Source organism: Kitasatospora sp. NPDC002551 (genome assembly GCF_040296005.1).
Classification (GTDB): Bacteria; Actinomycetota; Actinomycetes; order Streptomycetales; family Streptomycetaceae; genus Kitasatospora.
Genome location: NZ_JBEOWI010000011.1, coordinates 140295 through 181507, shown reverse-complemented (window position 1 = coordinate 181507; position 41213 = coordinate 140295). Strand labels below are relative to the sequence as shown.

Genomic DNA, 41213 nt, shown 5'->3' with positions numbered 1-41213 from the left:
CACGCGCCGCGGGCGGCCAGCCGAGCCACGCCCCCCCCACGACGCGTCCGGGGCGTGTCGGACACGCCCCGGACGCGGTCAGGACTCCGCGCGGCCGTTCCCGCCGCGGCGCCGCCGGGTCAGCGCACGGCGGACCGGTCCGGTGACCGCCCCGACGACCCGCGCCACCCGGGCGCCCGCCTTGAGCCGGGCGGTCAGCAGCACGTCCGAGATCCGCCACCGCAGCTGGGCGGAGGAGGCCGGCAGCAGCAGCGCCCTGATCCGGCCCCGCCGCCCGACCCGGGCCCGCAGGCCGTCGCGGGTGGCCCGGACGTCCGCCGCCAGCGGCTCGTCGACCTGCGCGGAGCGGGCGTAGAGCACCCGCTCGGTGGCCAGCGCCACCCGGCCGGCGGCCGCGGCCGAGGCCTCGTCCAGCTCGCCGGTCTCGGCGATCCGGCGGGCGGCGGCGCGTGGGGTGCGCGACTCGTCCGGCGGGATGCCGAGGTCCCAGGCGGAGTCGATCAGCTCGTCCCAGGCGGCCAGCACCTGGGCGTCGGTGAGCCCGTCCGGTCCCGGTCCGCCGCCGGGGCGGCGCCGCCCGCCCGCGCCCAGCCGGCGCCGGCGCAGCAGGGCGCGCCAGACCATCGGGGTGAGCAGCAGTGCCACCAGGAGCAGGGCGGCGACCAGGCCGGTCAGGGTCTTCCCGGAGGGGAGCGTGAACCCCTCGTCGGTGCCGGCCGCGGTGCCGCGCTCGTCGCCGCAGTCGCCCATCCGGCGCAGCTTGGCGTCGCAGTCGGGGTCGGCGGACGGCACCTGGACCGGCGCGGTGGCCTGCGGCTGCGGGGCCGGCGCGGTGGTCGGCTGGGTGGCCGGGGCGGAGACCGGGTCCGAGTAGTCGGGCTGGACGCCGCGGTTCGGGGTGGGCTCGAAGCGCAGCCAGCCGTAGCCCTCGAAGTACAGCTCGGGCCAGGCGTGGTACATCGCGTCGGTCACCGAGTAGAGGTTGCCGCCCTTGCTGTCGCCGGGGGTGAAGCCGAGCGCGACCCGGGAGGGGACGCCCAGGTAGCGGGCCATCACCGCCATGGTGGAGGCGAAGTGGACGCAGAAGCCGCGGCGGCGGGCCAGGAAGTCGGCCATCGCGTCGCTGCCGCTGTCGGTCCTGGTGGTGGCGTCGTAGGTGAAGTCGGGGCCGGTGAACCAGGTGCGCAGCGCGTCCATCTTGTCGTACGGGGTCGGCGCGTTCCTGGTGACGTCCAGCGCCGTCTTCCTGACCACCTCGGGCGTGTCGGACGGCACGGTGAGGTACTGCCGGGTGATCCGCTCGGGCGCCTTGGGCGCGATGCGCAGGCTGGTGGCGGTGGGCTGGACGTCCAGTCCGGTGGCCGTGTACTTGAGGCCCTTGATCGCCTTGTCCTTGGCGGGGAGCACGCTGGCGGTGAGCGGGTCGAGCTGCCAGGCGGCGTTGTCGCGCAGGTTGACGGTCCGGGCCGGGTAGGGGAGCGGCAGCCAGGCGTCTTCCAGCCGGTTGCCGATCATGACCTCGGTCTTGGCCTCGGGCACGTCGACCGGGCCCAGGCCCTCGGGGGCGGGCATCGCGCCGGTGAACGGCACGGTGTTCGAGGAGCCGCGCTTCCAGCTGGTGCCGTCGAAGGCGTCCAGCGCGCCGGTGCGCAGGTAGGTGGAGCCGGCGGACGGGCTCTCCGTCCAGTAGGTGAACAGCTCGACGTTGCGCGGGTTGGGCAGCGACCCGGTCAGGGCGACCAGCGGGTCGAGGCTGCTGGCGCCCCCGCTGCCGCCGCGGCCGGAGGCCGTGCCGGAGGCGGTGTGCAGCAGGCCGTCGCCCCAGCGCGGCAGGAAGGCCGGCACCAGCAGGGCGAGCACGAGGGCCAGCACGCCGACCTGGCGCCCGTTCTGGCCGAGCGCGCCCAGGCCGCTGCCCTCGCCGCGTTCGGAGCCGCGGAAGATCCGGCCCCAGCGGGAGACCCGGTCCTGGCCCTCGGCGAAGAGCAGGACCAGGTAGCCGGCGGCGGCGGTGGCGAACCAGAGCCAGCTGCCCCGGTCGCCGGCCAGGGCGTTGCCGACCGAGTAGAGCGCGAGCAGCGGCAGCCCGGCCAGGGCCGAGCGGCGGTAGGTGACCGCCACGGTGTCCACCGCGACGGCGATCAGCCCGACCGAGCCGACCAGGATCAGCCGCAGCCCGGGGTTGGGCGGGGCGGGGATGGCGTAGTCGCGGACGTCGGTGAACCCCTGGGAGAGGACCCGGCCGAGGGTGCGGACGGACTCGGTGCCGGGGACGACGCCGCCGAAGACCGCCGAGGAGGCGGCGAAGCCGAGCAGCAGCAGGACGAACAGCGCCAGCAGCTGGCCGATCGGGACGACCCACCGGTAGACCGGCGTGCGCCGCAGTCCGGCGCCGACCGCCGCGACGACGACCACCACCAGGAGGGCGTGCGCGATCCAGCCCCGGTCGGTCAGCAGCGGGGTGAGGCAGAGCGCGGCCAGGGCGGTGGCCAGCGCCGAGTACACGGTCAGTTTGGCCCGGGTGGTCACGCGCCGGCCTCTTCTCGGTAGGGGGCGGGCGACTCGGCCCGGTCGGCGGCCCGCCACAGCTCGGGGACGGAGTCGCCGGCGCGGACGGTGAGCACCGTCCAGCCGGCCTCGCGCAGCCGGCGCGCGCGGTCGCGGTACTCCTCGCCGCCGGTCTCGGGGGCGAGCAGGCGCAGGCCGGCCCAGGTGCCGGTGTCGAGCAGGAAGACGACGGCGCCGCCGGTGCGGCTGCGCAGCCGGGCGAGCCGGGCGGTCTGCTCCTCGTCGAGTTCGCCGAGGACGGCCACCAGCAGGCCCTCGCCGCCGGCCCGCAGCGGCTCCTCGGCGCGGGAGAGCCCGGCCCCGTCGGAGAGGTCGACGATCGCGAGCGCGTCCAGGATGACGCCGGAGGTCTCGGCGGCGCCGTGGCCGCCGTCCCCCTCCAGGCCGGGCACGGCGAGGCCGGTGTCGGTGAGCAGCCGGGTCTGGTAGCCGCGCTCCAGCAGGTGCGCGGCGACGGAGGCGGCGCAGCTGACCGCCCACTCGAAGGAGGAGGCCGGGCCGCTGCCCCGGTGGCCGGTCTCGCGGGTGTCCAGCAGGACGGTGGCCCGGGCCTTGCGGGGCTGCTCCTCGCGCCGGACCATCAGCTCGCCGTAGCGGGCGGTGGACTTCCAGTGCACCCGGCGCAGGTCGTCACCGGCCCGGTACTCGCGCAGGATGACGTCGTCGTCGCCGGCCAGCGCGAGCGAGCGGGTGCGGCTCTCGCCCTGCCCGGCCCACTCGCCGCTGAGCCGCACGTGCGGCAGCGCCAGCACCTGGGGGACGACGGTGAGCACGTCGGAGGCGGCGAACGAGCGGTTCAGCTCGCACATCCCGAACGGGTCGGAGAGCCGCAGCTGGAGCGGGCCGAGCGGGTAGCGGCCGCGCAGGTCGGAGCGGACCCGGTAGGAGACCTCGCGGTGGCCGCGCGGCTCGACCCGGTCCAGCACGAACCGCGGGCGCGGCCCGAGCACGTACGGGACCTTGTCCTCCAGCAGCAGCAGGCCGGTGGGGACCCGCGAGACGTTGTCCACCCGCAGGTGCACCCGGGCCTCCTGGCCGGCCACCGCCCGGTGCGGGCTGAGCCGGCGCCCGCTGGCGACCCGGTAGCGGGTGTTGGCCAGCAGCAGCGCGGCGGCCAGCGGCAGCACGGCCAGCAGCACGCCGACGCGCAGCAGGGCGTCCTGGCCGAGCAGGTACGCGCAGACCACCGCGGTCAGTCCGGCGGCGAGGAAGGAACGCCCCCGGGTGGTGAGGCCGCGCAGCCCGGCGCGCAGGCCCGACGGTTCGTCGGACGGGCCCACCTCAGCCCCTCCGGACGGCGGTGCCGCCCTGCTGCGGACGCGGCAGCGGCAGGCGGGCGACCAGGTCGGCGACGATCTGCTCGGCGGTGCGGCGGCTGAGCTGGGTCTCGGCGGTGGGCATCAGGCGGTGCGCGAGCACCGGGACGGCGAGGCGCTGGATGTCGTCGGGGGTGACGTAGTCGCGGCCGTCCAGGGCGGCGGCGGCGCGGGCGGCGCGCACCAGGTGCAGGGTGGCGCGCGGCGAGGCGCCCAGCCGCAGCTCGTGGCTGGTGCGGGTGGCGGCGACCAGGTCGACGGCGTAGCGGCGGACCGGGTCGGCCACGTGCACGGTGCGCACCAGGTCGATCAGCTTGAGGATGTCGGCGGCGTGCGCGACCGGCTGCAGGTCGTCCAGCGGGCTGGCGCCGGCGTGCACGTCGAGCATGGCGAACTCGGCCTCGGGGCTGGGGTAGCCCATCGAGATCCGGGCCATGAAGCGGTCCCGCTGGGCCTCCGGGAGGGGGTAGGTGCCCTCCATCTCGACCGGGTTCTGGGTGGCGACCACCATGAACGGCGAGGGCAGCCCGTAGCTGGTGCCGTCGATGGTGACCTGGCGCTCCTCCATCGACTCCAGCAGCGCGGACTGGGTCTTCGGCGAGGCCCGGTTGATCTCGTCGCCGACCACGATCTGGGCGAAGATCGCGCCGGGGCGGAACTCGAAGTCGCGCTGCTGCTGGTCGAAGATGTTGGTGCCGGTGACGTCCGAGGGCAGCAGGTCCGGGGTGAACTGGATGCGCCGCACGGTGCAGTCGACGGAGCGGGCGAGCGCCTTGGCCAGCATGGTCTTGCCGACGCCGGGCACGTCCTCCAGCAGCAGGTGGCCCTCGGCGAGCAGGACGGTCAGGGCGATCCGGACGGCCTCCGGCTTGCCCTCGATGACGCTCTCGATGTTGGCCCGGATCCGGTCGACGACGGCGGCGAGTTCCGGCAGGCCGACCGGGTGGTACCCCGTTGCCTCCTGGCCGTCCCCCGTACGACCGTCGAGACCGGCCTGATCGCTGTAGCTCGTCACCCGTTCGCTCCCTGGCACACCACGACCGGCTCCGACCGAGCCCGGCCCCACCCCATGCTGGACGCGGCCCCTCCGGGCGCGGTTCCGCGTGCGGGAGCCGGTGCCGGGGTACGGCCTGCGGCTGGCCGCCCCAGGTGGTTCGAGGTCAGACCGGCAGGCGCATTCTCCCCCCTGCGAAGCCCAGAAGTCACCACTTGGAAGGGCCGCACAGGTCGGAAGGGGGGCCGGGGGTGCCCGGCGGGCCCGGACGGCGTCGGCCGGGCACCCCGGGCGGGCGGGAGTCAGTCGATCTCGCGCAGCAGGCCGGTGTGGACGTCGAACACGAAACCGCGCACGTCGTCGGTGTGGAGCAGGAAGGGGGAGGTGCGCACCCGCTGCATCGACTGCCGGACGTCGCCGTCCAGGTCGACGAAGGCCTCGACCGCCCACTGCGGACGCTGGCCGACCTCCGCCTCCAGTTCGCGGCGGAAGTCCTCGGTGAGACCGAGCAGGCCGCAGCCGGTGTGGTGGATCAGGGCGATCGAGCGGGTGCCCAGGGCGCGCTGGCTGATGGTCAGGGAGCGGATGGTGTCGTCGGTGACCACGCCGCCCGCGTTGCGGATGACGTGGGCGTCGCCGAGTTCGAGGCCGAGCGCGGCGAACAGGTCGAGACGGGCGTCCATACAGGCCACCACGGCGATCCGCTGGACCGGGCGGGCGTCCATGCCGCCGTCGCGGAAGGTCAGCGCGTACTCGCTGTTGGCCGCGACGAAGCGGTCGATGATGGTCGGTGTGGAGTGGTCGGCAGCGTCGGTCGGCACGGGCCGGTCGGGAGTCACTGTCATGGCGAAGACGTTAGTGCGAATTCCTCGTGCCCGGTGGGGATGATTGCTACAGAAGCGGCCCCCTGTGACCGGAGGAATCTCCACAACGGGCGGATGGGGGGCGATGCGCCACCCGGGTGCCCCGCCGGGCCCCTGGCATGTGCCACGAGCACCCTCGCGACCTGCGGAGATCCGTACCGCCGCCCGGGTGGTGCGCCGGAGCGGGCCATTGACTGACGGGGCGTGCGCGATAGAGTTGCGGCGCAGTGGAGCACACCCGCCGGGGCCCGTCAACCGGGCCTTTCCGGCCGTGCGGTGACCGACGCGGCCCGTGGCCTCCACCCGCTCTCCGTGCCACCTGGCGCACCTTCCCCGGCGCCGGGCGGTCACGACCTTCCCCTTGAGCGGGCGGGGACCACGGGCCGCGCGGCCCGGCCCGTGCGACGGCTCCGCCATCCGGTGGGACAGAATGGTCGCAGCTCCCCGGACGTCGGGCGGCTTTCGCACCGAGGAAGGGCGCCACAGCGCATGACCACCAACGAGCCGGCACCCAAGCACGTCCCGGTGATGCTGCAGCGGTGCATGGACGCGCTGGCCCCGGCGATCTCCCGGCCCGGCGCGGTCGTGGTGGACGCCACCCTCGGCCTCGGCGGCCACAGCGAGGCCCTGCTCACCCAGTTCCCGGACGTCCGGCTGATCGCGGTGGACCGCGACCCGGCGGCGCTCGAGCTCTCCGGCGAGCGGCTGGCCCGCTTCGGCGACCGGGCCACCCTGGTGCACGCCGTCTACGACGAGATCCCCGAGGTGCTGGAGCGCCTGGGCGTCCCGCGGGTGGACGGCGTCCTGTTCGACCTCGGCGTCTCCTCGATGCAGCTGGACGAGGCCGACCGCGGCTTCGCCTACGCCCAGGACGCGCCGCTGGACATGCGGATGGACCAGACCCGCGGGATCAGCGCGGCCGAGGTGCTGAACACCTACAGCCACGGCCAGCTGGCCCGGATCCTCAAGCTGTACGGCGAGGAGCGGTTCGCCGGCAAGATCGCCTCGGTCATCGTCCGGGAGCGCGAGAAGGAACCGTTCACCACCAGCGCGCGTCTGGTCGAGTTGGTACGGGGCGCCATCCCCGCCGCCACCCGCCGCACCGGCGGCAACCCGGCCAAGCGGACCTTCCAGGCGCTGCGGATCGAGGTCAACGGCGAGCTGGAGGTCCTGGACCGGGCGATCCCCGGGGCGCTGGACGTCCTGGCGCTCGGCGGGCGGATCGTCGTGATGTCGTACCAGTCGCTGGAGGACCGCCTGGTCAAGCAGTACTTCGCGGCCGGCGCGACCAGCACCGCCCCGCCGGGGCTGCCGATCGTCCCCGAGGAGCACCAGCCCTGGCTGAAGCTGATCACTCGCGGTGCCGAGCTGGCCACGGAGGAGGAGATCGAGGAGAACCGGCGCGCCGCGCCCGTGCGGCTGCGGGTGGCGGAGAGGATCAGGGACCGAAGCACCCGGGGCTGACCGGCACCGGGGCGGTCCGAAGGGCGGAGGAGCGACAGTGGTGGGGCCGGTGGCCGGAGGCGGGGCAGGGAGCCGGGTGCTCCCGGGGCAGAGCGGCAGGGCGCGGATCACCGTGCGCCCGGGCCGGCCGGTACGGGGGCGCACGCCGTTCGCGGTGCTGGTGGTGCTGCTGCTCGGGGCCGGGCTGCTCGGGCTGCTGGCGCTGAACACCGCGCTCAACGAGGGCTCCTTCGAGCTGTCCCGGCTGCAGCGGCAGACCACCGTGCTGACCGACGAGCAGCAGGGGCTGCAGCACCAGATCGACCAGAACTCCGCGCCGGACGCGCTGGCCCGCCGGGCCGCCGAGCTGGGCATGGTGCCGGCCGGCGGGATGGCCTTCCTCGACCTGCCGAACGGCGGCGCGGTGGTGGGCACGCCCAAGGCGGCCCAGGACAGCCCTCCAGTGAAACGGTCCACCACGGAACCGTGGCCCGGGAAGCCGTCCGCACCGGCTGCCCAGCCGAGTGTCCAGCCGGGTGTCCAGCCCGGCGCGCAGCCGCCTGCCCAGCCGACCCCGGGGGCGACGGCTCCGGCCGCCCCGCCGCCGTCCAGCCCGTCCACCCCGTCGGCCCCGGCCGCCTCGCCGACCGGCCCGGCGCCGGGCGGCGACGTCACCGTGCAGGTCAACCCGGGCACGGCGCAGCCGTCGCCGCACGCGGGCGGGGGGACCGGCCGATGAGCACGCCCCGCCAGCCCTCCGGCGGCGGCGCCGACGGGCGCCGTCCCGTCCGGGGCGCCGCGCCGCGTCCCGGCACGCCGCGCGGACAGTCCGCCGGCCGCGCCCAGAACCCGAAGCCGCAGCCCCCCAGGGCCCAGAACCCCAAGGCCCAGAACCCGAAGCCGCAGAACCCCAAGGCGCAGCCGCCCAGGGCCCAGAAGCCCGACGGGCAGAGCCCCAAGCCGCCGGCCGCCCGGGGCGAGGGCGCCCGGGCCCAGGCGCCCAAGGAGCAGCCCGGCCGCCCCCGCCCCGCGCGGGCCCCGCAGCAGCGCCGCTCCGACGGGCGCCCGCCGGCCCCCCGGCCGCGCCCGCAGCGCCGTCCGCCGGCCCGCCGCCCGGCCTCCCGGGGGATCCGGCTGGCCGATCCGCGCCGCCGGCTGCGGGTGATCACCATCTCGCTCTCGGTGGTGTTCTCGATCTTCGCCGGGCGGCTGGTCCAGCTCCAGCTGCTGGACTCCGACGCGCTGGCCGCCGACGCCAACACCAACCGCTACCTGAACATCCCGATCACCGCCGAGCGCGGCTCGATAACGTCCTCCGACGGCGTCGCCCTGGCCACCACCGTCGACGCCTACGACATCACCGCCGACCCGGCGATGTTCACCCCCGAGGCGACCGGCCTGCCCGACGCGCCCGAGCAGGCCGCCGCGCTGCTGGCGCCGATCCTCGGCGTGCCCAAGGAGAAGATCGCCGCCGACCTGCACACCCCCAAGAGCCGGTACAAGCGGCTGGCCGCCCAGCAGAGCCCGGACATCAAGAACCAGATCAGCGACCTCAAGTCCGGCCTGGAGAAGCAGGCCGGCTCGCGCGCCTGCCAGGCCCAGAAGCGGCTGCTGAACAAGCCCGCCGAGGAGGGCGGCCGCACCCGGCTGGACAACGAGTGCGTCAACCCGCTGGCCGGCGTCTTCAACCGGGACACCCAGAAGCGGGTCTACCCGTCCGACGGCCTGGCCGCCAACCTGGTCGGCTTCGTCAACGCCGAGGGCGAGGGCGCCGGCGGGCTGGAGCAGCAGTACCAGCAGTTGCTGGCCGGCAAGGACGGCCACAGCAGCTACGCCCAGGCCGGCGGCCGCCTGGTGCCGACCGCGGGCGGCTCGCTGGAGCCCGCCGTGCCCGGCACCGACCTGCGGCTGACCATCAACCGGGACATCCAGTGGGCCGCCCAGCGGGCCATCACCGACCAGGTCGCCAACGCCGGGGCGGAGAAGGGCTACGTGATCGTCCAGGACGTGCGCAACGGGCAGGTACTGGCGATGGCCACCTCGCCCGGCTTCAACCCGAACGACCTGAGCACGGCCAAGAACTCGCAGCTCGGCAACACCGCCCTGCAGGACGCCTACGAACCCGGCTCCACCGCCAAGCTGATGACCATGGCGGCGGTCCTGGACACCGGCAAGGCCACCTGGGACACCAAGGTCACCGTGCCGTACCCGCTGGTCCGCGGCGACGTGGCGTTCAAGGACGACGTCGAGCACGACACCTGGTACCTCACTCTGGCCGGCGTGCTCGCCAAGTCCTCCAACATCGGCACCATCGAGGCCGCCCAGACCCTCGGCGCCACCCAGCCCGAGGCCAACCGGGTGCTCTACGACTACCTGCGGAAGTTCGGCATCGGCCAGCCGACCGGCCTGGGCTTCCCCGGCGAGACCGCCGGCCTGCTCGACAAGCCGGAGGACTGGAAGGCGTCCAAGCAGTACACCATCCCGTTCGGCCAGGGCCTGTCGGTCAACGCGCTCCAGGCGACCTCGGTCTTCTCGACCATCGCCAACGGTGGCGTCCGGATGACGCCCAGCGTCGTCCAGGGCACCACCGCGCCGGACGGCAAGTACACCCCGGCCCCGGCGTCCGGACAGTCACGGGTGGTCAGCGAGCAGACCGCCAAGACCCTCACCGAGATGCTGGAGTCGGTCGTCTCCGACGAGCAGGGCACCGGCGGCAGGGCCGCCATCCCGGGCTACCGGGTCGCCGGCAAGACCGGCACCGCGAACCGGGTGGACCCGAACGGCGGCGGCTACCGCGGGTACACCGCCTCCTTCATCGGCTTCGCCCCGGCCGACCAGCCCCGGGTCACCGTCTCCTGCGTGATCCAGGACCCGGTCAACGGCCACTTCGGCGGCCAGCTGTGCGGTCCGGTGTTCAAGCAGGTGATGGAGTTCACCCTCAAGACCCTCCAGGTCCCGCCGAGCGGCAGCGAGGCGCCCAACCTGCCCGTCGAGTGGAAGCCGTGATCGACCATGAGCAACGACCTGGCGGGTGCGGCCGCCGGTACGGAAAAGGCCCGGTTTGGCCCTGGACGCCCTTCGGCGGATAGCCTCTGCGCCGTGCCGAAACCCGATCAAATCACCGTGAGCCCGCCCCGTCCCGCCCGGACCGGCGCCCGGCCGCTCGCCGAGGTCGCCCGCCTGCTGGGCCTCGACCCCGTCGAGGGGCCCGAGGTCACCGGCGTCACCCACAACGCCCGCGAGGTCCGCCCCGGCGACGTGTACGTGGCGTTCCCGGGGGCCAACCACCACGGCGCGTCGTTCGCCGGACAGGCCGCCGAGGCCGGCGCCGTCGCGGTGCTCACCGACCCGGCCGGCGCCGAGCTGGCGGCCGGCACCGGCCTGCCGCTGCTGGTCGTCGACCGGCCCCGGGCCCGGATGGGCGAGCTCGCGGCCGCCGTCTACGACCGGCCGTCCGAGCGGCTGCTGATGATCGGGCTCACCGGCACCAACGGCAAGACCACCACCTCCTACCTGGTCGAGGGCGGCCTGCGCGGCGCCGGCCGCCACCCCGGCGTGATCGGCACCGTCGAGATGCGGGTCGGCGACGAGCGGATCAAGAGCGAGCGGACCACCCCCGAGGCCACCGACCTGCACGCGATCCTCGCCGTGATGGGCGAGCGCGGCGCCGACGCGGTGACCATGGAGGTCTCCAGCCACGCCCTGGTCTACGGCCGCACCGACGGCGTGGCCTACGACGTCGCGCTGTTCAACAACCTCACCCCCGAGCACCTCGACTTCCACCCGGACATGGAGGACTACTTCCAGGCGAAGGCCCGGCTCTTCCAGCCCGGCAAGTCCCGCGCCGGCGTGGTCAACGTGGACGACGCCTACGGCCGCCGGCTCGCCGCCGAGGCGAAGATCCCGGTCGCCACCTTCTCCGCCACCGGCGCGCCCGAGGCGCACTGGCGCGCGGTGGACGTCCAGCTCGGCCCGGTCGGCTCGACCTTCCGGGTGCTCGGCCCGGACGGCGCCGAGGCGGACGCCTCCGTCCCGCTGCCCGGCCCGTTCAACGTCGCCAACGCGCTGGCCGCGATCGTGGTGCTCGCCACCGCCGGGCTCCCGCTGGAGCAGGCGGTGGCCGGCGTCGCCGCCGTCGCCGGCGTGCCCGGCCGGCTGGAGCGGGTGGACGCCGGCCAGCCCTACGTCGCGGTGGTCGACTACGCGCACAAGCCGGACGCCCTGGAGGCCGTCCTCGGCTCGCTGCGCGAGGTCACCAAGGGCCGGCTGCACGTGGTGGTCGGCTGCGGCGGCGACCGGGACCCGCACAAGCGCGCCCCGATGGGCGGCATCGCCGCCCGGCTCGCCGACACGGCCCTGCTGACCAGCGACAACCCGCGCAGCGAGGACCCGCTGGCGATCCTCGCCACCATGCTGAACGGCGCCGCCGCGGTGCCCGAGGCCGAGCGCGGCGCCGTCCTGGTCGTGCCCGACCGCGCCGAGGCGATCGAGCTCGCGGTCGCCCGCGCCCAGGCCGGCGACACCGTGCTGGTGGCCGGCAAGGGCCACGAGCTCGGGCAGTACGTACGAGACGAGATCCGCCCCTTCGACGACCGGGAGGTGCTGCGCGAATCCATCGTGCGGACCACGGCCGCCCGGGGCACCGGAGGAGTAGAGCAGCCGTGATCGCACTGACCCTCGCCGAGGTGGCCGCCGCAGTCGGGGGAACCCTGGCCGGCGCCGACCCCGACGCCCTGGTGACCGCCCCGGTCGAGGTCGACTCCCGCAAGGTCCGCCCCGGCGGCCTGTTCGCGGCCTTCGTCGGCGAGCACGTGGACGGCCACGACTACGCGGTCACCGCGGTCGAGGCCGGCGCCGTCGCGGTGCTGGCCTCCCGCCCGGTCGGCGTGCCCGCCGTGCTGGTGGACAGCGTGGTGGACGCCCTGGGCAAGCTGGCCCGCACCGTCGTCGGCCGCTCCGACGCCACCGTGGTCGCGCTGACCGGTTCGGCCGGCAAGACCAGCGCCAAGGACCTCATCGCCCAGCTGCTCCAGCCCCTGGGCGAGACCGTCTTCCCGGCCGGCTCGCTCAACAACGAGATCGGCCACCCGACGACCGCGCTGCGCGTCGAGGCCACCACCCGGCACCTGGTGATGGAGATGGGCGCCCGGCACAAGGGCGACATCGAGTACCTCACCTCGATCACCCCGCCCCGGATCGGCCTGGTGCTCAACGTCGGCACCGCGCACGTCGGCGAGTTCGGCTCCCAGGAGGCGATCGCCGAGGCCAAGGGCGAACTCGTCGAGGCCCTGCCCGCCGACGGCGCGGCGATCCTCAACGCGGACGACCGGCTGGTGCGCGCCATGGCCGCCCGCACCAAGGCCCGGGTGGTGTACTTCGGAGAGTCCCCGGAGGCCGACGTCCGGGCACAGGACGTTCGCCTGGACTCCACCGGACGTCCATCCTTCACGCTGAGCACCCCGGCCGGTTCCGCACCCGTGCAGCTGCGCCTGTACGGTGAGCACCACGTCTCGAACGCCCTCGCCGCCGCCGCGGTGGCGATGGAGCTCGGGATGACCGTCGACGACACCGCCGAAGCACTGAGCCAGGCGGGTGCGCTGTCCCGCTGGCGCATGGAGGTCGTCGACCGGGCCGATGGTGTCACCGTCGTCAACGACGCCTACAACGCGAACCCCGACTCGATGCGGGCCGCGCTGCGGGCGCTGGTCTCGATGGGGGGGCGCGGCCCGGAGCGCCGCCGCACCTGGGCGGTGCTCGGCGAGATGCGGGAGCTCGGCGAGGACAGCCTGGCCGAGCACGACGCCATCGGGCGGCTCGCCGTCCGGCTCGACGTCACCAAGCTGGTGGCGGTCGGCGGACGCGAGGCGGCCTGCATGGAACTGGGCGCGAGGAACGAAGGTTCGTGGGGTGAGGAGTCGGTGCTGGTGTCCGACGCGGACGCGGCGGTCGAGCTGCTGCGCAGTCAGCTGCGGCCGGGGGATGTGGTGCTGGTGAAGGCCTCCCGTTCGGTGAGGCTGGAGAAGGTGGCCGAGGCCCTCCTCGCGGACGGTGCGGCCGAGTAATGAAGCAGATCCTCTTCTCCGGCATGATCGGCCTGATCCTGTCGCTGGCCGGCACCCCCGCGCTGATCAAGCTGCTCGCCCGGCAGGGCTACGGCCAGTACATCCGCGACGACGGCCCCAAGGCGCACCACAGCAAGAAGGGCACGCCCACGATGGGCGGCATCGCGTTCATCCTCGCGACGCTGATCGCCTACTTCGCCACCAAGGCGATAACGCGCGAGAGCCCGACCGCCTCCGGCCTGCTGGTGCTGTTCCTGACCACCGGTCTGGGCCTGGTGGGCTTCCTCGACGACTACATCAAGGTCGTCAAGCGCCGCTCGCTCGGCCTGCGGGCCAAGGCCAAGCTGGCCGGCCAGTCCATCGTCGGCCTGGTCTTCGCGATCCTGGCCCTGCAGTTCCCCGACAACGCCGGCCGCACGCCGGCCTCGGAGCACCTGTCCTTCGTCCGGGACTTCGAGTGGGCGGTCGGCCCGGTCCTGTTCGTCATCTTCGCGTACTTCCTGATCGCCGCCACCTCCAACGGCGTCAACCTGACGGACGGTCTGGACGGCCTGGCCACCGGCGCCTCGGTGATGGCCTTCGGCGCCTACACCTTCATCGGCGTCTGGGAGTACGGCCAGAGCTGCGCCTACGTGGCCTCGGCCACCTCCAACTGCTACGACGTCCGCGACCCGCTGGACCTCGCGGTGGTCGCGGCCGCCCTGATGGGCTCCTGCTTCGGCTTCCTCTGGTGGAACACCTCGCCCGCCAAGATCTTCATGGGCGACACCGGCTCGCTGGCCCTCGGCGGCGCGCTGGCCGGTCTGGCGATCTGCTCGCGCACCGAGATCCTGCTCGTCCTGCTGGGCGGCCTCTTCGTGATCATCACCCTCTCGGTGATCATCCAGGTCGGCTCGTTCCGGATGACCGGCAAGCGCGTCTTCAAGATGGCCCCGCTGCAGCACCACTTCGAACTCAAGGGCTGGAGCGAGGTCCTGGTCGTGGTCCGGTTCTGGATCATCCAGGGCCTGTGCGTGGCCGTCGGCCTCGGCCTCTTCTACGCGGGATGGGTGACCGGATGACCACCGCCGCACCGGGCAACCCGGACTGGGCCGGACTCCCGGTCGCCGTCGCCGGGCTCGGCGTCTCCGGCATCAGCGCCGCCCGCGTCCTGCACGGCCTCGGCGCGCGCGTCACCGTCGTGGACGGCGGCTCCGGCGAGGGCCTCGGCGCCCGCGCCGCCGAGCTGGAGGCGCAGGGCGTCACCGTCCGCCTCGGCGACGGCGCCACCCTGCCCGAGGGCACCCGCCTGGTCGTCACCTCGCCCGGCTGGCCGCCGAGCAGCCCGCTGTTCGCCGCCGCCGCCGAGGCCGGCGTCGAGGTCTGGGGCGACGTCGAGCTGGCCTGGCGCCTGCGCCGGCCGCTGCCCGCCACCGGCGAACCCGCCCCCTGGCTGGCCGTCACCGGCACCAACGGCAAGACCACCACCGTCCAGATGCTCGCCTCGATCCTCACCGCCGCCGGCAGGCGCACCGCCGCCGTCGGCAACGTCGGGGTCTCGGTGCTGGACGCGGTGCTCGCCGAGGAGCCGTACGACGTGCTCGCCGTCGAGCTCTCCAGCTACCAGCTGCACTGGGCGCCCTCGCTGCGCCCGTACGCGGCGGCCGTGCTCAACCTGGCGCCCGACCACCTCGACTGGCACGGCTCGATGGAGGCGTACGCCGCCGACAAGGGCCGGATCTACGAGGGCAACGTCGTCGCCTGCGTGTACAACCTGGCCGACCCGGCCACCGAGGCGCTGGTCCGCGAGGCCGACGTCGAGGAGGGCTGCCGGGCGATCGGGTTCGGCCTCGGCGCGCCCGGCCCGTCGAACTTCGGCGTGGTCGACGGCCTGCTGGTGGACCGCGCGTTCGTGGCCGACCGGGCCGTGAGCGCCGCCGAGCTGGGCTCGGTCGAGGACATCAGCCCGCCCGTCGCCCACCACCCTTCCGAGGAAGGCGCCTCGCGCCGCCGCCCTGCCGCCCCGCACAACATCACCAACGCGCTGGCGGCCGCCGCGCTGGCCCGCGCCTACGGCGTGGAGCCCAAGGCCGTCCGGGAGGGCCTGCGGGCCTTCCGGCCGGACGCGCACCGGATCGCCGAGGTCGCGGTGGTCGACGGCGTCACGTACGTCGACGACTCCAAGGCCACCAACACCCACGCCGCCGCGGCCTCGCTGGCCGCGTACCGGCCGATCGTCTGGATCGCCGGGGGCCTGGCCAAGGGCGCGACCTTCGACGACCTGGTCCAGGGCGCGGCCGAGCGGCTGCGGGCCGTCGTGCTGATCGGCGAGGACCGCGCGCTGATCCGCGAGGCGCTGGCGCGACACGCGCCGGATGTCCCGGTGATCGAGGCGGCCGAGGGCCAGACTGGCGCGGTGGCGATGACCGAGGTGGTCCGCGCGGCCGCGTCGCTCGCCCGAACGGGTGACACGGTGCTGCTGGCCCCGGCCTGCGCCTCGATGGACATGTTCACCAACTACGGCGAGCGCGGCGACCTCTTCGCCGCGGCCGTCCGGGAGCTGGCGGACGGGAACCGGTAGGCGACCTCCTGCCCCGTGGCCTCCGGCCCGGAGGCCACGGGGGACGGAAAAGGGGAGCTGTGGTGGGGCAGGGCGGCAGGGTGGGCGGTTCGAGCGCGCCGGAGAAGGGCCGCCCGGCCGGGTCCCTGCGGGTGATCTCGGCCACCACCACCGCCTACAAGTCGGCCGGTCCACTGGCCCGCCTGCAGGCCTTCCGGGCCCGCGTGCGGTACGCCCTGGACCGGCCGCTCACGCCCTACCTGCTGATCGCCGGCACGGCACTGCTGCTGGTGGTGCTCGGGCTGATGATGGTCTTCTCGGCCTCGCAGATCCTCGCGCTGGGCCAGCACCGCTCGACCCAGTTCTACTTCTACAAGCAGCTCCTCGCGGTGGTGCTCGGCTTCGCCCTGCTGCTCGGCTTCGCGCTGGTGCCGGTGGCGGTGCTGCGGGTGATCGTCTACCCGGTGATGTTCGCGGTGATCGGCGCCATGGTGCTGGTCGCGATCCCGGGCATCGGCATGGAGGTCAACGGCAACCGGAACTGGCTGGATTTCGGCGTGTTCCAGTTCCAGCCGTCCGAGTTCGCCAAGCTCGCCCTGGTGCTCTGGGGCGCCGACCTGCTGGCCCGCAAGCAGAAGACCGGCACCCTCGACCAGTGGAAGCACCTGCTGGTCCCGCTGGTGCCGGGCACCCTGTTGCTGCTCGCGCTGATCATGCTCGGCGGCGACATGGGCACCACGATGATCCTGGTGGCGATGCTGTTCGGCCTGCTGTGGATGGTCGGCGCGCCGCTGCGGCTGTTCGTCGCCACCCTCGGGGTGGCCGTCGTGGTCTGCACCGCCCTGGTGGTCACCGTCCCGCACCGCGCCGAGCGGCTCTCCTGCATCGGTGTGACCAAGCTCGACCCGGCCGGCGCCTGCTTCCAGGCCCTGCACGGCGTCTACTCGTTCGGCCTCGGCGGTCTGTTCGGCTCCGGGCTCGGCGCAGGCGTGGAGAAGTGGGGCCAGCTCCCGGAGGCGCACACCGACTTCATCTTCGCCACCACCGGCGAGGAACTGGGTCTGGTGGGGACGCTGTCGGTGATCGGTCTCTTCTCGGCACTAGGCTACGCGGGTATCCGTGTGGCCATCGGTACGAAGGATCCCTTCGTCAGGTACGCCGCGGGAGCCGTCACCACCTGGATCATGGCGCAGGCCGTGATCAACCTGGGGTCGGCGCTGGGACTGCTGCCCATCGCGGGCGTCCCGCTCCCGCTGTTCTCCTACGGCGGTTCCGCCATGCTGTCGGCCATGTCCGCGATCGGGGTGCTGCTCTGCCTGGCACGCAGCAGCTCGGGCGCGAAGGCGGCCCTGGCCGCCCGGAGCAAGAACTCCCGGATCAGGAAACAGCTGGCCCGGGTGCTGCCACGACGACGAACCACAGCGCGCCCGGCCAGCGGGCCGGCACGCAGGGAGCGGTGAATTTCGGTGCATGTCGTACTCGCCGGCGGGGGGACCGCCGGTCACATCGAGCCGGCCATGGCCCTCGCGGACGCCCTCCGCAGGCATGACCCGTCCATCGGGATCACCGCCCTCGGCACCGAGCGCGGCCTGGAGACCCGGCTGGTGCCCGAGCGCGGCTACCAGCTGGAGCTGATCCCGGCCGTCCCGCTGCCCCGCAAGCCCACCCCCGAGCTGATCACCGTCCCGGGCCGGCTGCGCGGCACCGTCCGGGCCGCCCAGGAGATCATCGAGCGGGTCAAGGCGGACGCCGTGGTCGGCTTCGGCGGCTACGTCGCGATGCCCGCCTACCTGGCCGCCAAGCGGGCCGGTGTGCCGATCGTGGTGCACGAGGCCAACGCCCGGCCCGGTCTGGCGAACAAGATCGGCGCCCGCTACAGCGACTTCGTCGCCGTCTCCACGCCGGACAGCAAGCTGCGCGACTCCCGGTACATCGGCATCCCGCTGCGCCGGACCATCGCGACCCTGGACCGCAACGCGGTCCGCCCCGAGGCCCGGCACTACTTCGGCCTCGACCAGCGGCTGCCCACCCTGCTGGTCACCGGCGGCTCGCAGGGCGCCCGCCGGCTGAACGAGACGATCAGCGCGATCGCGCCCCGGCTCCAGCAGTACGGGGTGCAGATCCTGCACGCGGTCGGCCCGAAGAACGAGCTGCCGCAGGTGGACGAGATCCCCGGGATGCCGCCGTACCGCCCGGTGCCGTACCTGGACCGGATGGACCTCGCCTACGCGGCGGCGGACATGATGCTCTGCCGGGCCGGCGCCATGACGGTGGCCGAGCTGGCCGCGGTCGGCCTGCCCGCCGCGTTCGTGCCGCTGCCGATCGGCAACGGCGAGCAGCGGCTGAACGCCCAGCCGATGGTCAAGGCCGGCGGCGGCCTGCTGGTCGACGACGCCGAGCTGACCCCGGACTGGGTGCTGCAGAACGTGCTGCCGGTGCTCACCGACCCGCAGCGGCTGTGGGACATGAGCCGGGCCGCCGCCGAGTTCGGCCGCCGGGACGCCGACGAGTTGCTGGTCGGCATGGTCTACGAGGCCATCGAGGCCGCCCGGGGCGGCCGCCGTCGTGGCTGACGCCCGGCTCGCCGACCCCCTCGACGAGGAGTTCGAGGCCGGGGAGTACGCTCCTCGGCTCCGGCTCTCCCGGCGGGGGGCGCTGGTGCTGGGCGGTCTGACCGCGGTGCTCCTCGGCACGCTGTCCTGGCTGGTGTTCTTCTCCTCGGTGCTGGAGGTCCGCTCGGTCTCCGTGCAGGGGATGCGGGACGACCGGCTGACGGCCGACGAGGTCCGCTCGGCGCTCGGCGGGGTCGGTTCCGGCCCGCTGGCCCGGGTGGACCTCGACGAGGCCCGCCGCCGGGTGGAGGCGATCCCCCGGGTGGCGAGGGCGGAGGTCTGGCGGGGCTGGCCGAACACCCTGCGGGTGAAGGTCACCCAGCGCACGGCGGTCGCCGTGGTCAGGGGCGAGGACGGGCAGTTCACCCAGGTCGACGCGGGCGGCGTGAGCTTCGCCACCGAGCCTGCCGCCCCGGAGGGGGTGCCGGTGGTGGAGCTGAAGCTCAGCCAGCAGGCCCTGGACGCCGAATCGGTGATCGACCATGCGCAGCTGGTGCGGGGCGCGGTCGCGGTGGCCGCCGGCCTGCCGGCGGACGTCCTGCAGCGGGCCGGGGCCGTCCTCGTGCACTCGTACGACGACATCCAGGTGCAGCTCGGCGGGGGTGTGACGGTGCGCTGGGGGAGCCCGGAGCAGACCGATCGAAAAGCCCGGGTCCTGGTGGCACTGCTGAATCAGAAGGGTACGAACTTCGACGTGAGCGCCCCTGACTCGCCTGCGGTGTCCGGATGATCCGGTAGGTTTTCTGCTGCAGGAAGGGGTTGACGCGGTTTCGTGTCGGCCTGACGCTTGGTGGTCACCCCGGTTTCATCCGCCGGTCGATGATCACATAGGCTCAAAAGAAAAAGGGAAGCTCGGCGTGTTCGTTGAAACACGTGGCCGGAGCCACCTAGTGTCCTGTGTCACCAGACTGTGTTTCCTGGTGATGTGACAGAGGCACAGCACTAACCCTAAAGGTCAAGTTTAGGGTTGGGGTCGGCGGTCGGCATTTCGGACATTACGTCAGAAACCAGGCTCCCTACCCATCGACATCCGTCGGTTCGGCCCGTTCCGGGTATCGGGCCGACCCGGAAATTCGAGGCGAGAGGCCTTCGACGTGGCAGCACCGCAGAACTACCTCGCAGTCATCAAGGTCGTCGGCATCGGCGGCGGTGGTGTCAACGCCATCAACCGGATGATCGAGGTCGGTCTCAAGGGCGTCGAGTTCATCGCGATCAACACCGATGCGCAGGCCCTCCTCATGAGCGACGCCGACGTCAAGCTCGATGTGGGCCGTGAACTCACCCGGGGCCTCGGCGCCGGCGCCAACCCCGAGGTCGGCCGGAAGGCCGCCGAGGACCACCGTGAGGAGATCGAGGAGGTCCTCAAGGGGGCCGACATGGTCTTCGTGACCGCCGGTGAGGGCGGTGGCACCGGCACGGGTGGCGCGCCGGTGGTCGCCAACATCGCCCGCTCGCTGGGCGCCCTCACCATCGGCGTGGTCACCCGCCCGTTCACCTTCGAGGGCCGGCGCCGCGCCAACCAGGCCGAGGACGGCATCGCCTCCCTGCGCGAAGAGGTCGACACCCTCATCGTGATCCCCAACGACCGGCTGCTGTCCATCTCGGACCGCCAGGTCAGCGTCCTGGACGCGTTCCGCTCGGCCGACCAGGTCCTGCTCTCCGGTGTCCAGGGCATCACCGACCTGATCACCACCCCCGGTCTGATCAACCTCGACTTCGCCGACGTCAAGTCCGTCATGTCGGACGCCGGTTCGGCGCTCATGGGCATCGGCTCGGCCCGCGGCGAGGACCGCGCCAAGGCCGCCGCCGTGATGGCGATCTCCTCGCCGCTGCTGGAGGCCTCGATCGACGGCGCCCGCGGCGTGCTGCTCTCCATCTCCGGTGGCTCGGACCTCGGCCTGTTCGAGATCAACGAGTCCGCCCAGCTGGTCAGTGAGGCGGCCCACCCCGAGGCCAACATCATCTTCGGTGCGGTCATCGACGACGCCCTCGGCGACGAGGTCCGGGTCACCGTCATCGCGGCCGGCTTCGACGGCGGGCAGCCGCCGGCCATCGTCCGCGAGCCGGTCGTCAAGGCGAGCGCGTCCCCGGCCAGCCCGCCGGCCGCCTCGTCCGGTGGCGGCAGCGCCCCCGAGCGCCCGGCCGGCCGTCCCGCCTACGGCGGCATCGGCTCGGTGACCGCCCGCCCGGAGGGCGAGGGCGCCGCCCCGGCCCGCCCGGCCGAGTCCCCGGCCACCGCGACCGCCGCCCCGGTGCCGCCGCAGGTGCAGCCGGCCCGCCAGCCGTTCGTGGAGAGCCCGGCCGAGGAGCTCGACGTCCCGGATTTCCTTAAGTGATCGACCACGCGGTCCGCGACGGTGCTCACTTCGCCTTCACCACTCGGTGGGGCGGGGTGAGCACTTCGCCGTACGGGGAGCTGAACCTCGGCGGTGCGGTGGGGGACGACCCGGAGGCCGTCCGGGAGAACCGGGCGATCGCGGCCCGCGCGCTCGGTCTCGACCCGGCCGACGTGGTCTGGATGAACCAGGTGCACGGCGCGGACGTGGCCGTGGTGACGCGGCGGCAGCCGGCGGGGCAGGCCCCGACCGTCGACGCGGTGGTCACCGACCGGCCGCTGGCGCTGGCGGTGCTCACCGCCGACTGCACGCCGGTGCTGCTGGCCGACCCGGTCGCCGGGGTGGTCGGCGCCGCCCACGCCGGGCGGCCCGGCCTCGCCGCCGGGGTGGTCCCGGCGGCGGTCCGGGCGATGGTGGAGCTCGGCGCCGAGCCCGGGCGGATCGCCGCCGCCACCGGCCCCGCCGTCTGCGGCCGCTGCTACGAGGTGCCCGCGCAGCTGCGCGCCGAGATCGCCGACCGGGTGCCCGCCGCGTACGCGCAGACCTCCTGGGGAACCCCGGCGCTGGACGTGCCGGAGGGAGTCGCGGCCCAGCTGGCCGCCGTGGGGGTCACCGAGGTGGTGCGATCACCGGTCTGCACCCTCGAATCCGCCGATCACTACTCCTACCGCCGCGAGCAGCGCACGGGCCGGCTCGCGAGCTACGTCTGGTTGGGCTCTGAACACTGATGACGAATGACATCTACGGACCGTTCCCGAGTGGCGACGACCGGTTTCCGGACAAGGAGTGGCTGGACGCGCTGACGGAGGGTCAGCGCGCCCGCTACGAGGAACTGGGCACCAATCTGGAGGTCGTCGAGCGCCGGATCGCCGACGCCTGCGCCGCCGCCGGGCGGGCGCGCGACGAGGTCCGGCTGATCGTGGTCACCAAGACCTACCCCGCCGAGGACACCGCACTGCTGGCCGGCCTGGGCGTCACCGACGTCGCGGAGAACCGCGACCAGGACGCCGCGCCCAAGGCGGAGCAGTGCAGAAACCTTCCGCTTGCCTGGCACTTCGTCGGTCAGCTGCAGACCAACAAGGTCCGCTCGGTGGTCCGCTACGCCGACCACGTCCACTCGGTGGACCGGCCGCGGCTGGTGGACTCGCTCGCCGCCGCGGTGCGCAAGGCCGAGCGCGCCGACCTCGGCTGCCTGGTCCAGGTCGCCCTGGACAAGGAGGCCGGCGAGGGCGAGCACCGCGCGGGCGTCGCCCCCGCGGACGTCGTGGCCCTGGCCGACGCGATCGCCGACACGCCCGGGCTGCGTCTGGACGGTGTGATGACGGTCGCTCCGCTCGCCGGACCGCTGGCGGGCGACCCTGCCGCGGCCTTCGATCGGCTGGCGGAAATCGCAACCGCCGTACGGACCGCCCATCCGGCTGCCACCATGGTGTCGGCAGGGATGAGCGGTGACCTTGAGCAGGCCATTGCCGCCGGAGCGACACATGTGCGCGTCGGAACGGCGGTACTCGGAGTGCGGTCACCCCTCGGGTAACGTCACCGGGTAGTAGATCAGACTGCAGGACAAAATAGGACAGAAGCTAGCAGCTTATCTGAGCGCTAGCCAACCGTGGATCGCAGCTCCGCGGCCCTCATCCACGAACTCTGATTGGCCGTCGGCCTGATGAAGCGTCGTGGGCGGACCGCGGAATCCGCAGGCGGGGCCGTACGGCCCGGCCGCCGGGACGGAGCCGGTCCACCACAAGCGGAGGAGACAGGAGCATGGCCGGCGCGATGCGCAAGATGGCGGTCTACCTCGGCCTCGTGGAGGACGAGACGTACGACGGCCAGGGGTACGACCCCGATGACGACTACGACGCGGACCCCGAGCCGATGCGGACCGGACGGACCGAGGACATCCCCCGGCCGGCCGCGCCGGCGCCCGCGCCGGTCTCCTCGATCACCCCGCAGCCGGTGCCGGCCGCCGTCCCGATCCGCCAGGAGACCCCGAGGATGGCCCCAGTGTCGTCCATCACACCCGACCGCCGCCACAACCTGGAGAAGAGCGCCCCGGTGATCATGCCCAAGGTCGTGAACGAACGAGAGCCCTACCGCATCACCACGCTGCACCCGAGGACCTACAACGAGGCCCGTACCATCGGCGAACAGTTCCGTGGCGGCACCCCCGTGATCATGAATCTCACGGAGATGGACGACACCGACGCGAAGCGACTCGTAGACTTCGCCGCTGGACTCGTCTTCGGTCTGCACGGCAGTATCGAGCGCGTGACGCAGAAGGTGTTCCTCCTGTCGCCTGCTAACGTCGATGTCACGGCGGAGGACAAGGCCCGTATCGCCGAGGGTGGGTTCTTCAACCAGAGCTGACCCGGCCACGACTTTACGTGTGGATCTGATCGACAGTGAGTTAGCGACAGACGAGCGGCCCCAGGGCCGGGAACAGGGGAGAGGGAAGCGCGATGGAGATCGTGTGGGCAGTGCTCTACTACGCACTGACCGTCTTCCTGGTGTTCCTGCTCGTGCGGCTGGTGATGGACTGGGTGTTCCAGTTCGCGCGTTCGTGGCGGCCCGGCAAGGCCATGGTTCTGGTCCTCGAGGCCACGTACACTGTCACGGATCCGCCGCTCAAGCTTCTGCGGCGGTTCATTCCGCCGCTGCGTCTCGGGGGCGTGGCGCTCGACCTGTCCTTCTTCGTACTGATGATCATTGTGTATGTCCTGATCTCGCTTGTGCGGCCCTAGTCGTAGGTGAGCGATGCGACAGGATGCCGGTGTGCCGACGATCACGTTGAGGTGAAGAGATGCCATTGACCCCCGAGGACGTTCGGAACAAGCAGTTCACGACCGTCCGCCTGCGCGAAGGCTATGACGAGGACGAGGTCGATGCCTTCCTCGACGAGGTCGAGGCGGAGCTGACCCGTCTCCTCCGCGAGAACGAGGACCTGCGCGCCAAGCTGGCCGCCGCGACCCGGGCCGCCGCGCAGAACCAGGCCAACATGCGCAAGGAGCCGCCGCAGGACGCGCGTTCCGGCGCACCGGTGCCGGCCGCCATATCCGGCCCGCCGGTCCCCGGCCAGCAGGGTGGCCCCGGTGGCCCGCAGCAGCAGATGGGCCCGGGCGGTCCGCAGCAGCAGCAGATGGGTCCCGGCCCGCAGCAGCAGATGGGCAACCAGCCGCTCGGCCTGCCGTCCGGCGCCCCGCAGCTCCCCGCCGGCCAGGGCGGTCCGATGGGCGGCCCCGGTGGTCCGCAGCAGCAGATGGGCCAGACCATGGGCGGCCAGCAGCAGCTGGTGCAGCCGATGGGCGGTCAGATGCTGCAGCCGATGGGCGGCCCCGGCGGCCCGCAGGGCATGGGCAACCCCATGGGCCAGGGCATGGGCCAGCAGCAGATGCAGCAGATGGGCGGCCCCATGGGCGGCCCGCAGCAGATGGGCGGCCCGCTCGGCGCCCCGATGCAGCAGGGCCCCGGCGGCGACAGCGCCGCCCGCGTGCTGGCGCTCGCCCAGCAGACCGCCGACCAGGCGATCTCCGAGGCGCGCTCCGAGGCCAACAAGATCGTCGGCGAGGCGCGCAGCCGGGCCGAGGGTCTGGAGCGGGACGCCCGCGCCAAGGCCGACGCGCTGGAGCGGGACGCCCAGGAGAAGCACCGGGTCGCGATGGGCTCGCTGGAGTCCGCCCGCGCCACGCTGGAGCGCAAGGTCGAGGACCTGCGGGCGTTCGAGCGTGAGTACCGGACGCGCCTGAAGTCCTACCTGGAGACCCAGCTGCGCCAGCTGGAGTCGCAGGCGGACGACTCGCTCGCCCCGCCGCGGATCCCGGCCACCGCGTCGCTGCCGCCGGCCGCGTCGTCGATGGCTCCGGCCGGTGCGAGCGCGATGAGCAGCCCGTCGCCGAGCTTCGGTGGCAGCCAGCCGTCCTTCGGCGGGAACCAGCCCTCCTTCGGCGGGCAGAGCTCCTTCGGCGGGAACTCGGGTGGGCAGGGCTTCGGCGGGCAGGCCTCGGGTGGCAACTCGGGCGCGCCGCAGATGCAGCCGGCCGGGATGACCCAGCCGATGGCGGCCGTGCGTCCGCAGCCTCCGCAGCCGATGCAGCAGGCGCCGGCGCCGATGCGGGGCTTCCTGATCGACGAGGACGGCGACAACTAGGCGGTAGCCGCTGTCGCGAGCGCCCCCTTCTCGACCCTTCGGGGCCGGGGAGGGGGCGCTCTGCGTTGCCGGCGCGCCGGGCCGGGTTCGCGCGGGGCCGGGTCGGGTCGCGCGGGGGGTACGGCGAAGCCGCCGCCGGTCGGGGACCGGCGGCGGCTTCGGCGGGTTCGGTCAGGCCTTGCGGAGCTGGAAGGCGAGGCCGAGGGAGTCGTCGGAGAAGGTGTCGGACTGCCAGTCGGCGGCGCCGGCGGCGAAGTCGGTGGCGAGGACCTCCTCGGCGACGAGGGCGCCGTGCTCGGCGATGGCCTCCGCGGTCTCGTCGTCGGTGGCCCGCCAGCGCAGGACGATGCGGTCGGCGACGTCCAGGCCGGAGTTCTTGCGGGCCTCCTGGATCTGGCGGATCGCGTCGCGGGCGATGCCGAGGCGCTTCAGCTCGGGGGTGATCGCCAGGTCGAGGGCGACGGTGGCACCGGACTCGTTGGCGACGGCCCAGCCCTCGCGCGGGGTCTCGGTGATGATCACCTCGTCGGGGGAGAGGGCGACGGTCTCGCCGTTCAGCTCGACGGAGGTGGTGCCCCCGGCGCGCAGCTCGGCGGCGAGCCCGGCGGCGTCCGCGGCGGCGACCGCCTTGGCGACGTCCTGCACGCCCTTGCCGAAGCGCTTGCCCAGCGCGCGGAAGTTGGCCTTGGCGGTGGTGTCGACCAGCGAGCTCCCGACCTGGGCCAGCGACTCCAGGGCGGAGACGTTGAGCTCCTCGGCGATCTGCGCGCGCAGGTCGGCGGGCAGCTCGTCCCAGCCCTGGGCGGCGATCAGTGCCCGGGACAGCGGCTGACGGGTCTTCACCCCGGACTCGGCGCGGGTGGCCCGGCCGAGCTCGACCAGGCGGCGGACCAGCGCCATGTGGCGGGAGAGGTCGGCGTCGACCAGCGACTCGTCCGCCTCCGGCCAGGTGGCCAGGTGGACCGAGGCCGGGGCGTCCGGGGCGACCGGGACGACCAGGTCCTGCCAGACCTGCTCGGTGATGAACGGGGTCAGCGGGGCCATCAGCCGGGTGACGGTCTCCAGCGCCTCGTGCAGGGTGGCGAGCGCGGCGGCGTCGCCCTGCCAGAAGCGGCGGCGGCCGCGGCGCACGTACCAGTTGGAGAGGTCGTCGACGAAGCCGGAGAGCAGCTTGCCGGCGCGCTGGGTGTCGTAGGCCTCGAAGGCCGCGTCCACCTCACGGACCAGGGTGTTCAGCTCGGACAGCACCCAGCGGTCCAGCTGCGGGCGGTCGGCCGGGGCCGGGTCGGCCGCGGACGGCGCCCAGCCGGAGGTGCGGGCGTACAGGGCCTGGAAGGCGACGGTGTTCCAGTAGGTGAGGAGGGTCTTGCGGACCACCTCCTGGATGGTGCCGTGGCCGACCCGGCGGGCCGACCAGGGCGAGCCGCCGGCGGCCATGAACCAGCGGACGGCGTCGGCGCCGTGCTGGTCCATCAGCGGGATCGGCTGCAGGATGTTGCCCAGGTGCTTGGACATCTTGCGGCCGTCCTCGGCCAGGATGTGGCCCAGGCAGACGACGTTCTCGTAGGAGTTCTTGTCGAACACCAGGGTGCCGACGGCCATCAGGGTGTAGAACCAGCCGCGGGTCTGGTCGATCGCCTCGGAGATGAACTGCGCCGGGTAGCGTTTCTCGAACAGCTCCTTGTTCTGGTACGGGTAGCCGTACTGGGCGAAGGGCATCGAGCCCGAGTCGTACCAGGCGTCGATGACCTCGGGCACCCGGGTCGCGGTGCCGCCGCAGTCGCGGCAGGCGAAGGTGACCTCGTCGATGTACGGGCGGTGCGGGTCGAGGCCGCTCTGGTCGGTTCCGGTCAGCTCGGTCAGCTCGGCCAGCGAGCCGACGCAGGTGAGGTGGCCCTCCTCGCAGCGCCAGATCGGCAGCGGGGTGCCCCAGTAGCGGTTGCGGCTGAGCGCCCAGTCGATGTTGTTGTTCAGCCAGTCGCCGAAGCGGCCGTGCTTGACGTTCTCGGGGAACCAGTTGGTGGCCTCGTTCTCCCGGACCAGGGCGTCCTTGACCGCGGTGGTGCGGATGTACCAGGACGGCTGCGCGTAGTAGAGCAGCGCGGTGTGGCAGCGCCAGCAGTGCGGGTAGCTGTGCTCGTACGGCAGGTGGCGGAAGAGCAGGTCGCGGGCCTGGAGGTCCTTGACCAGGGCCTCGTCGGCCTTCTTGAAGAACTGGCCGCCGACCAGCGGGACCTCGGGGGCGAAGGTGCCGTCGGCCAGCACCGGGTTGACCACCGGCAGGCCGTACTTGCGGCAGGTCGCGAGGTCGTCGGCGCCGAAGGCGGGCGACTGGTGGACGATGCCGGTGCCGTCCTCGGTGGTGACGTACTCGGCGTTGAGGACGTAGTGCGCGTTCTCGATCTCGACCAGGTCGAACGGGCGGCGGTAGGCCCAGCGCTCCATCTCGGCGCCGGTGAAGGACTCGCCGGTCGGCTCCCAGCCCTCGCCGAGGGCCTTGGCCAGCAGCGGCTCGGCGACCACCAGCCGCTCGGTGCCGTCGGTGGCCACCACGTAGGTGACCTCGGGGTGCACGGCGGCGGCGGTGTTGGAGACCAGGGTCCACGGGGTGGTGGTCCACACCAGCAGGGCGGCCCGGCCGGCCAGCGGGCCGCTGGTCAGCGGGAAGCGGACGAAGACCGAGGGGTCGACGACGGTCTCGTAGCCCTGGGCCAGCTCGTGGTCGGACAGGCCGGTGCCGCAGCGCGGGCACCAGGGGGCGACCCGGTGGTCCTGGACCAGCAGGCCCTTGTCGAAGATCTGCTTGAGCGACCACCAGACGGACTGCACGTAGGACGGGTCCATGGTGCGGTAGGCCTCGTCGAGGTCGACCCAGTAGCCCATCCGGGTGGTGAGCTCGGTGAAGGCGTCGGTGTGGCGGGTCACCGACTCGCGGCACCTGGCGTTGAACTCGGCGATGCCGTACGCCTCGATGTCCTGCTTGCCGGAGAAGCCCAGCTCCTTCTCGACGGCCAGCTCGACCGGCAGGCCGTGACAGTCCCAGCCGGCCTTGCGGGCGACGTGGTAGCCCTTCATCGTCCGGTAGCGGGGGAAGACGTCCTTGAAGACGCGGGCCTCGATGTGGTGGGCGCCGGGCATGCCGTTGGCGGTCGGCGGGCCCTCGTAGAAGACCCACTCCGGGCGGCCCTCGGACTGCTCCAGGCTGCGCTGGAACACCTTGTTGTCCTGCCAGAAGGAGAGGATCCGGTGTTCGAGGGCGGGCAGGTCCACCTGCGCGGGGACGGGGTTGTAGGTACTGGCCATCGCGGGTGTCTACCTCCGGCGGATGCGTGGACGGGATCCGACGGAGGGACGAGACGGCGTGCCGTCCCGCGGTACCACCCTCCTTGGCCGCGGTGCTGCGTGCGGCCCTCTTGTTTGGGCTTGCGGCCGGATCTACTGGGCCGGCGAGCGACGTCGCGGACCGTTCTTCCGGCGGCTCCGGGGTGATCTTCGCGCGGTGCACACCCCCGGGCTCACACCGTCCCCGGGTCGCTGGTGGCTGCGTACTGCGGTACTCGTCCCCATCTGCGCCTTGCAGGCCCAGTGTATCGGCCGTCGCAAGTCGGTTTCGGCGCGCCCGGGCGGGGGGCACAACTCTGTTCGGCGTGCTGGGCGTGGCGGCTGTGACGTCTGCCCGGGTGGGATCATTGTGAGGCGTCGGTATGTCATGTTGTGACCGTTTTTGATCGGGATTATCGTTCCGGCACCGGAGGCCGCCGGGAACCGGCGGCTCGATTCGTTCGTAGATGGGGTCGAAGCCATGGCTGAGAAGGCAACCGGCGCGGGTACCGCCACCAAGCGGGCACGCAAGGCCGTGGCAGGCGACCCAGGGGAGGGGACCGTGACCACTACCGCACGGCGCAAGAACACCACCGATCTCGTGGCCCCGGGCCGCACCCGTACCCCGGCCCCGGCCGGGACCTCCGCGCGGCCCGCGGGGGGCGGCGCCGAGTCGGTCGACCCGGCCGAGCTGCCGGTCCGGCCCGGCGAGGACCCGTGGACCTCCGAGGAGGTGCACGAGCTGCACGCCGAGCTGATCAGCGAGCTGGAGCGGCTCCAGCACGAGATCGGCGCGGCCGAGGCCGCCATCACCGGTCTGATGCGCGACTCCAACGACGGAGCCGGCGACGACCAGGTGGACGCCGGTACGAAGAACATCTCGCGGGAGAGCGAGCTGGCGCTGGCCAACAACGCCCGTGACAGCCTCGCCCAGACCGAGCACGCGCTGGCCCGGCTGGAGGGCGTCGGGTTCGGCACCTGCGAGTCCTGCGGCCAGGCCATCGGCAAGGCGCGGATGCAGGCCTTCCCGCGGGCGACGCTCTGCGTCCAGTGCAAGGCGAAGCAGGAACGCCGCTGACCACTCCGGGCGACCGACCGGGGCGACGTGGGGGGTCGGGCTTGCCGTAGGCTCGACCCCGTAACGTCGCCCGATCCCTCGGTGGATCGGGTTTTCCACCGGCCCTCGGCCCCCACGTCACGGCAGCGGAGCGGATCATCAGTACGCAAGGTTCCCCCCAGACCCGGGACGAGTCCGTCCCGACGCCCGCCGACGTCGCGGCCGAGACCCCGGCCGCCGGGGAGGCGCCCGTCGCGCAGCCGGAGGCTCCCGTGCAGACCGAGGGTCCGGCCCCGTCCGGGGAGACCGGGGACGCCGAGCAGGCCGAGCGGGCCGACGAGCCCAAGGGTCCCCGGCGGGTCGGCGTGCTGCTGGCCGTCGCCCTGCTCGCCTTCCTGATCGACTTCGGCAGCAAGCTGCTGGTCGTGGCCCGGCTGGAGAACCACGCGGCGATCGAGGTGATCGGCGACGTGGTGACCTTCCAGGTGATCCGCAACTCCGGCGCCGCCTTCGGCATGGGGCAGGCACTGACCGTCGTCTTCACCATGATCGCCTCGGCCGTCATCGTGGTGATCTGGCGGATCGCCCGACGGCTGTACAGCCTGCCCTGGGCGATCGCGCTCGGCCTGCTGCTCGGCGGGGCGCTGGGCAACCTCACCGACCGGCTGTTCCGCTCGCCCGGCGTCTTCCGCGGGCACGTGGTGGACTTCATCTCCGTCCAGCACTTCGCGGTCTTCAACCTCGCCGACTCGGCGATCGTCTGCGGCGGCATCCTCGTCGTCCTGCTCTCCTTCCGCGGCAGCAACCCGGACGGCACCGTGCACCAGCAGACGGAGAAGGGCGAGAAGGCGGGCAAGGCCGAGTAGGGCCGGGCGGCCCCCGGGCGGGAGCGTCCGGGGGGACGGCGCGCGTCCGGCATACTCGTACGGGTGAGTACCGCAGCGCAGATCCGCAGCCTCCCCGTTCCCGACGGCCTGGAGGGCGAGCGCCTCGACGCCGCCCTGGCCCGGATGTTCGGCTTCTCCCGGACCAAGGCCGCCGAGCTGGCCGCCGACGGGAAGGTGACGCTCGACGGCGCCGTCGCCGGCAAGTCGGACCGGGTCACCGCCGGCTCCTGGCTGGAGGTCGAGATCCCGGCGCCCGCCGCGCCGGTGCGGATCGTCGCCGAGCCGGTCGAGGGCATGCGGATCGTCCACGACGACGAGGACATCGTGCTCGTCGACAAGCCGATCGGCGTCGCCGCGCACCCCAGCCCCGGCTGGACCGGCCCCACCGTGATCGGCGGGCTCGCCGCGGCCGGCTACCGGATCTCCACCTCGGGCGCGGCCGAGCGCCAGGGCATCGTGCACCGGCTCGACGTCGGCACCTCCGGGCTGATGGTGGTGGCCAAGTCCGAGCGCGCCTACACCGACCTCAAGCGGCAGTTCCACGACCGGGTGACCGAGAAGAAGTACCACACGCTGGTCCAGGGCCACCCGGACCCGCTCAGCGGCACCGTCGACGCCCCGATCGGCCGGCACCCCAGCTCCGACTGGAAGTGGGCCGTCACCCGCGAGGGCAAGCCGTCGGTCACCCACTACGACCTCGTCGAGGCCTACCGGGCCGCCTCGCTGCTGGACATCAAGCTGGAGACCGGCCGCACCCACCAGATCCGCGTCCACATGTCCGCGCTGCGCCACCCCTGCGTCGGCGACCTCACCTACGGGGCCGACCCGACGCTCGCCAAGCGGCTGGGCCTGACCCGGCAGTGGCTGCACGCGGTCTCGCTCGGCTTCGAGCACCCCGCGGACGGCGAGTGGGTGCAGTTCGCCAGCGAGTACCCCGCCGACCTGCGCAAGGCGCTGGACATCATCGCGTCGGAGAGCTGAGGAGGCCGGGATGGCCGGGATGGCCGGGACGGTCCGGGTGGCGCGGGCGGAGTCCGACCTCGCGCTGGTGCACCGTGTGCGGCGGGACGTCTTCATCGTCGAGCAGGGGATCTCCGAGGAGGAGGAGTGGGACGACCTCGACCCCACCTCGGAGCACCTGCTGGCGCTCGGCCCGGACGGTGAGCCGGTCGGGACCGCGCGGCTGATCTTCGGGGAGCAGGCGCTGAAGATCACCGGCGGGATCGAGGGGCGGGTGCTGCTCGGCCGGCTCGCGGTGCTGCGGACGGCCCGGGGGACCGGGCTCGGCGCGGAGCTGGTGCGGGCGGTCGAGGCCGCCGGGCTGGCGCGCGGAGCGCGCGAGGTGGAACTGCACGCGCAGGTGCAGGCGCTCGGGTTCTACGAGCGCCTGGGGTACGCGGCCGAGGGGCCGGTGTACGACGAGGCCGGGATCCCGCACCGGACGATGACCCGGGTGCTGTAGGCCCGCCGCGGGCCTCCGAGGCCGGCGGCGCCGGTGGTGGACGCCGGTGATTTTATCGGACGCCTACTCCGCGGGCGGCTACGATCACCGCCATGGAGCTCGGTGGGGCGTGGCGCCGGTGGCGAGGCCGTGGGACGGCCGCCGGACGGAGACTGGTGGCCGGGGCGGTGGCCCTGGTGGCCGTGGCCGGCGTCGGGACGGCGGTGGCCGTCGCGGCCGGCGGCGAGCAGTCCGTCCGGCAGGAGGACCGTTTCCTCGCGATGCCCGAGACACCGGGCAGCGCGCAGGTCGTCCAACTGGACACCTCCTTCTTCACCACCGGCGACAGCCCGCGCCCGGCCGTCCTGCTCGGACACGGCTTCGGCGGCTCCAAGGAGGGCGAGCGGGAACGCGCCCAGGAGCTCGCCCGGCAGGGGTACGCGGTGCTGACCTGGTCGGCGCGCGGCTTCGGGCGCTCCGGCGGACGGATCGGGCTGAACGCGCCGGACCGCGAGGTCGAGGACGTCAAGCACCTGGTCGACTGGCTGGCGCAGCGCCCCGAGGTACGGCTGGACGGCCCCGGCGACCCCCGGGTGGGGATCACCGGCGCCTCCTACGGCGGCGCGGTGGCGCTGCTCGGCTCGGCCCACGACAGCCGGATCGATGCCGTGGCCAGCGCGATCACCTGGTGGAACCTGGCCGACGCGCTGTTCCCGCAGGGGGTGCGCGGCTCGGGCGCGATCGACGGCGTGTTCAAGAAGCTGTGGGCCGGGATCTTCTTCACCACCGGCTCGGCGGGCGAGCTCGGGCCGTCCGGCGGTGCGCCGCGCCCGGCCCTGGCGCCCGATCAGGGCGGCGGGCAGGTCGGCTGCGGCCGGTTCCTGGACGAGCTGTGCCGGATGTACGACCGGGTGGCGGCCTCCGGGCACGCCGACCCGGAGGCGGTCGCGCTGCTCGACCGCTCCAGCCCGTCCTCGGTGGCCGCGCGGCTGAAGGCGCCCACGCTGGTGATCCAGGGCCAGCAGGACTCGCTGTTCCCGCTCGACCAGGGCGACGCGATCGCCCGGGCGGTGGCCGCCAACGGCGCCCCGGTGGCGGTGGACTGGTTCGCCGGCGGGCACGACGGCGCGACCGACACCAGTGCGCGGGTGGACGGCCGGGTGGCGGAGTGGTTCGACCGGTACCTGAAGGGCGGCGACGGCGACACCGGCGCGGCGTTCCGGGTGACCCGGACCGGCGGGGTCGACTCGACGGGCTTCCAGGCGGTGCTGCGCGGCGCGAGCGCGGACGCCTACCCGGGCCTCGGCGGCACCGGCTCCCGGCAGTTCGAGCTGAAGGCCCCCACCGGCGAGCCCGAGCAGGCCTTCGCCAACCCGCCCGGCGGCGCACCGCCCAACATCTCCGCGCTGCCCGGATTCGGCGGCGCGCTCAGCCAGGCCTCCTCGCTGGGTGCCGGGCTGTCGCTGGACTTCCCCGGGCAGTTCGCCGCCTTCGAGTCGGCGCCGCTGGACGGCTCGGTGCACCTGACCGGACAGCCGACCGTGCCCGTCCGGGTCCGGGCGGACCGGCCGGACGCGGTGCTCTTCGCCAAGCTGTACGACGTCGCCCCGGACGGCAAGCAGAGCCTGCCGCAGCAGCTGTCCGCGCCGCTGCGGGTGACCGGCGCGGACGCGCCCGAGGGGCGCGAGGTCACGGTGGCGCTGCCCACCCTCGACCACACCTTCGACACCGGGCACCGGCTGCGGCTGGTGCTCGCCTCGACCGACCTGGCCTACGCCTCGCCCGTCGAGCCCGCGACCTACCGGGCGGCGGTCACCGGGCCGGTGACCGTGCCGACCGTGGACGAGCTGGTCACCGAGGCGGCGCCGCTGCCGTCCCGGACCTGGGTGCTGCCGCTGGTCGCGCTCGCGCTGGCCGCCGCGCTGGTGCTGGTGCCGCGGCTGCGCGCGGCCCGGTCCGCGCGCCGGGCGCACGGACCGGCGTACGACCCGGCGCTGGCCGGGGTGCCGCTGCAGATCACCGGCCTGAGCAAGCGCTACAAGGGCGCCGCCGACCGCTACGCCGTCCGCGACCTGGGTTTCCGGGTGGAGCAGGGCCAGGTGCTCGGCCTGCTCGGGCCCAACGGCGCGGGCAAGACCACCACGCTGCGGATGCTGATGGGCCTGATCCGGCCGGACGCCGGTGAGATCAGGCTCTTCGGCCACCTGGTGCGGCCCGGCGCGCCGGTGCTCTCCCGGGTCGGCGCGTTCGTCGAGGGCGCCGGCTTCCTGCCGCACCTCACCGGGCGGGCCAACCTGCGGCTGTACTGGCAGGCCACCGGCCGCCCGGAGGCGGACGCGCACCTGGAGGAGGCGCTGGCCATCGCCGGGCTCGGCGAGGCGCTGGACCGGGCGGTGCGCACCTACTCGCAGGGGATGCGGCAGCGGCTGGCGATCGCCCAGGCCATGCTCGGCCTGCCGGACCTGCTGATCCTCGACGAGCCGACCAACGGGCTCGACCCGCCGCAGATCCGCGAGATGCGCGAGGTGATGATCCGCTACGCGGCGGCCGGGCGGACGGTCATCGTCTCCAGCCACCTGCTGGCCGAGGTCGAGCAGAGCTGCACCGACCTGGTCGTCATGGACCGGGGCCGGCTGGTCACCACCGGCGCGGTCGCGGAGATCGTCGGGGCCGGCACGCAGCTGATGGTCGGCACCGACGCCTCGTTCGGGTCGGCGGACCTGGAGGCGGCGGCCGGCAAGGTGGCCGCGCTGGACGGGGTCGGCTCGGCCGAGGCCGTGGAGGGCGGACTGCTCGTCCGGCTGGACGGCATGGCGGGCAGTCAGCTGCTCGCCGAGCTGGTGCGGCTCGGGGTTCCGGTGGAGTCGGCCGGGCCGCAGCGCCGGCTGGAGGACGCGTTCCTGTCGCTGATCGGAGGTACGGCGTGAGCGCCGTGGGTGCAGGGGTGGCGGCCGAGGCCGCGCCGGACCACGCGGCCGGCTACCGGGCCGGGCGGACGCTGCCGTTCCGGGTCGAGGTGGTCCGTCAGCTGCGGCGGCGCCGGACGCTGGTGATCGGCGGGGTGCTGGCCGCGATGCCGCTGGTCGTGCTGGCGGCGTTCGCGGTCGCGGGCACCCCGGGGCGGACCGACCGGACCACGTTCATCGAGCTGGCCACCGCCTCCGGGCCGAACTTCGCGGCGACCATGCTCTTCATGGGCACCGGCTTCCTGCTGGTGATCCCGGTCGCGCTGTTCTGCGGCGACACGGTGGCCTCGGAGGCCAGCTGGTCCTCGCTGCGCTACCTGCTGGCCGCGCCGGTGCCCCGGGCCCGGCTGCTGGTGCGCAAGTTCCTGGTGGGACTGCTCTTCTCGGCGGTGGCCGTGACGCTGCTGCCGCTGGTCGGGCTGCTGGTGGGCACCGTCGCGTACGGCTGGGGGGACCTCCAGCTGCCCGCCGGCGCGAGTCTGACGGCGGGGGAGGCACTGCCGCGGCTGGCGGTCGCGGTGGTGTACGTGTTCCTGAGCGAGATCGTGGTCGCCGCGGTGGCGTTCTGGCTCTCGACCGCCACGGACGCGCCGCTGGGGGCGGTCGGCGGGGCGGTGTTCGCCTCGATCGTCACCGGGGTGCTGGACGCCATCACGGCGCTCGGGGACCTGCGGGCCTGGTTGCCGGCGCACTGGCAGTACGCGTGGGCGGACGCGCTGCAGCCGCGGATGGAGTGGGGCGGCATGGTGCAGGGCGTCTCGCTGTCGCTGTCCTACGCGGTGGTGCTGCTGGCGCTCGCCTTCCGGGGCTTCACCCGCAAGGACGTGGTGTCGTAGGCCCGGTCCGCGGTGGCCCGGGCGCGGCGACGGCCCCGTCCCCGGCGTCCTGACGGAGGCCGGGGACGGGGCCGTTCGGGGTCGGCCCTGCCGACCGGTACTACGGTGTGTGACTGATGCTACGGTGCGTGACAGGCGTTACGGGGCGGCGTGGACGGCGGCGGCCGTCGCGCGGCGCCGGGCCCGGTGGAGCAGCGCGCCGCCCGCGAGGGCGAGCAGGCCGCCGGCCGCGGCCAGGCCGGTGACCGGTGCGCCGGTGGCGGACAGGCTGCCGGGCCCGTCGTTCGGCGGTACCGCGTGCGGGCCGGAGGCGCTGTCCTGCGACTTCCCGTAGCCGCCGCCGTGACCCGGGTGGCCCGGGCAGGCGCCGCCCTTGTCACCGTGGCCCTTCGGGGGGCAGGGGACGACGGTGATGCAGAGCTCCACGTCCGGGCTGCGGACCGGATCGCCCTGGGCGTCGGTGCCGGTGGCGAAGGCCCGGTTGGTCACGTGGCCGGCCTCGGCGTCGGCTTCGGTGACGGTGTAGGTGGCGTGGCAGGTGGCGCTCTCGCCGGGGTCGAGGGTGGTGCGGTCGCAGGTGACGTTGGGCGCGTGGTCGTCGGACACCGCGAGGTCGTGCACCGTGGAGCCGCCGGTGTTGGTGACGGTGTAGGTGTAGGTGAGGGTCTCACCGGGGTGGACCGAACCGTCGGTGTCGGCGGTCTTGGTGATGCTCAGACTCGCCGCCCCGGCCGTGACGGGCAGGGTGACCTGGGCGTCGGGGCTGCGGACGGGGTTGCCCTGGGGGTCGGTGCCGGTGGCGTGGGCGGTGTTGGTGAGGCTGCCGGCCTGGGCGTCGGCTTCGGTGACGGTGTAGGTGGCGTGGCAGGTGGCGGACTCGCCGGGGTCGAGGGTGGTGCGGTCGCAGGTGGCGTTGGGCGCGTGGTCGTCGGACACCGCGAGGTCGTGCACCGTGGAGCCGCCGGTGTTGGTGACGGTGTAGGTGTAGGTGACGGCGTCACCCACGTGCACCGGTCCGGCGGTGCTCGCCGTTTTGGTCAGGCCCAGCGCGGCGGGGACCGGAGCGACGGGCAGGGTGACCTGCGCCGGCGGGCTCTCCACGGGCTGGCCCTGCGGGCCGAGCGCGTCGGCCAGCGCGGTGTTGGTGAGGTGGCCGGCCTGGGCGTCGGCGGCGGTGACCGTGTAGCTGCCGCTGCAGGTGGCGACCTGGCCCGGGGTGAGGGTGGTGCGGTCGCAGGTGACCGTGGGGGTGTGGTCGTCCCGGACGGTGAGGGTGTTCACCGTCGTCCCGCCGGTGTTGGTGGCGGTGTAGGTGTAGGTGACGACGTCACCCACGTGCACCGGTCCGGCGGTGCTCGCCTGCTTGCGCAGGTCGAGCCCGAACGTCCCGGTGATCGTGACGGTCGCCTCGGCCTCCGGCGAGACGACCGGCTGGCCGCCCGAGGTCCCGCCGGCGCGGGCGTGGTTGGTGACCGAGCCGAACTGGCCGTCGGCAGCGGTGATGGTGTAGCTGCCGTGGCAGACGGTGCTGTCACCCGGGCTGCCGGCCGGTGCCAGCACGGTGGAGTCGCAGACGATGCCGGTGACCTTGTCGTCCGTCACCACCAGGCCGTCCACCTGGGTGCCGCCGGTGTTGGTGACCACGTAGCTGTACGGCACGGTCGCCCCGACCGCGAACGGCTCGGGCGCGTCCACGTGCTTGGTCAGGGTGATGCCCGGCGGGGCGACCACCGGCACGGTGGCGGTGGACGGCGGGGAGAGCACCGGGTCGCCGTTGGAGGTCCCGGAGGCCTGTGCGGTGTTGGTGAAGTGGCCCAGGGCGGCGTCCGCCGCGGTGAGTTGGTACGTCCCGGTACAGGTCATCGTCTCGCCGGGGGCGAGGGTGGTGCTGGGGCAGGTGATCTCGCCGACCAGCGGGTCGTTGACGGCCACGTTGTTCAGCGTGGTGCCGCCCGCGTTGGTGACCACGAAGTCGTACGGCACGGGCGTGCCGACCGTCAGCAGCCCGGGCAGGGGTTCGTGCGGCTGCTTCACCAGGTTCAGCTGGGGCAGCGGCGCGACCGTGGACAGGGTGACGTTGCGGATCAGGTGCACGTCGGTGAACAGGCCGGTCGAGCCGGCGAAGCCGAACTTGTAGGTGGAGGGCACCGGTTCGGGCGCCGGGGTGGAGAGCACCTGGTGCGAGCCGGTGCCGTCGTTGAAGTCGATGCTGACCGTCAGCACCGGGGAGGGGGCGGGCGTCAGGTGGACGTTCACCCGGCGGCGGGAGGGCTCCAGCAGGGTCTGCGCCTGGTCCGGGGTCACCCCGGGCGGCAGCGTGGTGAGCGGGCCCTGCAGGGTGCCCGGCAGGGTGGAGGGCCACGGGCCGGTGGTGGTGAAGTTGCTGGTGGTCGCGGTCAGGAAGCAGTAGCCGGTGGTGCCGTCGCCGGGGCCGCGAACGGTGACCATGTTGGAGCCCGGCGCGGGGATCCGGAACCCGGTGCCGGCCGGCGAGCGCTGGGCGCAGCCGTTGCCGCGCTGCTCCCAGTCGCCGAAGTAGTTGCCGAGGACGTCCAGGCCGACGCCGAGGTAGCCCCGGTCGACGCCGGGCAGGAAGGCGAGGTTGGGGTCGTCGTCGGGCAGTTTCTGGGCGTAGCCGAGGCTGCCGCCGAAGGCGCCGGGGTGCTGGAGCGAGGTGTCGCCGTTGACCAGGAAGAAGGAGATGCCGTCGGCCGGGGTGTTGGGCGTGGTGCTGCCGTACTGCCACTGGTCGAAGGTGACGTCCAGGCCGTTGCCGGCGGGCAGCGCCTGGTCGAACAGGACGGCGCCGCTCTGGTCGGTGGAGGCGTCGGTGAGCCGGAGGTAGCCGAGCGGCGCGCTGTTGAGCGGCGGCACCGGTCCGGTCTCGGCGGCGGGGCAGCCGCCGAGCGGATGGTTGCCCGGCCCCGGGGTGGCGGGCGCCGCACCGGTGAGGCAGGCGGAGCCGACGGCGAGGAAGCGCGGGTCGGCGGTGGCGCCGGTGAACGCCTCGTCCAGCAGGACGCTGCCGGTGGCCCGGACGCGCTCCGGAGCCGGCGCGGCCGGGTGGAGGGCCGGGGGTACGGCCGCCTGGGCGGCGGCGCCGGTCAGGCCTGTGCCGAGGATTCCCAGGGTGGCGATGGTGGTGACGAGGCGGGCCGTTCGGGCACGGAGCCACGGAGGACCGCAGGATTCTCTGGTCATATCGTCACTATGTGCGACCAGTGCACGGTGTGACGGATCGATTGCTCTGAGTGTGGAGGGTGGGTCGCCCGGACGACGGAGGGCGGAGCCGTCCGGGTCTCCCCGGCGGGGCGGGCCCCGCCTCTCCGGGGGGCGGCCGGAGGGGCGGGGCCCGGTGGGGTGGTGGCTACTTGACGGGGGAGTAGACCCGCTCGATCTTCTGGGTGCCGGACTTGGTGCGGTAGGAGCGCGTCCACTTGCTGGTCGCGTCCTTGCGGGTCCGGTCGGAGAGGGAGTAGTAGTCCATCTGGGTCTGGGTGGGGGTGACCTCCAGGACGCCGTAGCCGTGCGAGTCCAGGTCGACCCACTTGATGTGCGGGTTGGCGGCCTTCAGCGCGGTGGCGGCGACCAGCGACAGGGTCTGCGGCGCGACCTTGAGGATGTCGTCGATGTTGTCCGAGGTGACCGAGGTGACCACGAACTCGGTCGCGGCGCTGCCGGACAGCGGGTAGGTGGCGGCCTCGTGCGGGACGTCCGAGGCCCAGGCCGAGTGAATGTCGCCGGTGAGGAAGACGGTGTTGGTGATGCCGTTCGCCTTGAGGTGGCCGAGCAGCTCGCGGCGGTCGTGGGTGTAGCCGTCCCACTGGTCGGTGTTGATCGCCAGGCCCTCGCCGGGCAGGCCGAGCAGCTTGGCCAGCGGGCGCAGCAGGTAGTCCGGCAGCGAGAAGAACGCGACCGGGGAGATCATCACCTCGTTGCCGATCAGGCGCCAGGTGGTGTCGGAGGCGGAGAGGCCGGCCTTCAGCCAGTCCATCTGGGCGCGGCCGGTGATGCTGCGGTCGGCCGAGTCGACGTCGCCGTTGCCGACCTTGACCTGCTGGGAGCGGAACGAGCGCTGGTCCATCAGGTGCAGGTCGGCGAGCTTGCCGTAGCGCAGGCGGCGGTAGGTGGTGCCGGCGATGGAGGGGCGGACCGGCATCCACTCGAAGTAGGCCTGCTTGGCGGCGGCGACCCGGGCCGCCCAGTCGCCCTCGGCGCCCGGGGTGTGGTTCTCGGCGCCGCCGGACCAGGCGTCGTTGGCGAACTCGTGGTCGTCCCAGATCGCGATGGCCGGGACCTGGGCGTGCAGGGCCTGGAGGTCCTCGTCCGTCTTGTACCGGCCGTGGCGGGTGCGGTAGTCGGCGAGGGTGAGGATCTCGTGGGCGGGCGCGTGCGGGCGGACCACCGAGCCGGCGGCGCAGAACTCGCCGCTCTTGTACTCGTAGATGTAGTCGCCGAGGAAGAGGAAGGCGTCGAGGTCGCCGCGGGCCGCCAGGTGGCGGTAGGCGGAGAAGTAGCCGGCCTCCCAGTTGGCGCAGGACGCGACGCCGAAGCGGAGCCGGTCGAGGGCGGCGTCGGCGGCCGGGGTGGTGTGGGTGCGGCCGACCGGGGAGGTCGTGGTGCCGGCGGTGAAGCGGTACCAGTAGGCGGTGTCCGGGGCGAGGCCGCGGACGTCCGCCTTGACGGTGTGGTCGGCGGCGGCGGAGGTGGTCACGGTGCCGCTCGCCGCGATCCGGGTGAAGCCCTTGTCGGCGGCGAGCTCCCAGCGGACCTCGGTGTCGGCGCCCAGGCCGGAGCCGGGGGCCGCCTCGGGGGCCGGGGTGACGCGGGTCCAGAGCAGGATGCCGTCCGGCAGCGGGTCGCCGGAGGCGACGCCGTGCAGGAACTGCGGGGCGGTGGCGGCCTGGGCCGTGGCGCCGAGGGTCAGCGGCAGGGCGGCGGCGCCCGCCACGATGGCGGTGGCCTTGAGCACCTGGCGACGGTGCGGGTGGGCGGGGGTCATGTCATTGACAAGGTCGGTCACGGCGGACAGGCTACCGGCGGGTAACGATGTGTTCCATATGTAGAACTGACTGTTTGTCGGTGATTCACCGGTGTGTGATGTCCCGCCACTCCGCCGGGTGGGGGCGGCCACCTGGCGGCCATGAGCGATGATGGGGTGGTTCCCGCCCGCTGCAAGGAAGTTCTCCCCGTGGCCCAGATCCTGCTCCTGCACTCCGCCTACGGCCTGCGCCCCGCCGTCCACGCCGCCGCCGACCGGCTGCGCGCCGCCGGGCACACCGTGCACACCCCCGACCTCTTCGAGGGGCGGACCTTCGACGACGTCGAGGAGGGCATGGCGTACAAGGAGGAGCTGGGCAGCGAGGAACTGCTGCGCCGGGCGGTCGGCGTGGCCGCCCCGCTGCTGGCCTCCGGCGCCACCCTGGTCTACGCCGGCTTCTCGCTCGGCGGCTCGCTCGCCCAGAACCTCGCCCTCGCCGACGAGAACGCCCGCGGCCTGCTCCTGCTGCACGGCACCTCCGACATCCGCGAGGACGCCGCCACCTCGATCCCCGTCCAGCTGCACGTCGCCGAGCCGGACCCGTTCGAGCCGGAGGACTGGCTGAACGCCTGGTACCTCAACATGCGCAAGACCGGCGCCGACGTCGAGATCCACCGCTACCACGGCGCCGGCCACCTCTTCACCGACCCGGACCTGGCGGACTACGACCCCGAGGCCGCCGAGCGCACCTGGGCGATCGCCCTGGACTTCCTCGCCGAGGTGCGCGCCCTGCTGGAGCAGAACCGCGAGCGCTACGCCGAACGCCTCACCGGCTTCCTGGAGTTCGAGG

30 protein-coding genes are annotated in these 41213 nt (G+C 73.5%); 23 read left to right on the top strand and 7 right to left on the bottom strand.

Annotated features, from left to right (window positions below; genetic code table 11):
* Positions 1 to 78: 78 nt before the first annotated feature.
* The 4 genes from ABT093_RS13680 to ABT093_RS13665 form a co-directional block, all read right to left on the bottom strand.
* Positions 79 to 2529, bottom strand: coding sequence for a transglutaminase TgpA family protein (locus ABT093_RS13680; RefSeq protein WP_350563752.1), 2451 nt, complete (start codon positions 2527 to 2529; stop codon positions 79 to 81).
* The gene (locus ABT093_RS13675) at positions 2526 to 3848 is read right to left on the bottom strand and encodes a DUF58 domain-containing protein (RefSeq protein WP_350563750.1); all 1323 of its coding nucleotides are present in this window, start codon (positions 3846 to 3848) and stop codon (positions 2526 to 2528) included. Before ABT093_RS13675 ends, ABT093_RS13680 begins: the two co-directional genes overlap by 4 nt.
* Position 3849: 1 nt before the next feature.
* Positions 3850 to 4818 (bottom strand): AAA family ATPase, encoded by a 969-nt coding sequence (locus tag ABT093_RS13670; RefSeq protein WP_350563784.1) that lies wholly within the window; start codon positions 4816 to 4818, stop codon positions 3850 to 3852.
* Between the two features lie 362 nt (positions 4819 to 5180).
* Positions 5181 to 5723 carry a beta-class carbonic anhydrase gene (locus tag ABT093_RS13665; RefSeq protein ID WP_350563748.1) on the bottom strand — a complete coding sequence of 181 codons (543 nt, stop codon included), beginning with the start codon at positions 5721 to 5723 and terminating at the stop codon, positions 5181 to 5183.
* 507 nt (positions 5724 to 6230) lie between these two features.
* Here ABT093_RS13665 and rsmH point away from each other — a divergent pair.
* The 16 genes from rsmH to ABT093_RS13585 all read left to right on the top strand — a co-directional run bounded on the left by rsmH (position 6231) and on the right by ABT093_RS13585 (position 24874).
* Complete coding sequence (gene rsmH / locus ABT093_RS13660; protein WP_350563746.1) at positions 6231 to 7205, top strand: 16S rRNA (cytosine(1402)-N(4))-methyltransferase RsmH; 975 nt, start codon at positions 6231 to 6233, stop codon at positions 7203 to 7205.
* A 76-nt stretch (positions 7206 to 7281) separates the two neighbouring features.
* Positions 7282 to 7923, top strand: a complete 642-nt coding sequence (gene ftsL, locus ABT093_RS13655) for a cell division protein FtsL (protein ID WP_350563744.1) — start codon at positions 7282 to 7284, stop codon at positions 7921 to 7923.
* Positions 7920 to 10190: a peptidoglycan D,D-transpeptidase FtsI family protein gene (locus ABT093_RS13650; RefSeq protein WP_350563742.1), complete on the top strand. Its 2271-nt coding sequence runs from the start codon at positions 7920 to 7922 to the stop codon at positions 10188 to 10190. Before ftsL ends, ABT093_RS13650 begins: the two co-directional genes overlap by 4 nt.
* 6 nt (positions 10191 to 10196) lie before the next feature.
* Positions 10197 to 11849, top strand: coding sequence for a UDP-N-acetylmuramoyl-L-alanyl-D-glutamate--2,6-diaminopimelate ligase (locus ABT093_RS13645; RefSeq protein WP_502884218.1), 1653 nt, complete (start codon positions 10197 to 10199; stop codon positions 11847 to 11849).
* Positions 11846 to 13246 (top strand): UDP-N-acetylmuramoyl-tripeptide--D-alanyl-D-alanine ligase, encoded by a 1401-nt coding sequence (locus ABT093_RS13640; RefSeq protein WP_350563737.1) that lies wholly within the window; start codon positions 11846 to 11848, stop codon positions 13244 to 13246. Before ABT093_RS13645 ends, ABT093_RS13640 begins: the two co-directional genes overlap by 4 nt.
* Positions 13246 to 14307: a phospho-N-acetylmuramoyl-pentapeptide-transferase gene (gene mraY, locus ABT093_RS13635; protein ID WP_350563735.1), complete on the top strand. Its 1062-nt coding sequence runs from the start codon at positions 13246 to 13248 to the stop codon at positions 14305 to 14307. Before ABT093_RS13640 ends, mraY begins: the two co-directional genes overlap by 1 nt.
* Positions 14304 to 15806 (top strand): Mur ligase family protein, encoded by a 1503-nt coding sequence (locus ABT093_RS13630; protein WP_350563733.1) that lies wholly within the window; start codon positions 14304 to 14306, stop codon positions 15804 to 15806. The genes mraY and ABT093_RS13630 overlap by 4 nt, the downstream gene beginning before the upstream one ends.
* Before the next feature lie 80 nt (positions 15807 to 15886).
* The gene (gene ftsW / locus ABT093_RS13625) at positions 15887 to 17245 is read left to right on the top strand and encodes a putative lipid II flippase FtsW (protein ID WP_502884217.1); all 1359 of its coding nucleotides are present in this window, start codon (positions 15887 to 15889) and stop codon (positions 17243 to 17245) included.
* Between the two features lie 6 nt (positions 17246 to 17251).
* Positions 17252 to 18358: an undecaprenyldiphospho-muramoylpentapeptide beta-N-acetylglucosaminyltransferase gene (gene murG, locus ABT093_RS13620; RefSeq protein WP_350563731.1), complete on the top strand. Its 1107-nt coding sequence runs from the start codon at positions 17252 to 17254 to the stop codon at positions 18356 to 18358.
* Entirely contained in the window at positions 18351 to 19127 is a 777-nt protein-coding gene (locus ABT093_RS13615; RefSeq protein WP_350563729.1) for a cell division protein FtsQ/DivIB, read from the top strand. The genes murG and ABT093_RS13615 overlap by 8 nt, the downstream gene beginning before the upstream one ends.
* A 364-nt stretch (positions 19128 to 19491) precedes the next feature.
* Positions 19492 to 20733, top strand: a complete 1242-nt coding sequence (ftsZ, locus tag ABT093_RS13610; protein ID WP_350563727.1) for a cell division protein FtsZ — start codon at positions 19492 to 19494, stop codon at positions 20731 to 20733.
* On the top strand, positions 20730 to 21461 hold the full coding sequence (gene pgeF, locus ABT093_RS13605) for a peptidoglycan editing factor PgeF (protein ID WP_350563725.1): 732 nt from the start codon (positions 20730 to 20732) through the stop codon (positions 21459 to 21461). The genes ftsZ and pgeF overlap by 4 nt, the downstream gene beginning before the upstream one ends.
* Positions 21461 to 22267 (top strand): YggS family pyridoxal phosphate-dependent enzyme, encoded by an 807-nt coding sequence (locus ABT093_RS13600; RefSeq protein WP_350563722.1) that lies wholly within the window; start codon positions 21461 to 21463, stop codon positions 22265 to 22267. Before pgeF ends, ABT093_RS13600 begins: the two co-directional genes overlap by 1 nt.
* A gap of 227 nt (positions 22268 to 22494) precedes the next feature.
* A complete protein-coding gene (locus ABT093_RS13595; protein ID WP_350563720.1) occupies positions 22495 to 23097 on the top strand; it encodes a cell division protein SepF in 603 nt (200 codons plus the stop codon).
* A 92-nt stretch (positions 23098 to 23189) separates the two neighbouring features.
* The gene (locus ABT093_RS13590) at positions 23190 to 23471 is read left to right on the top strand and encodes a YggT family protein (RefSeq protein ID WP_030301231.1); all 282 of its coding nucleotides are present in this window, start codon (positions 23190 to 23192) and stop codon (positions 23469 to 23471) included.
* A 59-nt stretch (positions 23472 to 23530) separates the two neighbouring features.
* Positions 23531 to 24874, top strand: a complete 1344-nt coding sequence (locus tag ABT093_RS13585; RefSeq protein ID WP_350563718.1) for a DivIVA domain-containing protein — start codon at positions 23531 to 23533, stop codon at positions 24872 to 24874.
* A gap of 171 nt (positions 24875 to 25045) precedes the next feature.
* Here the strand turns inward: ABT093_RS13585 and ileS are convergent, their stop codons facing one another.
* The gene (ileS, locus tag ABT093_RS13580) at positions 25046 to 28177 is read right to left on the bottom strand and encodes an isoleucine--tRNA ligase (RefSeq protein WP_350563716.1); all 3132 of its coding nucleotides are present in this window, start codon (positions 28175 to 28177) and stop codon (positions 25046 to 25048) included.
* Positions 28178 to 28757: 580 nt separating this feature from the next.
* On the opposite strand from ileS, the gene ABT093_RS13575 reads away from it, so the two are divergent.
* The 6 genes from ABT093_RS13575 (at position 28758) to ABT093_RS13550 (ending at position 35382) form a co-directional block, all read left to right on the top strand.
* Complete coding sequence (locus tag ABT093_RS13575; RefSeq protein WP_350563714.1) at positions 28758 to 29273, top strand: TraR/DksA family transcriptional regulator; 516 nt, start codon at positions 28758 to 28760, stop codon at positions 29271 to 29273.
* Between the two features lie 134 nt (positions 29274 to 29407).
* Positions 29408 to 30118, top strand: a complete 711-nt coding sequence (lspA, locus tag ABT093_RS13570; RefSeq protein WP_502884220.1) for a signal peptidase II — start codon at positions 29408 to 29410, stop codon at positions 30116 to 30118.
* 63 nt (positions 30119 to 30181) lie between these two features.
* Entirely contained in the window at positions 30182 to 31120 is a 939-nt protein-coding gene (locus ABT093_RS13565; protein WP_350563709.1) for an RluA family pseudouridine synthase, read from the top strand.
* A 10-nt stretch (positions 31121 to 31130) separates the two neighbouring features.
* Entirely contained in the window at positions 31131 to 31601 is a 471-nt protein-coding gene (locus ABT093_RS13560; RefSeq protein ID WP_350563707.1) for a GNAT family N-acetyltransferase, read from the top strand.
* A gap of 92 nt (positions 31602 to 31693) precedes the next feature.
* Positions 31694 to 34507, top strand: coding sequence for an alpha/beta fold hydrolase (locus ABT093_RS13555; protein ID WP_350563705.1), 2814 nt, complete (start codon positions 31694 to 31696; stop codon positions 34505 to 34507).
* Complete coding sequence (locus ABT093_RS13550) at positions 34504 to 35382, top strand: ABC transporter permease (protein WP_502884216.1); 879 nt, start codon at positions 34504 to 34506, stop codon at positions 35380 to 35382. The genes ABT093_RS13555 and ABT093_RS13550 overlap by 4 nt, the downstream gene beginning before the upstream one ends.
* A gap of 138 nt (positions 35383 to 35520) precedes the next feature.
* On the opposite strand, the gene ABT093_RS13545 is transcribed toward ABT093_RS13550, so the two are convergent.
* The gene (locus tag ABT093_RS13545) at positions 35521 to 38583 is read right to left on the bottom strand and encodes a CLIPPER-2 domain-containing protein (RefSeq protein ID WP_350563703.1); all 3063 of its coding nucleotides are present in this window, start codon (positions 38581 to 38583) and stop codon (positions 35521 to 35523) included.
* A gap of 166 nt (positions 38584 to 38749) precedes the next feature.
* A complete protein-coding gene (locus ABT093_RS13540; RefSeq protein WP_350563777.1) occupies positions 38750 to 40384 on the bottom strand; it encodes an alkaline phosphatase D family protein in 1635 nt (544 codons plus the stop codon).
* A 141-nt stretch (positions 40385 to 40525) separates the two neighbouring features.
* Between ABT093_RS13540 and ABT093_RS13535 the strand changes: the two genes are divergently transcribed.
* On the top strand, positions 40526 to 41213 hold a 688-nt coding region (locus tag ABT093_RS13535), incomplete at its 3' end, for a dienelactone hydrolase family protein (RefSeq protein WP_502884215.1).

Excerpts from the sequence above, each read along its gene's own strand:
- ABT093_RS13665 (WP_350563748.1), bottom strand. The coding sequence starts at position 5,723 with ATGACAGTGACTCCCGACCGGCCCGTGCCGACCGACGCTGCCGACCAC.
- rsmH (WP_350563746.1), top strand. The coding sequence starts at position 6,231 with ATGACCACCAACGAGCCGGCACCCAAGCACGTCCCGGTGATGCTGCAG.
- ABT093_RS13650 (WP_350563742.1), top strand. The coding sequence starts at position 7,920 with ATGAGCACGCCCCGCCAGCCCTCCGGCGGCGGCGCCGACGGGCGCCGT.
- ABT093_RS13645 (WP_502884218.1), top strand. The coding sequence starts at position 10,197 with ATGAGCAACGACCTGGCGGGTGCGGCCGCCGGTACGGAAAAGGCCCGG.
- mraY (WP_350563735.1), top strand. The coding sequence starts at position 13,246 with ATGAAGCAGATCCTCTTCTCCGGCATGATCGGCCTGATCCTGTCGCTG.
- ABT093_RS13630 (WP_350563733.1), top strand. The coding sequence starts at position 14,304 with ATGACCACCGCCGCACCGGGCAACCCGGACTGGGCCGGACTCCCGGTC.
- ABT093_RS13600 (WP_350563722.1), top strand. The coding sequence starts at position 21,461 with ATGACGAATGACATCTACGGACCGTTCCCGAGTGGCGACGACCGGTTT.
- ABT093_RS13595 (WP_350563720.1), top strand. The coding sequence starts at position 22,495 with ATGGCCGGCGCGATGCGCAAGATGGCGGTCTACCTCGGCCTCGTGGAG.
- ABT093_RS13590 (WP_030301231.1), top strand. The coding sequence starts at position 23,190 with ATGGAGATCGTGTGGGCAGTGCTCTACTACGCACTGACCGTCTTCCTG.
- ABT093_RS13585 (WP_350563718.1), top strand. The coding sequence starts at position 23,531 with ATGCCATTGACCCCCGAGGACGTTCGGAACAAGCAGTTCACGACCGTC.
- ileS (WP_350563716.1), bottom strand. The coding sequence starts at position 28,177 with ATGGCCAGTACCTACAACCCCGTCCCCGCGCAGGTGGACCTGCCCGCC.
- ABT093_RS13560 (WP_350563707.1), top strand. The coding sequence starts at position 31,131 with ATGGCCGGGATGGCCGGGACGGTCCGGGTGGCGCGGGCGGAGTCCGAC.
- ABT093_RS13555 (WP_350563705.1), top strand. The coding sequence starts at position 31,694 with ATGGAGCTCGGTGGGGCGTGGCGCCGGTGGCGAGGCCGTGGGACGGCC.
- ABT093_RS13545 (WP_350563703.1), bottom strand. The coding sequence starts at position 38,583 with ATGACCAGAGAATCCTGCGGTCCTCCGTGGCTCCGTGCCCGAACGGCC.
- ABT093_RS13540 (WP_350563777.1), bottom strand. The coding sequence starts at position 40,384 with ATGACCCCCGCCCACCCGCACCGTCGCCAGGTGCTCAAGGCCACCGCC.